The 56,671-nt window shown below is 38.0% G+C and carries 63 protein-coding genes and 4 tRNA genes (1 of these 67 cut by a window edge); 18 read left to right on the top strand and 49 right to left on the bottom strand.

From position 1 onward, the window contains the following. From secY to MM213_RS04090, 40 genes are all read right to left on the bottom strand, one after another. Positions 1 to 1,258, bottom strand: partial view of a preprotein translocase subunit SecY gene (gene secY, locus MM213_RS04285; protein WP_241410245.1) — the 5' portion only. 65 nt of this gene lie to the left of the window's left edge; the window shows 1,258 of its 1,323 coding nt (coding positions 1-1,258); its start codon is at positions 1,256 to 1,258; the stop codon falls past the left edge of the window. A gap of 3 nt (positions 1,259 to 1,261) precedes the next feature. Beyond that, positions 1,262 to 1,708 (bottom strand): 50S ribosomal protein L15, encoded by a 447-nt coding sequence (gene rplO, locus MM213_RS04280; protein ID WP_241410244.1) that lies wholly within the window; start codon positions 1,706 to 1,708, stop codon positions 1,262 to 1,264. A 2-nt stretch (positions 1,709 to 1,710) separates the two neighbouring features. Then, positions 1,711 to 1,890 carry a 50S ribosomal protein L30 gene (rpmD, locus tag MM213_RS04275; protein WP_241275205.1) on the bottom strand — a complete coding sequence of 60 codons (180 nt, stop codon included), beginning with the start codon at positions 1,888 to 1,890 and terminating at the stop codon, positions 1,711 to 1,713. A gap of 4 nt (positions 1,891 to 1,894) precedes the next feature. Further along, complete coding sequence (gene rpsE / locus MM213_RS04270) at positions 1,895 to 2,413, bottom strand: 30S ribosomal protein S5 (RefSeq protein ID WP_241410243.1); 519 nt, start codon at positions 2,411 to 2,413, stop codon at positions 1,895 to 1,897. Positions 2,414 to 2,421: 8 nt separating this feature from the next. Next, positions 2,422 to 2,769 carry a 50S ribosomal protein L18 gene (gene rplR / locus MM213_RS04265; RefSeq protein ID WP_255806913.1) on the bottom strand — a complete coding sequence of 116 codons (348 nt, stop codon included), beginning with the start codon at positions 2,767 to 2,769 and terminating at the stop codon, positions 2,422 to 2,424. 5 nt (positions 2,770 to 2,774) lie between these two features. Beyond that, positions 2,775 to 3,332: a 50S ribosomal protein L6 gene (gene rplF / locus MM213_RS04260; protein WP_241410242.1), complete on the bottom strand. Its 558-nt coding sequence runs from the start codon at positions 3,330 to 3,332 to the stop codon at positions 2,775 to 2,777. 9 nt (positions 3,333 to 3,341) lie between these two features. Further along, complete coding sequence (rpsH, locus tag MM213_RS04255) at positions 3,342 to 3,737, bottom strand: 30S ribosomal protein S8 (protein WP_241410241.1); 396 nt, start codon at positions 3,735 to 3,737, stop codon at positions 3,342 to 3,344. 83 nt (positions 3,738 to 3,820) lie between these two features. Then, positions 3,821 to 4,090: a 30S ribosomal protein S14 gene (gene rpsN, locus MM213_RS04250; RefSeq protein WP_076501213.1), complete on the bottom strand. Its 270-nt coding sequence runs from the start codon at positions 4,088 to 4,090 to the stop codon at positions 3,821 to 3,823. 2 nt (positions 4,091 to 4,092) lie between these two features. After that, entirely contained in the window at positions 4,093 to 4,653 is a 561-nt protein-coding gene (rplE, locus tag MM213_RS04245) for a 50S ribosomal protein L5 (protein WP_241410240.1), read from the bottom strand. After that, positions 4,646 to 4,990 (bottom strand): 50S ribosomal protein L24, encoded by a 345-nt coding sequence (rplX, locus tag MM213_RS04240; RefSeq protein WP_241410239.1) that lies wholly within the window; start codon positions 4,988 to 4,990, stop codon positions 4,646 to 4,648. Before rplX ends, rplE begins: the two co-directional genes overlap by 8 nt. A 2-nt stretch (positions 4,991 to 4,992) precedes the next feature. Continuing rightward, positions 4,993 to 5,361: a 50S ribosomal protein L14 gene (gene rplN, locus MM213_RS04235; RefSeq protein WP_075349330.1), complete on the bottom strand. Its 369-nt coding sequence runs from the start codon at positions 5,359 to 5,361 to the stop codon at positions 4,993 to 4,995. Between the two features lies 1 nt (position 5,362). Continuing rightward, on the bottom strand, positions 5,363 to 5,626 hold the full coding sequence (rpsQ, locus tag MM213_RS04230; protein WP_241275198.1) for a 30S ribosomal protein S17: 264 nt from the start codon (positions 5,624 to 5,626) through the stop codon (positions 5,363 to 5,365). A gap of 8 nt (positions 5,627 to 5,634) precedes the next feature. Further along, on the bottom strand, positions 5,635 to 5,829 hold the full coding sequence (gene rpmC / locus MM213_RS04225) for a 50S ribosomal protein L29 (protein ID WP_241410238.1): 195 nt from the start codon (positions 5,827 to 5,829) through the stop codon (positions 5,635 to 5,637). Between the two features lie 8 nt (positions 5,830 to 5,837). Then, a complete protein-coding gene (gene rplP / locus MM213_RS04220) occupies positions 5,838 to 6,257 on the bottom strand; it encodes a 50S ribosomal protein L16 (protein WP_241275196.1) in 420 nt (139 codons plus the stop codon). 22 nt (positions 6,258 to 6,279) lie between these two features. After that, complete coding sequence (rpsC, locus tag MM213_RS04215) at positions 6,280 to 7,014, bottom strand: 30S ribosomal protein S3 (protein WP_241410237.1); 735 nt, start codon at positions 7,012 to 7,014, stop codon at positions 6,280 to 6,282. 9 nt (positions 7,015 to 7,023) lie between these two features. Beyond that, a complete protein-coding gene (rplV, locus tag MM213_RS04210; RefSeq protein WP_014772299.1) occupies positions 7,024 to 7,413 on the bottom strand; it encodes a 50S ribosomal protein L22 in 390 nt (129 codons plus the stop codon). Positions 7,414 to 7,415: 2 nt separating this feature from the next. Further along, the gene (gene rpsS, locus MM213_RS04205; protein WP_009034213.1) at positions 7,416 to 7,694 is read right to left on the bottom strand and encodes a 30S ribosomal protein S19; all 279 of its coding nucleotides are present in this window, start codon (positions 7,692 to 7,694) and stop codon (positions 7,416 to 7,418) included. Positions 7,695 to 7,696: 2 nt separating this feature from the next. Next, entirely contained in the window at positions 7,697 to 8,521 is an 825-nt protein-coding gene (rplB, locus tag MM213_RS04200) for a 50S ribosomal protein L2 (protein ID WP_241410236.1), read from the bottom strand. Between the two features lie 13 nt (positions 8,522 to 8,534). Beyond that, a complete protein-coding gene (gene rplW, locus MM213_RS04195) occupies positions 8,535 to 8,822 on the bottom strand; it encodes a 50S ribosomal protein L23 (RefSeq protein ID WP_241275192.1) in 288 nt (95 codons plus the stop codon). Between the two features lie 4 nt (positions 8,823 to 8,826). Continuing rightward, positions 8,827 to 9,456, bottom strand: coding sequence for a 50S ribosomal protein L4 (rplD, locus tag MM213_RS04190; protein WP_241275191.1), 630 nt, complete (start codon positions 9,454 to 9,456; stop codon positions 8,827 to 8,829). A gap of 4 nt (positions 9,457 to 9,460) precedes the next feature. Continuing rightward, the gene (gene rplC / locus MM213_RS04185) at positions 9,461 to 10,093 is read right to left on the bottom strand and encodes a 50S ribosomal protein L3 (RefSeq protein ID WP_041779291.1); all 633 of its coding nucleotides are present in this window, start codon (positions 10,091 to 10,093) and stop codon (positions 9,461 to 9,463) included. 251 nt (positions 10,094 to 10,344) lie between these two features. Continuing rightward, positions 10,345 to 10,650, bottom strand: a complete 306-nt coding sequence (gene rpsJ, locus MM213_RS04180) for a 30S ribosomal protein S10 (protein ID WP_241275190.1) — start codon at positions 10,648 to 10,650, stop codon at positions 10,345 to 10,347. Positions 10,651 to 10,663: 13 nt separating this feature from the next. Beyond that, a complete protein-coding gene (gene fusA, locus MM213_RS04175; protein ID WP_241410235.1) occupies positions 10,664 to 12,784 on the bottom strand; it encodes an elongation factor G in 2,121 nt (706 codons plus the stop codon). Between the two features lie 5 nt (positions 12,785 to 12,789). Continuing rightward, a complete protein-coding gene (gene rpsG, locus MM213_RS04170; RefSeq protein WP_241275188.1) occupies positions 12,790 to 13,257 on the bottom strand; it encodes a 30S ribosomal protein S7 in 468 nt (155 codons plus the stop codon). 23 nt (positions 13,258 to 13,280) lie between these two features. Beyond that, a complete protein-coding gene (gene rpsL, locus MM213_RS04165; RefSeq protein WP_014772291.1) occupies positions 13,281 to 13,664 on the bottom strand; it encodes a 30S ribosomal protein S12 in 384 nt (127 codons plus the stop codon). Between the two features lie 101 nt (positions 13,665 to 13,765). Then, a complete protein-coding gene (locus tag MM213_RS04160; RefSeq protein ID WP_241275187.1) occupies positions 13,766 to 14,089 on the bottom strand; it encodes a DUF3467 domain-containing protein in 324 nt (107 codons plus the stop codon). A gap of 168 nt (positions 14,090 to 14,257) precedes the next feature. Then, on the bottom strand, positions 14,258 to 18,565 hold the full coding sequence (rpoC, locus tag MM213_RS04155; RefSeq protein WP_241410234.1) for a DNA-directed RNA polymerase subunit beta': 4,308 nt from the start codon (positions 18,563 to 18,565) through the stop codon (positions 14,258 to 14,260). 47 nt (positions 18,566 to 18,612) lie between these two features. Next, positions 18,613 to 22,488 carry a DNA-directed RNA polymerase subunit beta gene (rpoB, locus tag MM213_RS04150; protein ID WP_241410233.1) on the bottom strand — a complete coding sequence of 1,292 codons (3,876 nt, stop codon included), beginning with the start codon at positions 22,486 to 22,488 and terminating at the stop codon, positions 18,613 to 18,615. 152 nt (positions 22,489 to 22,640) lie between these two features. Next, positions 22,641 to 23,021: a 50S ribosomal protein L7/L12 gene (gene rplL / locus MM213_RS04145; RefSeq protein ID WP_241275184.1), complete on the bottom strand. Its 381-nt coding sequence runs from the start codon at positions 23,019 to 23,021 to the stop codon at positions 22,641 to 22,643. A gap of 51 nt (positions 23,022 to 23,072) precedes the next feature. Beyond that, positions 23,073 to 23,609 (bottom strand): 50S ribosomal protein L10, encoded by a 537-nt coding sequence (gene rplJ / locus MM213_RS04140; RefSeq protein ID WP_241275183.1) that lies wholly within the window; start codon positions 23,607 to 23,609, stop codon positions 23,073 to 23,075. Positions 23,610 to 23,611: 2 nt separating this feature from the next. Continuing rightward, positions 23,612 to 24,310, bottom strand: a complete 699-nt coding sequence (gene rplA, locus MM213_RS04135; RefSeq protein WP_241410232.1) for a 50S ribosomal protein L1 — start codon at positions 24,308 to 24,310, stop codon at positions 23,612 to 23,614. Positions 24,311 to 24,320: 10 nt separating this feature from the next. Next, on the bottom strand, positions 24,321 to 24,764 hold the full coding sequence (rplK, locus tag MM213_RS04130) for a 50S ribosomal protein L11 (protein WP_241410231.1): 444 nt from the start codon (positions 24,762 to 24,764) through the stop codon (positions 24,321 to 24,323). A 3-nt stretch (positions 24,765 to 24,767) separates the two neighbouring features. After that, a complete protein-coding gene (gene nusG, locus MM213_RS04125) occupies positions 24,768 to 25,325 on the bottom strand; it encodes a transcription termination/antitermination protein NusG (protein WP_014772283.1) in 558 nt (185 codons plus the stop codon). A gap of 17 nt (positions 25,326 to 25,342) precedes the next feature. Beyond that, positions 25,343 to 25,531 carry a preprotein translocase subunit SecE gene (secE, locus tag MM213_RS04120; RefSeq protein WP_241275180.1) on the bottom strand — a complete coding sequence of 63 codons (189 nt, stop codon included), beginning with the start codon at positions 25,529 to 25,531 and terminating at the stop codon, positions 25,343 to 25,345. 18 nt (positions 25,532 to 25,549) lie between these two features. After that, a tRNA-Trp gene (locus tag MM213_RS04115) sits at positions 25,550 to 25,620 on the bottom strand. Positions 25,621 to 25,736: 116 nt separating this feature from the next. Beyond that, positions 25,737 to 26,924 carry an elongation factor Tu gene (tuf, locus tag MM213_RS04110; protein ID WP_241410230.1) on the bottom strand — a complete coding sequence of 396 codons (1,188 nt, stop codon included), beginning with the start codon at positions 26,922 to 26,924 and terminating at the stop codon, positions 25,737 to 25,739. 67 nt (positions 26,925 to 26,991) lie between these two features. After that, positions 26,992 to 27,063: transfer RNA gene (locus MM213_RS04105), tRNA-Thr, on the bottom strand. Between the two features lie 34 nt (positions 27,064 to 27,097). Next, positions 27,098 to 27,170: transfer RNA gene (locus tag MM213_RS04100), tRNA-Gly, on the bottom strand. Positions 27,171 to 27,290: 120 nt separating this feature from the next. Beyond that, a tRNA-Tyr gene (locus MM213_RS04095) sits at positions 27,291 to 27,373 on the bottom strand. A 154-nt stretch (positions 27,374 to 27,527) separates the two neighbouring features. Continuing rightward, positions 27,528 to 30,119, bottom strand: a complete 2,592-nt coding sequence (locus tag MM213_RS04090) for a M1 family aminopeptidase (RefSeq protein ID WP_241410229.1) — start codon at positions 30,117 to 30,119, stop codon at positions 27,528 to 27,530. Positions 30,120 to 30,166: 47 nt separating this feature from the next. Here MM213_RS04090 and MM213_RS04085 point away from each other — a divergent pair, with 47 nt between their 5' ends. The 6 genes from MM213_RS04085 (at position 30,167) to MM213_RS04060 (ending at position 35,461) form a co-directional block, all read left to right on the top strand. Further along, complete coding sequence (locus MM213_RS04085; RefSeq protein WP_241410228.1) at positions 30,167 to 30,661, top strand: acyl-CoA carboxylase biotin carboxyl carrier protein subunit; 495 nt, start codon at positions 30,167 to 30,169, stop codon at positions 30,659 to 30,661. 102 nt (positions 30,662 to 30,763) lie between these two features. Then, positions 30,764 to 31,474, top strand: a complete 711-nt coding sequence (pyrH, locus tag MM213_RS04080; RefSeq protein WP_241275176.1) for a UMP kinase — start codon at positions 30,764 to 30,766, stop codon at positions 31,472 to 31,474. A gap of 18 nt (positions 31,475 to 31,492) precedes the next feature. Further along, the gene (frr, locus tag MM213_RS04075) at positions 31,493 to 32,053 is read left to right on the top strand and encodes a ribosome recycling factor (RefSeq protein WP_241275175.1); all 561 of its coding nucleotides are present in this window, start codon (positions 31,493 to 31,495) and stop codon (positions 32,051 to 32,053) included. Positions 32,054 to 32,355: 302 nt separating this feature from the next. After that, complete coding sequence (locus tag MM213_RS04070) at positions 32,356 to 33,936, top strand: peptide chain release factor 3 (RefSeq protein WP_241410227.1); 1,581 nt, start codon at positions 32,356 to 32,358, stop codon at positions 33,934 to 33,936. A 174-nt stretch (positions 33,937 to 34,110) separates the two neighbouring features. Then, complete coding sequence (locus tag MM213_RS04065) at positions 34,111 to 34,845, top strand: RluA family pseudouridine synthase (protein WP_241275173.1); 735 nt, start codon at positions 34,111 to 34,113, stop codon at positions 34,843 to 34,845. A 109-nt stretch (positions 34,846 to 34,954) separates the two neighbouring features. Further along, the gene (locus tag MM213_RS04060) at positions 34,955 to 35,461 is read left to right on the top strand and encodes a SixA phosphatase family protein (protein WP_241410226.1); all 507 of its coding nucleotides are present in this window, start codon (positions 34,955 to 34,957) and stop codon (positions 35,459 to 35,461) included. An 87-nt stretch (positions 35,462 to 35,548) separates the two neighbouring features. Here the strand turns inward: MM213_RS04060 and MM213_RS04055 are convergent, their stop codons facing one another. Next, entirely contained in the window at positions 35,549 to 36,310 is a 762-nt protein-coding gene (locus MM213_RS04055) for a DeoR/GlpR family DNA-binding transcription regulator (protein WP_241410225.1), read from the bottom strand. 125 nt (positions 36,311 to 36,435) lie between these two features. Here MM213_RS04055 and MM213_RS04050 point away from each other — a divergent pair, with 125 nt between their 5' ends. From MM213_RS04050 to MM213_RS04040, 3 genes are all read left to right on the top strand, one after another. Continuing rightward, complete coding sequence (locus tag MM213_RS04050) at positions 36,436 to 37,998, top strand: glycerol-3-phosphate dehydrogenase/oxidase (RefSeq protein ID WP_241410224.1); 1,563 nt, start codon at positions 36,436 to 36,438, stop codon at positions 37,996 to 37,998. 367 nt (positions 37,999 to 38,365) lie between these two features. Beyond that, on the top strand, positions 38,366 to 39,856 hold the full coding sequence (gene glpK, locus MM213_RS04045) for a glycerol kinase GlpK (protein ID WP_241410223.1): 1,491 nt from the start codon (positions 38,366 to 38,368) through the stop codon (positions 39,854 to 39,856). Next, entirely contained in the window at positions 39,856 to 40,602 is a 747-nt protein-coding gene (locus tag MM213_RS04040) for an MIP/aquaporin family protein (protein ID WP_241410222.1), read from the top strand. Before glpK ends, MM213_RS04040 begins: the two co-directional genes overlap by 1 nt. Before the next feature lie 536 nt (positions 40,603 to 41,138). Here the strand turns inward: MM213_RS04040 and MM213_RS04035 are convergent. Both MM213_RS04035 and ade read right to left on the bottom strand, forming a co-directional pair. Beyond that, positions 41,139 to 42,278, bottom strand: a complete 1,140-nt coding sequence (locus MM213_RS04035; RefSeq protein WP_241410497.1) for an acyl-CoA dehydrogenase family protein — start codon at positions 42,276 to 42,278, stop codon at positions 41,139 to 41,141. A gap of 235 nt (positions 42,279 to 42,513) precedes the next feature. Then, positions 42,514 to 44,151, bottom strand: coding sequence for an adenine deaminase (ade, locus tag MM213_RS04030; protein WP_241410221.1), 1,638 nt, complete (start codon positions 44,149 to 44,151; stop codon positions 42,514 to 42,516). 311 nt (positions 44,152 to 44,462) lie between these two features. Between ade and cmk the strand changes: the two genes are divergently transcribed. The 8 genes from cmk to MM213_RS03990 all read left to right on the top strand — a co-directional run bounded on the left by cmk (position 44,463) and on the right by MM213_RS03990 (position 51,535). Then, a complete protein-coding gene (gene cmk / locus MM213_RS04025; RefSeq protein ID WP_241410220.1) occupies positions 44,463 to 45,140 on the top strand; it encodes a (d)CMP kinase in 678 nt (225 codons plus the stop codon). A 15-nt stretch (positions 45,141 to 45,155) separates the two neighbouring features. After that, positions 45,156 to 46,058 carry a 4-hydroxy-3-methylbut-2-enyl diphosphate reductase gene (locus tag MM213_RS04020; protein ID WP_241410219.1) on the top strand — a complete coding sequence of 301 codons (903 nt, stop codon included), beginning with the start codon at positions 45,156 to 45,158 and terminating at the stop codon, positions 46,056 to 46,058. 130 nt (positions 46,059 to 46,188) lie between these two features. Next, complete coding sequence (locus MM213_RS04015) at positions 46,189 to 47,574, top strand: Na(+)-translocating NADH-quinone reductase subunit A (protein WP_241410218.1); 1,386 nt, start codon at positions 46,189 to 46,191, stop codon at positions 47,572 to 47,574. A 5-nt stretch (positions 47,575 to 47,579) separates the two neighbouring features. Beyond that, complete coding sequence (locus tag MM213_RS04010) at positions 47,580 to 48,794, top strand: NADH:ubiquinone reductase (Na(+)-transporting) subunit B (RefSeq protein ID WP_241410217.1); 1,215 nt, start codon at positions 47,580 to 47,582, stop codon at positions 48,792 to 48,794. Next, positions 48,781 to 49,557 (top strand): NADH:ubiquinone reductase (Na(+)-transporting) subunit C, encoded by a 777-nt coding sequence (gene nqrC / locus MM213_RS04005; RefSeq protein ID WP_241410216.1) that lies wholly within the window; start codon positions 48,781 to 48,783, stop codon positions 49,555 to 49,557. Before MM213_RS04010 ends, nqrC begins: the two co-directional genes overlap by 14 nt. A 24-nt stretch (positions 49,558 to 49,581) precedes the next feature. Continuing rightward, on the top strand, positions 49,582 to 50,262 hold the full coding sequence (locus MM213_RS04000; protein ID WP_241410215.1) for an NADH:ubiquinone reductase (Na(+)-transporting) subunit D: 681 nt from the start codon (positions 49,582 to 49,584) through the stop codon (positions 50,260 to 50,262). Positions 50,263 to 50,275: 13 nt separating this feature from the next. Then, positions 50,276 to 50,887: an NADH:ubiquinone reductase (Na(+)-transporting) subunit E gene (gene nqrE, locus MM213_RS03995; protein ID WP_241410214.1), complete on the top strand. Its 612-nt coding sequence runs from the start codon at positions 50,276 to 50,278 to the stop codon at positions 50,885 to 50,887. 87 nt (positions 50,888 to 50,974) lie between these two features. Next, the gene (locus tag MM213_RS03990; protein WP_241410213.1) at positions 50,975 to 51,535 is read left to right on the top strand and encodes a DUF502 domain-containing protein; all 561 of its coding nucleotides are present in this window, start codon (positions 50,975 to 50,977) and stop codon (positions 51,533 to 51,535) included. A gap of 105 nt (positions 51,536 to 51,640) precedes the next feature. On the opposite strand, the gene trxA is transcribed toward MM213_RS03990, so the two are convergent. The 5 genes from trxA to MM213_RS03965 form a co-directional block, all read right to left on the bottom strand. After that, positions 51,641 to 51,961 (bottom strand): thioredoxin, encoded by a 321-nt coding sequence (gene trxA / locus MM213_RS03985; protein ID WP_241410212.1) that lies wholly within the window; start codon positions 51,959 to 51,961, stop codon positions 51,641 to 51,643. 120 nt (positions 51,962 to 52,081) lie between these two features. Then, positions 52,082 to 52,648 carry a nicotinate (nicotinamide) nucleotide adenylyltransferase gene (gene nadD, locus MM213_RS03980; RefSeq protein WP_241410211.1) on the bottom strand — a complete coding sequence of 189 codons (567 nt, stop codon included), beginning with the start codon at positions 52,646 to 52,648 and terminating at the stop codon, positions 52,082 to 52,084. Between the two features lie 2 nt (positions 52,649 to 52,650). Continuing rightward, the gene (gene gmk / locus MM213_RS03975; RefSeq protein ID WP_241410210.1) at positions 52,651 to 53,223 is read right to left on the bottom strand and encodes a guanylate kinase; all 573 of its coding nucleotides are present in this window, start codon (positions 53,221 to 53,223) and stop codon (positions 52,651 to 52,653) included. 5 nt (positions 53,224 to 53,228) lie between these two features. Beyond that, on the bottom strand, positions 53,229 to 53,501 hold the full coding sequence (locus tag MM213_RS03970; protein WP_241410209.1) for an anti-sigma factor: 273 nt from the start codon (positions 53,499 to 53,501) through the stop codon (positions 53,229 to 53,231). Positions 53,502 to 53,553: 52 nt separating this feature from the next. Next, positions 53,554 to 54,147, bottom strand: coding sequence for a sigma-70 family RNA polymerase sigma factor (locus MM213_RS03965; protein WP_241410208.1), 594 nt, complete (start codon positions 54,145 to 54,147; stop codon positions 53,554 to 53,556). Positions 54,148 to 54,452: 305 nt separating this feature from the next. Between MM213_RS03965 and MM213_RS03960 the strand changes: the two genes are divergently transcribed. Beyond that, positions 54,453 to 55,319 (top strand): lysophospholipid acyltransferase family protein, encoded by an 867-nt coding sequence (locus MM213_RS03960; protein ID WP_241410207.1) that lies wholly within the window; start codon positions 54,453 to 54,455, stop codon positions 55,317 to 55,319. A 610-nt stretch (positions 55,320 to 55,929) separates the two neighbouring features. On the opposite strand, the gene MM213_RS03955 is transcribed toward MM213_RS03960, so the two are convergent. Further along, positions 55,930 to 56,358 (bottom strand): hypothetical protein, encoded by a 429-nt coding sequence (locus tag MM213_RS03955; RefSeq protein ID WP_241410206.1) that lies wholly within the window; start codon positions 56,356 to 56,358, stop codon positions 55,930 to 55,932. Positions 56,359 to 56,671 lie beyond the last annotated feature (313 nt).

The following is a 56,671-nucleotide window of genomic DNA, read 5'->3' as shown; positions in this document are numbered from 1 at the left end:
AATGTCTCATCAACAAGTAACTTTCAATCTGTCTCAATGTATCCATGATAACACCAACCATAATAAGTAGTGAAGTACCACCATAGAACTGAGCAAATTCGACACCAACACCTGCAATAATTGCAAAAGCTGGCAGTATAGCTACCAATGCTAAAAGCACCGAGCCAGGAAGTGTTATTCTAGAAATAATATTATCAATAAATTCAGATGTTGGAGCTCCAGGCTTAATACCCGGTACAAATCCACCATTCCTTTTCAAATCTTCTGATATCTGCTCCGGGTTAACGGTAATAGCAGTGTAGAAGAATGTAAAGAGAATGATCATCAATGCAAACACCAAGTTATATTGCCAAGAAGTAAAATCTGAGAATGTACTGCCAATATAATTTGCAATATCATTTTCTGAAGACCAAATCTGAGCAATCATTGCAGGTAGAAACATCAGTGATTGAGCAAAGATTATAGGCATTACACCTGAAGCATTTACCTTAATAGGAATATACTGTCTCTGTCCACCGTAGACTTTACCACCTACTACTTGCTTTGCATATTGAACTGGGATTCTTCTAGTAGCTTCCGTCAATGCAACTACACCATAAACAACAAAGAATAATATTGCTGCTTCTATGATAATCAAGAGCATCCCTGAAGTTCCTTTAGAAAGTCCTTCTGCTATTATTGCTCCTGGGAAACGTGAGATGATACCTATCATAATTAGCATGGAAATACCATTGCCAATACCCTTTTCGGTAATCTTTTCACCCAACCACATACAGAACATCGTACCTGCTGACAACAACACCAAAGAACTAAACATAAAAAGAGTAGTACTAACCATTACAGCTCCAGTAGGTAAGATGGTGGCTGTAATGTAGCCTATACCTTGCGCTATCGTGATTGCAATAGTCAAAACTCTAGTAATTTGAGTAATTCTCTTTCTACCAGATTCTCCTTCTTTTTGTAACTTTTGAAAATAAGGTACACCAACAGTTAATAACTGCAACACAATAGATGCAGAAATATAAGGCATAATACCCAATCCAAAAATGGATGCATTACTAAATGCACCACCTAAGAATGTATCTATTAAACCGAAAATACCTTCAGGAGCATCTGCCAATTTTGATGGATCTACTCCTGGTAAAACGATAAAAGAACCCAATCTGAATACAACCAGAAAACCGATTGTATTCAAGATTCGAACTCTTAAATCTTCAATAGAAAAGATATTCTTAACTGTTGAGATAAACTTTTTCATTTATTAAATCTTGTTAACTGTTCCGCCAACTTTCTCTATCGCTTCAGTAGCTGAGGCCGAGAAATAATGAGCACTTACATTCAATTTCGCTGTAAGTTCGCCTCTACCAAGGACTTTTACAACATCTTTCTTAGAAACTAATCCATGCTCAACCAAATTCTCGAATGAAACAGTGTCCAAATTGAACTTATCTGCCAATTCCTGCAAGGCAGTAAGATTGATTGGTTTACACTCAATTCTATTGAGACTTTTGAAACCGAACTTAGGAACTCTTCTTTGAAGTGGCATTTGACCACCTTCAAATCCTAATTTGGACTTGTAGCCAGATCTAGATTTAGCCCCTTTGTGACCTCTAGTAGAAGTACCACCTCTACCAGAACCAGTACCACGACCAATCCTTTTCCTACTTTTAATAGATCCTTCTGCAGGTTTTAATGTATGTAATTTCATAATTAAGCTTCCTCCACTTTTACAAGGTGACTTACTTTTCTTACCATTCCAGCAATCTGTGGAGTATTTTCAACTTCTACAGATTTGTTGATTCTACCTAGACCCAAAGCCGTAATTGTAGCTTTTTGATCCTTTGGTCTTTTGATAGTGCTTCTTAACTGAGTTACTTTAATCTTAGCCATATCCTTAACCGTTAAAAACTTTTGACATTTTTACACCTCTTTGCTGCGAAACAGCAATAGCATCTCTCAACTGAATCAAAGCATCAATAGTAGCTTTAACCACATTATGAGGATTGGAAGAGCCTTTAGACTTAGCTAGTACGTCAGTCACACCAGCACTTTCAAGTACGGCACGCATCGCACCACCAGCAATTACTCCAGTACCAGGAGCAGCTGGTTTAATCAATACAAAACCTCCACCATACTTACCTAATTGTTCGTGAGGTATAGTACCTTTAAGGACAGGAACACGCACAAGATTTTTCTTAGCATCTTCAATACCCTTGGTGATTGCATCAGTTACTTCATTAGCTTTCCCTAATCCATAACCAACAACACCATTACCATCACCTACTACAACTATAGCAGAGAATGAAAATCTTCTACCACCTTTAACTACCTTAGCAACACGGTTGATAGCAACTACTTTCTCTTTTAGTTCTGTATCTGTTGCCCTTATGGGTTTTCTTTTAACTTGAGACATAATATCTATTAAAATTTAAGGCCACCTTCCCTTGCACCATCAGCAAGAGCTTTAACATTACCATGATATAGGTATCCACTTCTGTCAAATACAACAGAAGCAAATCCATTAGCAACAGCTCTTTCAGCTAATTTTTTACCAACCTCCTTTGAAACAGAGATAGTATTATTTTTAGCACCAAGTTCCTTGGAAGAGGCTTGCGCAAGTGTATGACCTTTAAGGTCATCAACCAATTGAGCGTATATACCAGTATTGCTTTTAAATACTGACAAACGAGGTCTAGAATCTGTTCCGTTGATTTTTCTACGGATACTTTTCTTGATTCTAAGTCTTCTTGAATTCTTATTAAAAGCCATCTTAATTATTTTTTACCTGCGGTTTTACCAGCTTTACGTCTTACAATCTCACCTACGAAGCGAACACCTTTACCTTTGTAAGGTTCTACTTTACGTAGAGATTTGATTTTTGCAGCTACTTGCCCGATCAACTCCTTATCGATACCTTCCAAGGTCACTAAAGGATTTTTACCTTTAGGTGTTTCTGTCTTCAATGAAATTGAATCTGGAAGTGAGAAGAAAATGTTGTGGGAATAGCCAAGTGACAATTCAAGAATTTGACCTTGGTTGGAGGCTTTGTAACCTACACCGACCAATTCCAATTCTTTTTTGTAACCATCGGCAACACCGATAACCATGTTATTCAATAACGATCTATACAATCCATGAAGAGATTTGTGTCTCTTAGATTCAGTAGGTCTTGTAACAACTATTTGGTTATCTTCAACCGCAACAGTAATGTCGGGATTCACATCCTGAGTCAGAGTACCTTTGGGACCTTTAACAGTGACAGTATTGTGTGCTGACACGTCTACAGTAACACCCGCTGGTAGATTTATTGGTTTTTTACCTATTCTAGACATAACGGTTAATTAATAAACGTAACAAAGTACTTCGCCGCCAATACCTTCAGTACGGGCTTCTTTATCGGTCATTACACCTTTCGAAGTGGACATGATAGCAACTCCTAGGCCATTGATTACTCTAGGTAGGTCTTCATGTTTAACATATTTTCTTAGACCAGGCTTACTAACTCTAGTAAGGCTTACGATTGCATTCTGCTTTGTAGCAGGATTATATTTCAAAGCAATTTTGATAGATCCCTGAGGACCTTCTTCTTCAAACTTGTAATTTTGAATATATCCTTTATCATGAAGAACTTTAGTAAGTTCTTTTTTGATATTAGAAGCAGGAATCTCAACGATTCTGTGAGATGCCTTTATGGCATTTCTTAATCTGGTCAAATAATCAGCTATTGGATCAGTCATATTTATATAAGTCTAACTGCACACCCGTTTCGGGCGTGCAAAGTTACACAATGATTTTAAGAATAAAAACTTTTGTCCGATTTTTACCAGCTTGATTTGGTAACACCAGGAATCTTTCCAGCAGAAGCCATTTCTCTGAAAGTTACCCTATTGATACCAAATTTTCTCATATAACCTTTTGGACGACCTGTCAATTTACATCTATTATGAAGTCTGACAGGAGAAGCATTTCTAGGTAGCTTATCCAAGGCTTCGTAATCACCAGCAGCTTTTAATTCTGCTCTCTTTTTCGCGTACTTGGCTACAAGACGTTCTCTTTTTCTCTCACGAGCTTTTAATGATTCTCTTGCCATGATTATTCAGGATTATTTTTGTTGATAAAAGGCATTCCAAAAGCTTTCAATAATGAATAACTTTCTTCATCTGTCTCTGCTGTAGTCACGAAAGTGATATCCATACCAGAGATTCTATTTACTTTCTCAATGCTGATCTCAGGGAAGATAATCTGCTCAGTCACACCCAAAGTGTAATTTCCTCTACCATCAAATCCTTTATCACTGATTCCTTTGAAATCTCTTACTCGAGGAAGAGCTACAGTAGCTAATCTATCAAGGAATTCATACATTCTGTCACCTCTCAAAGTGACTTTAGCTCCGATAGGCATCTCTTCTCTCAACTTAAAGTTGGATATAGAGTTTTTAGCTTTTGTCGCTACAGCTCTTTGACCAGTAATCAAAGAAAGCTCTTCAACACCTTGATCTACTAATTTCTTGTCAGCTACTGCTGCACCAATACCTTTGTTCAACACAATCTTGGTCAACTTAGGAACTTGCATTGCCGACTTATACTGGAATTTTTCCTTCAAAGCAGGAGCAATTTCAGTAATATACTTTTCTTTCATTCTAGGATTAGCCATTGATCACCTCCCCAGTTTTCTTAGAATACCTAACTAATTTTCCATTTTCACCTTGTTTTCTACCAGTTCTGGTAGCTTCGCCTGTTTTAGGATCAACCAACATAAGGTTACTAATATGTACGGCAGCCTCTCTTTTTTCAATTCCACCTTGAGGATTTGTAGCAGTAGGTTTTACGTGTTTAGTCACTGTATTGATACCTTCTACTACTGCTCTCCTTTTTTCAAGGTTTACAGAAAGTACTTTACCTGTCTTACCCTTATCATCACCTGACAATACTTTTACAGTATCACCAGTTCTGATGTGTAATTTGGGTTGTTTATTGAATTTTCTTTCCATGATTACAATACTTCTGGGGCCAAAGATACAATCTTCATAAACTGCTTCTCTCTCAATTCTCTAGCAACAGGACCGAAGATACGAGTTCCTCTTGGTTCGTCGTTATTGTTTAAGAGCACGGCAGCATTATCTTCAAATCGGATATAAGAACCGTCTTTTCTTCTAATTTCCTTCCTTGTTCTCACGATAACCGCTTTAGAAACGGTACCTTTTTTCATGTTGCTGGAAGAAAGTGCGGATTTAACAGTCACTACAACTTTATCCCCGATAGAAGCATATCTTTTCTTGGTTCCTCCCAATACACGGATTACAAGTACTTCCTTAGCACCCGAATTATCCGCTACGCTTAGTCTGGATTCTTGTTGTATCATGTTATTTAGCCTTTTCTATAATTTCTACTAATCTCCAACGCTTATTCTTACTCAGCGGACGAGTTTCGCTTATCTTAACAAGGTCGCCAGCTTGGCACTCGTTATTCTCGTCATGAACCATAAATTTTGTAGTCTTGGCAACAAACTTACCGTAGATAGGGTGCTTAACCCTTCTCTCAACGGCAACAGTTATGGACTTGTCCATTTTGTTGCTGACTACTTTTCCTATTCTTTCTTTACGTAGATTTCTCTCAGTAGTAGCCATCTTGATTCTTATTTAGCTAATTGTGATGCCGTCAAAGCAGTTTTCAATCTTGCGATTGTACGCTTTGTCTCTTTTAATTTATTAGGATTTTCAATCGGAGAGATTGCATGGGCAAAACGCATTTTTGTCAAATTTGCTTGCTCAGCGGCGATACGCTCGATTAGTTCACTTGTTGAAAGTGAGTTGATTTCTGAATTTTTCATAGCTTGTCTTATCCTACGTAATCCCTACGTACTACAAAATTTGTACTTACAGGAAGTTTCTGTTGTGCTAGTCTTAATGCTTCTTTAGCTACTTCTTGACTAACTCCTGTTGCTTCGAAAAGGATAGTACCTGGTTTGATTACTGCAACCCAGTATTCAGGAGCTCCCTTACCTTTACCCATACGAACCTCTGCAGGTTTTTTGGTGATAGGTTTGTCAGGGAAAATTCTGATCCAAACCTGACCTTCTCTTTTCATCGCTCTCGTCATAGCAATCCTTGCTGCTTCAATCTGACGAGAGGTTATCCATCCAGCTTCAAGGGACTTGATGCCAAAGTTGCCAAAAGAAAGCGTGTGCCCTCTTTGTGCAATGCCCTTGACTCTGCCCTTGTGCATTTTTCTATATTTAGTTCTTTTTGGCTGTAACATGATTTCTCACTTAGGGTGAAAATTAGTTATTTCTCTTTCTTCTTTTTGGACCGCCTTCTCTTCTCTTTCCTCTAGCGTTGTTTCCACCTTTTGGCTCATTAGCTGCGCCTACGTTTGGAGAAAGATCTCTTTTACCGTAAACTTCACCTTTGAATATCCAAACTTTGATACCGATGATACCATAGATAGTGTTTGCTTCAGAAATAGCGTAATCGATGTCAGCTCTCAAAGTATGCAAAGGAATTCTTCCTTCTTTGTACATTTCCGATCTTGCCATCTCAGCACCGCCCAATCTACCTGAAAGTTTTACTTTGATTCCTTCAGCTCCAACTCTCATTGTAGCAGCAATAGATTGTTTCATTGCTCTTCTAAAGGATATACGAGCTTGTAGTTGTTGTGCAATTGACTCTCCTACCAATTTCGCATCCAATTCAGGACGCTTAATTTCAAAAATGTTGATTTGAACATCCTTGTTAGTCAATTTTTTCAACTCCTCTTTAAGCTTATCAACTTCAGCTCCACCTTTACCAATTACTACTCCCGGACGGGCAGTATGAATTGTCAGGGTGATTCTTTTCAAAGTCCTTTCGATAATTACCTTAGAGATACCACCTTTAGGGATTCTAGCATTTACATACTTTCTGATCTGTTGGTCTTCATAAAGCTTCTCAGCAAAATCTTTACCTCCATACCAGTTAGAATCCCAACCTTTGACTATACCAAGTCTAAAACCAATAGGGTTTACTTTTTGTCCCATAGTCTAATCTTAATTAGAGTTTTCTTTTGTTTGTACTTCATCAGCGGTAACCGCAGTGCTGAATGCATCAACTACTAAAGTCACATGATTTGATCTTTTACGTATTCTGTGTGCTCTTCCTTGAGGAGCAGGTCTCAGTCTTTTCAACATACGACCACCATCTACTTGAATTGTCTTGATAAACAAATCAGCGTCTTCAAGTTTTTCGTCTGGATTTTTTGCTTGCCAGTTGGCCACAGCAGAAAGAAGAAGTTTCTCTAATTTAATAGCACCATGGTTAGGTGTAAACTTCAATATACTTAATGCATGTCCTACTCTTTTACCTCTTACAAGGTCAGCTACCAATCGCATTTTGCGAGTAGAAGTAGGAACGTTGTTTAATCTTGCTATTGCTTCCATGATTATCTCTTTCCTTTATCCTTTTTGGCAATATGACCTCTAAAGTTTCTTGTAGGAGCAAATTCTCCTAATTTATGACCTACCATGTTGTCTGTTACAAATACTGGAATAAACTTGTTTCCATTATGCACAGCAAAGGTATGGCCTACAAAATCCGGAGAAATCATTGATCTTCTCGACCAAGTCTTGATGACTGATTTTTTTCCGGACTCGTTCATTACATCCACTTTTTTGGCCAAGTGATGCTCTATATAAGGACCTTTCTTTAATGAACGTGCCATAGTTATTTAGATCTTTTACTGATAATGAATTTATTTGAATATTTTTTAGGAGACCTAGTCTTCTTACCTTTTGCAAGTAAACCAGTCCTAGATCTTGGATGTCCACCAGATGAACGTCCTTCACCACCACCCATAGGGTGATCGACAGGGTTCATGGCTACACCTCTTGTTCTAGGTCTTCTTCCTAACCAACGGTTTCTACCAGCTTTTCCTAACACTACGTTCATGTGGTCTCCATTAGAAACAACACCTATCGTCGCCATACAAACACCAAGTATAAGTCTCATTTCCCCTGAAGGCAATTTAACTGTAACATACTTACCGTCTCTAGCTACTACCTGAGCGTATCCACCAGCACTTCTTGCCAATGCACCACCTTTACCAGGCTTCAATTCCAAATTGTGAACAATGGTACCCAAAGGGATATTTACCAATTGCATCGCGTTTCCAACTTCTGGAGCTACGCTTTCACCGGAAATCACTGTTTGTCCAACTTGCAAACCTTCCGGGGCAATAATGTAAGCCTTTGCACCGTCAACATAATACAATAAAGCTAGACGTGCTGTTCTGTTTGGATCATATTCAATAGACTTAACTACTGCTGGAATTCCAAACTTGGTTCTCTTAAAATCAACGATTCTAAGTCTTCTCTTATGGCCACCTCCAATGTATCTGGAGGTCATTTTACCTACATTATTTCTACCACCTGACTTCTTCAAAGGAGCCAATAAAGATTTCTCTGGCTTTGATGTTGTAATTTCATCAAATGCTGGAGCAACTCTAAATCTGGTTCCTGGGGTTACAGGCTTTAATTTTTTAACTGCCATGATTCTGATTCAATTAAATTTCTCCGTAAAAATCGATCACTTCACCTTCAGCAACTTGTACAATTGCTTTCTTGAAGGCATTAGTAAATCCACTTACAACTTTTGCTTTGGTGTATCTTGTCTTAGACTTACCAGCATAACGCATGGTTCTCACATCAACAACTTTTACACCGTACATTTTTTCTACAGCTCTCTTGATTTCTGGCTTCTTTGCAGTTTTTTCAACCACAAATCCATAAACACCTTTCTCGTTCATCGCAGAAATCTTTTCCGTAATCAAAGGTTTTTTTAGAATTTCCATTGTCTTACTTCAATAATAGGGTTTCTAACATACTTACAGAACCTTCGCACAACATCAAGTTGTCTGCGTTAAGCAATTCATAAGTGTTTACTTCATTAACTGAAACCACCTTTGCTTTAGGTAAATTTCTACTTGATAGATATACATTTTTGTTTTCCTCAGGAAGAACCAAAAGTGTCTTTTTATCTGTCAAAGAAAGTCCGTTCAAGAATGCTATATAATCTTTTGTCTTTGGAGCGTCAAATGAAACGTTTTCCAAAATCATTAGGCTATTTTCTCTTACTTTATAAGTCAAAGCAGACTTTCTTGCCACTTGCTTCAATTTTTTGTTCAATTTGAACGAGTAGCTTCTTGGTCTAGGACCGAAGATTCTTCCTCCTCCTCTGAACACTGGAGATTTGATAGATCCGGCTCTAGCTCCGCCAGTACCTTTTTGCTTTTTGATCTTTTTAGTAGATCCAGCAATTTCATTTCTCTCTTTTGATTTGTGCGTTCCTTGTCTTTGGTTTGCCAAAAACTGTTTTACATCAAGGTAGATAGCGTGATCATTTGGTTCAACACCAAAAATCTCTTCTGAAAGCGTTACTTTTCTACCTGTCTCTTCGCCGTTATGTTTTAATACTGCTAATTCCATTGTCTTACTTCTCTAGGATAACGAAAGAATTTTTTGGACCAGGGACAGAACCACTCACTAATAGTAAGTTTTTTTCTGCGTAAATCTTCAACACTTTCAAGTTGATAACTTTAACTCTATCACCACCAGTTCTACCTGCCATTCTCATGCCTTTGAATACTCTTGATGGCCAAGAGCAAGCACCAATGGAACCAGGATGTCTACCTCTGTTGTGCTGACCGTGAGTCTGTCCACCAACACCGGCAAAACCATGACGTTTAACTACACCTTGGAAACCTTTACCTTTAGAAGTTCCAATAGCATCTACGAAGTCACCCTCGATAAATACTTGACCTGCTTCTACAGTTTTACCAAGATCAACCTGACCTTCGAACTCGACCCTAAAGTCTCTGAATTCTACAACTTTCTGCTTTGGAGTTGTACCGGCCTTTTTAAAGTGTCCGATTAGTGGCTTAGGAGTGTTTTTCTCCTTACGCTCACCATAAGCCAACTGAACAGCGTTGTACCCGTCTGTTTCTAAATTTTTTACTTGCGTCACTACGCAAGGACCAGCTTCTATTAGCGTGCATGCGACATTACGTCCATCGGCACTAAAAATGCTAGTCATTCCTACTTTTCTACCTATTATTCCAGACATCTTCTGATATATAATATAATTACACACAAGCGATTAGACGCAAGTGCCCTTTTTAAAGGACTGCAAAGTTAGGAATTTAATTCCACCTTACAAACTCCAACTTTAATATTTTCAATTATTTACGAAAAAATATTTGGTATTTTGAAACTTTTTATTGTTTGATAAGTACCGAATACCTTTTCCTTGATACAGACAAAAGAAAAACCCATCCCCCGAAGCGGATAGGTTTTTCATTCTGAAAGTTCCTACTGTCAGACTTTGATCTCTACATCAACTCCACTAGGAAGTTCGATTTTCATCAAAGCATCAACAGTTTTTGAACTATTGCTATAGATATCAACTAATCTTTTGTAAGTACAAAGTTGAAATTGCTCTCTAGCTTTCTTATTTACGTGTGGTGATTTCAACACCGTGAACTTTTCCTTCTTAGTAGGCAAAGGAATTGGTCCTACGACAATTGCACCAGTTGCTTTTACTGCTTTCACAATCTTCTCTGATGACTTATCCACCAGGCTGTGATCGTATGATTTTAATTTTATTCTGATTTTCTGATTCATTTTCGCTTAGAATTTAGGCTTTTTCACCTTTAACTTTCGCTATCACAGCTTCTGCGATATTGTTAGGTACAGGCTCGTAATGTGAGAAGGTCAATGAAGCTGTTGCTCTACCTGATGTGATTGTTCTCAAATCAGTAACATAGCCAAACAACTCGGAAAGAGGTACATTAGCTTTGACTACAGTAGAAGTACCCTTTGTATCCATACCTTTCATCAATCCTCTTCTTCTATTCAAATCACCAGTAATTGGACCAGTGTATTCATCTGGCGTAACTACGTCAACTGCCATAATTGGCTCCAACAATTGCGGTCTACACTTTTTAGCTGCTTCCTTGAATCCAATTCTTGCTGCCAATTCAAATGATAATGCATCCGAATCGACATCATGGAAGGATCCATGGAACAATCTTACTTTCATAGACTCTACAGGATAACCTGCCAACGGTCCATTTTTCATAGATTCAGCAAAACCTTTTTGAATAGCAGGGATAAATTCTTTTGGAATTACACCACCTACGATTCCGTTTACGAAATCCAAACCTGCTTTGATTTCATTTGTCTCAGGATCAGGATCTTTCGGTCCAAGTTCAAATACGATATCTGCAAATTTACCCTTACCACCTGATTGCTTTTTATAAACTTCCTTGTGCTCAATAGAACCAAACAAAGCTTCTTTATATGCAACTTGAGGGGCTCCTTGGTTGATCTCAACTTTGAATTCTCTCTTCAATCGATCGATAATGATATCTAAGTGAAGTTCTCCCATACCTCTCAAGATAGTCTGTCCAGTTTCGTGGTCAGTATTTACTACAAGAGTAGGATCTTCTTCTACAAGTTTTGCGATAGCCATACCTAGCTTATCAACATCAGCTTGTGTCTTAGGCTCAATAGCATATCCAATAACCGGCTCAGGGAATACCATTGACTCAAGAACTACTTTTCGTTTTTCATCACAAAGTGTATCACCAGTCTTGATATCTTTAAAGCCAACTACTGCACCAATATCACCAGCTACCAATCTTGGAATCTGGTTTTGCTTATTTGCGTGCATTTGGAAAACTCTTGAGATACGCTCTTTATTTCCAGAACGGCTATTGAATACATAAGAACCTGATTCAAGAACACCTGAATAAGCTCTCACAAAACAAAGACGACCTACGAATGGATCTGTAGCGATTTTGAAAGCCAAACCTGTGAAAGGTTCTGCCTCATCTGGAGCGATTTTCACTTCTTCATCTTCATTATCCAAAGAATGAGCAATAATATCATCTTTGTCCAATGGAGAAGGAAGCAACTCCATCACTAGATCAAGCATAGTTTGTACACCTTTGTTCTTGAAAGATGAACCACAAACCATAGGAACTACTTTCATTGCGATAGTAGCCTGACGAAGTGCGTTTAGGATTTCTGCTTCAGTAATTGACTCAGAATCTTCGAAGAATTTCTCCATCAATGACTCGTCAAACTCTGCAACAGACTCCAAAAGATACTCTCTATATTGAGCAACTTCTTCTTTCATATCTTCAGGAATAGGAACTTCTTCGAAAGTCATCCCGAAATCATCCTCATTCCAAACAATAGCTCTGTTGTTGATCAAATCAACTACACCTCTAAATTTGTCTTCAGCACCGATAGGAAGTTGCAATGGAACTGCATGGCTACCTAACATTTCTTTAACTTGCTTACAAACTTCAAGGAAGTTAGCACCAGCACGGTCCATTTTGTTAACGAAACCGATACGTGCTACTTTGTAATTATCAGCTAGTCTCCAGTTAGTTTCTGATTGAGGCTCAACACCATCTACAGCACTAAAAAGGAATACCAACCCATCCAAAATTCTTAAGGAACGGTTTACCTCAACGGTAAAATCCACGTGTCCAGGAGTATCGATGATGTTGATTTGGTACTTGTTGTCTCTATAATTCCAAAAAACAGTGGTAGCAGCAGAAGTAATTGTAATACCTCTCTCTTGCTCTTGTGCCATCCAGTCCATGGTAGCCGCACCATCATGAACCTCACCGATTTTATGGCTTACACCAGAATAAAATAGGATACGCTCAGTTGTTGTGGTCTTACCTGCATCAATATGTGCAGCAATTCCAATGTTTCTTGTAAATTTTAAATCTCTTGCCATTTCAATTAAAATCTAAAGTGTGAGAATGCTTTATTTGCTTCCGCCATTCTATGGGTATCATCTTTCTTCTTCACAGCAGCACCTTCGCCTTTTGCGGCAGAGATGATTTCTCCAGCTAATCTATCCATCATAGTTTTCTCACCCCTTCTTCTGGCATAAGTGATCATCCACTTGATTCCGAGGGACAACTTTCTTTCAGGTCTAACTTCCATTGGGACCTGGAAAGTAGCACCACCAACTCTACGACTCTTCACCTCGACAGCGGGAGTTATATTGTTAAGCGCTTTTTTCCAAACCTCAAGACCGTTCTCACCTACTTTTTGTTCAACTTTCTCGACTGCGTCGTAGAAAATTCTGTAAGCAATACTCTTCTTACCATCCACCATTAGACAGTTAACAAACTTTGTTACCAAAGTGTCATTAAACTTCGGATCAGGAAGAATATATCTCTTTTTTGGTTTCGCTTTTCTCATTTTTTCTAAATGTTTTTGTAATATTATTTCTTAGCGGCCTTAGGACGCTTCGCACCATACTTGGAACGACCTTGCTTACGGTCTTTTACTCCTGCTGTATCTAGTGCACCTCGGATGATGTGGTAACGTACACCTGGAAGATCCTTCACACGACCACCTCTGATCAATACGATCGAGTGCTCTTGCAAATTGTGACCCTCTCCAGGAATGTAGGCGTTAACCTCTTTTCCGTTCGTCAATCTTACCCTAGCCACTTTTCTCATCGCTGAGTTAGGCTTCTTAGGCGTGGTAGTGTACACCCTTGTACAAACCCCTCTTCTTTGAGGACATGCATCCAAAGCTCTAGACTTGGACTTGGTCTCAAGGGTAGTTCTACCTTTTCTTACTAACTGTTGTATAGTAGGCATTAACTGATAAAATTTATTTTGTTCCTTGTAAACTTGTGAATTTTGGACTGCAAAGGTAAACAAATAGGTAAAACAAACAAAATTAAGATGTTATATTTTTACTATGCCTCACCTGGAGTCCCTCCAAAATTCAATGGAAAAGACGGACTTTCATCTCCTCCCTGAATTTTACCGAATGCATTTTCGTATTTATTGATGTTATCTTTCAAAGCTGCTAGCAATCTTTTTGCGTGATCAGGGGTCATGATGATTCTTGACTTGACTTTTGCTTTTGGCACTCCTGGCATCAGTCTAATAAAATCAATCACAAACTCTGAATTTGAATGTGCTATCATTGCCAAATTTGAATAGACACCTTCGGCGACTTCTTCTGAGAGCTCAACGTTGATTTGTTGATTTTGATTGGCTAATTTATCGTCTTCCATAAGATTAAGTGAATTTTGTTTTACTCCAGATTACACTTCCAGATTATTTATGAATTGCTAGGTTTTGACTTTAGCTTAAAACTTTCCATGTAATTATCTAAGAAATAATTAAAGATAAAAAAGGCCTGCTTTTACACAGGCCTCTTTATTTCTCTATCAAAACCGGTATTATTTAACTACCTCTTTCGATTTTTTTACTGATCTTTCTTTCTCTACAGATAGTCTCTCGTACTCGTCCAAAGAACCTACAATAATATCTTTAAAGTTTCTTTGTCCTGTTCCTGCTGGAATCAAGTGACCTACGATTACGTTTTCTTTCAATCCGAGAAGTTCATCACGCTTACCTCTAATAGCAGCCTCACTCAAGACTTTGGTAGTCTCCTGGAATGATGCAGCCGATATAAAGCTTTCTGTACCCAAAGATGCTGCTGTAATACCTTGAAGTGTTGGTCTAGAAACTGCTGTTTCAGCATCTCTAACTTGCACCAATTTCAAATCTTTACGCTTCAAACTTGAATTCTCGTCTCTCAATCTTCTTGCAGAGATAATCATACCTGCCTTTAATGTGCTCGAATCTCCAGGTTCCATTACAACTTTCTTATCCAAGATGTTATCATTTTCTTCTCTGAAAGCCCACTTATCAACAACTTGGTTTTGAAGGAAACCTGTGTCACCAGCATCAAGTATTTCTACTTTTTGCATCATTTGACTTACGATTACCTCAATATGCTTATCGTTGATTTTTACACCTTGAAGTCTATATACTTCTTGGATTTCATTTACCAAATATTCCTGTACCGCAGTTGGTCCTTTGATGGCCAAGATATCGTTTGGAGTAATTGCTCCATCAGAAAGTGGCTCACCAGCTCTGATAAAGTCATTTTCCTGTACAAGGATATGCTTAGACAATGACACCATATATCTCTTTCTTACACCATCTTTGGATTCGATAAAGATCTCACGGTTACCTCTCTTGATACCTCCATAAGTCACAACCCCATCGATTTCTGAAACTACCGCCGGATTGGAAGGGTTTCTAGCTTCGAATAATTCTGTTACTCTTGGAAGACCCCCCGTAATATCTCTTGTCTTACCAACAGATCTTGGGATTTTAACCAAAATTTGACCAGCTTTCACTTTTTCACCTGCTTCTACAGCTAAGTGAGCTCCTACTGGAATATTGTATGATTTATTTTCCTCACCATAATTTACAATTACAGCAGGGTTTTTTGTCTTATCTTTTGTATCAATGATTACCTTTTCTCTGTAACCAGTCTGATCATCCGCCACTTCTTTGAAAGTAACACCTTCAATGATTGCATCAAATTCGATTTCCCCATCAAACTCTGACAAAATCACAGCATTGTATGGATCCCAAGTACAAAGTGAATCACCTTTACCGATTTTCTGACCATCTTTCACATTCAAGATCGCACCATAAGGTACGTGGTTAGAAACGAGCAACTTCCCTTTAGAGTCGTTTATCTTAATTTCACCAGATCTTCCCATCACGATTGCAATTGCTTCGCCATCCTTGTTGGTTGTATTGATCCATCTCAATTCTTCTTCGAATTCAATAACACCTTCAAACTTGGCATTGATACTTGCTTCAACAGAAATGTTCGATGCTGTACCCCCTACGTGGAATGTTCTCAAAGTCAACTGAGTACCTGGCTCACCGATAGACTGCGCGGCGATTACACCTACAGACTCTCCATTCTGAACCATGTTACCAGTAGTCAAGTTTCTACCATAACACTTAGAACATACACCTCTTCTAGTTTCACAAGTCAATACAGATCTGATCTCAACTTCTTCAACTGCAGATTCATCTATTCTCTTTGCAATATCATCAGAGATTTCCTCACCTGCACTTACCAATATCTCTTCAGTAATTGGATCCACTACATCATGAACTGATACTCTACCAACAATTCTTTCAGAAAGAGGCTCAACGATTTCGTCATTGTCTTTCAAAGGCTGAACTACAAGACCTCTCAACGTACCACAATCCTCTTCTGAGATGATCATATCTTGGGCCACATCCACCAATCTTCTGGTCAAGTAACCAGCATCAGCAGTTTTCAATGCAGTATCGGCAAGACCTTTACGTGCACCGTGGGTAGAGATAAAGTATTCCAATACATCCAATCCTTCTTTAAAGTTTGAAAGAATTGGGTTTTCGATGATTTCACCAACAGAACCTTGAAGGTTTTTCTGAGGCTTAGCCATCAATCCCCTCATTCCACCTAACTGACGAATTTGTTCTCTAGAACCTCTGGCTCCAGAATGCATCATCATATAGATTGCATTGAAACCTTGCTTATCTTCTTCCATTTGACGCATCAAGATGTTAGTCAAATTAGAGTTGGTTCTAGTCCAAATATCGATTACTTGGTTATATCTTTCATTGTCTGTGATAAGACCCATAAGGTAGTTGTTCCAAACTTGGTCAACTTCCTCTTTCGCCTTATTGATCAATGGATCTTTTTCATCAGGGATAATAACATCGTTCAATCCCATAGAAAGTCCACCAGTATAAGCCATCTGGAAACCTAAGTGCTTGATATCATCAAGGAATTGGGCCGTTCTGGCTATACCACATATTTTTACAACTTCCGCGATAATTTGCTGAAGTTTTTTCTTTGTCAAGAGTTCATTTACATAACCAACTTCCTCAGGCACGAATTGGTTGAAGATCAATCTACCAGCGACGGTTTCAATAATCTTTTCGACAATATCACCGTTGTCTTCTCTTACCTTAACTTTACACTTTACAAATGCATGTTGAGACACACGTCCTTCATTCATTGCAATGATGACTTCCTCTTCACCATAGAAAGTTTGACCTTCACCCAAAACAATCTCTTCAGGCGTTGATTTTTTTCCTTTGGTCACATAATAAAGTCCCAAAACCATATCCTGTGAAGGTACTGTAATTGGAGCACCATTTGCAGGATTTAGGATGTTATGCGAAGAAAGCATCAAAGTTGAGGCTTCCAAAATGGCTTCATGTCCCAATGGAACGTGAACCGCCATTTGATCACCATCAAAATCGGCGTTGAATGCAGTACATACCAAAGGGTGAAGCTGAATTGCCTTTCCTTCAATCAATTTTGGCTGGAAAGCTTGGATCCCCAATCTGTGAAGTGTAGGAGCTCTGTTCAGAAGTACTGGATGTCCTTTCAATACATTTTCAAGGATATCCCATACCACAGGATCTTTTCTATCTACAATTTTCTTTGCAGATTTCACAGTCTTTACAATACCTCTTTCTATTAGTTTTCTGATAATAAATGGTTTGAAAAGCTCAGCAGCCATATTCTTTGGCAAACCACACTCGTGAAGTTTCAATTCAGGACCTACGACGATAACAGAACGGCCAGAATAATCGACCCTCTTACCCAATAGGTTTTGACGGAAACGACCTTGCTTACCTTTCAACATGTCAGAAAGTGACTTCAAAGCACGGTTACCATCAGATCTTACTGCATTGACTTTTCTTGAGTTGTCAAAAAGAGAATCTACAGCTTCCTGAAGCATTCTTTTTTCATTTCTCAAAATAACTTCTGGCGCTTTGATATCTATCAATCTCTTCAGACGGTTATTTCTAATGATCACCCTTCTGTAAAGATCATTCAAATCAGAAGTTGCAAATCTACCACCATCCAAAGGAACCAACGGTCTCAATTCTGGTGGAATCACAGGAACCATTCTTACAACCATCCACTCAGGACGGTTTTCGATTCTGGTTCTAGCATCTCTGAATGCTTCTACAACTTTCAGTCTTTTCAAAGCTTCCGCTTTTCTTTGCTGAGAAGTATCTGTAGCTGCTTGGTGTCTTAGGCTGTAAGAAAGGTCATCAAGATCAAGTCTTGCCAACAACATTTCAATAGCTTCTGCACCCATTTTGGCGATGAATTTATTTGGATCTTCATCATCAAGCATTTGGTTCTCCTTTGGAAGTTTATCCATGATGTCCAAATACTCGTCTTCAGTCAAAAAGTCAAGATATTGTATCCCGTCTTCAGCTTTGATTCCAGCTTGAACGACAGCATATCTTTCGTAATATACTATTTGATCCAATTTTTTTGTTGGAAGACCCAACAAGTATCCAATTTTGTTTGGAAGAGACTTGAAGTACCAAATATGCGCTACAGGGACGACAAGCTCAATATGGCCCATTCTCTCTCTACGCACTTTCTTTTCTGTGACTTCAACACCACATCTGTCACAAATGATACCTTTATATCTTATGCGCTTATATTTTCCACAATGACATTCCCAGTCTTTAACAGGACCGAAAATTCTCTCACAAAACAACCCTCCCATTTCTGGCTTGTACGTTCTGTAATTGATTGTTTCGGGCTGCGTTACTTCACCATGTGAACTATCCAGAATTGATTCTGGAGAGGCCAAACTAATAGTGACTCTAGAAAAGTCGTTGTTTAGTTTTTTATTTTTTCTGAACGCCATAATAATTGATGAGTATGTTAAGGGCCTTTCGGCCCGTATTTTTTGAATTAGTCTAAGGTAATTTCTAGAGCAAGACCTCTAAGTTCATGAACCAATACGTTGAAGGATTCCGGAATATTTGGTTTCGGAAGGTTTTCTCCTTTTACAATTGCTTCATAGGCTTTCGCTCTACCAACTACATCATCAGACTTCACAGTTAGGATTTCTTGTAGTACATGAGACGCACCGAATGCTTCCAATGCCCACACTTCCATTTCTCCAAATCTCTGTCCACCAAACTGGGCTTTACCACCAAGTGGCTGCTGTGTGATGAGTGAATATGGACCAATAGACCTTGCGTGCATCTTATCATCTACTAGGTGACCTAGTTTCAACATGTATGCAATCCCTACTGTAACTGGCTGATCAAACTTCTTACCTGTCAAGCCATCGTACAGGTATGTTCTTCCATAAGCAGGCAATTCTGCTTTTTCCAATTCAGCGGCTACTTCTTCCATTGTAGCTCCATCGAAAATTGGAGTAGCATATTTCTTACCCATTTTGTGTCCAGCCCAAGCAAGAACTGTTTCGAAGATCTGTCCAATATTCATCCTGGAAGGTACACCTAGAGGATTCAATACGATATCCATAGGGGTTCCATCTTCTAAGAATGGCATATCTTCGTCTCTTACGATTCTAGCAACAATACCTTTGTTACCGTGACGACCCGCCATTTTATCACCCACTTTTAGCTTACGTTTCTTAGCTACATAAACTTTAGCAAGTTGAACGATTCCAGCTGGCAATTCATCTCCAACTTCAAGTGTGAATTTATCACGTTTGAAGATACCAGAGATATCGTTTCTAGAATTGATATAATTCTTAACAAGTTTTTGGATCAAACCATTCACATGCTGATCATCAGTCCAGTCATCCAAAATAATATCAGAAACAAGATTCGCCTCTTCCTGAACATTATAGTTTGACTCATCTCTATATGGGTTCTTTGCAGGGAATAAGTTTTGCTCAATGTTCTTAGCATTGAACTTCACTCCTTTGCTGATGATTTCATCACCAAATTTATGTCTTACTCCTTGAGAAGTCTTTCCGTCCAAAAGTTGAACAAGCTTGTTGATCATCCTGGCTCTCATTCCCAAAAGATCTTTGGAATATTGACCTTTAAGTTTCTCAACCTCAGCCTTTGACTTAGCTCTTAAATCTTTATCCTTCTTAGGTCTTGAGAATAATTTAGTTTCAATAACAACACCATTCAATGAAGGCGACGCTTTCAAAGAAGCATCTTTTACGTCACCTGCTTTGTCTCCAAATATTGCTCTAAGCAATTTCTCTTCTGGAGTAGGGTCAGTCTCACCCTTTGGAGTGATCTTACCAATGATGATATCTCCTTCTTTCAGTTCAGCACCAACTCTGATAATACCATTTTCATCAAGGTTTTTAACGGCCTCTTCAGAAACGTTTGGTATTTCAGAAGTCAATTCTTCTTCACCTCTTTTAGTATCTCTAACTTCTAATTGGAATTCTTCAATGTGAATTGAAGTGAAGATATCTTCCCTTGCAACTCTTTCTGAAATTACAATTGCATCTTCAAAGTTATACCCCTGCCAAGGCATGTAAGCTACTCTAAGATTTTTACCTAGTGCCAACTCACCATTGTTAGTCGCATAACCTTCTACCAATACCTGACCCTTCGTTACTTTCTGACCTTTCAGAACCAACGGAGTCAAGTTTATAGTAGTGTCTTGGTTAGTTCTTCTGAACTTCACCAAATTGTATGTTTTATATTCATCACTGAAGTTGACCAATAAGTCATCTTCAGTAAGGTCATATTTTACAGTTATCTTAGTAGCATCTACGTATTCAATTACACCATCAGTCTCAGCGATAATCAATGCTCTTGAATCAATAGCAGCTTTACCTTCTAAGCCAGTACCCACAATAGGCGCTTCAGCTTTCAACAAAGGAACTGCCTGACGCTGCATGTTAGATCCCATCAAGGCACGGTTTGCATCATCATGCTCCAAGAATGGAATCAATGAAGCAGCTACCGATACGATTTGGTTTGGAGCAACATCCATGTAACTGATCTCTTTTGGATCCAACACAGGGAAATCACCTTCAAATCTTGCTTTAACTCTATCATTCAAGAACAGTCCTTCATCATCCAAAGGAGCATTTGCTTGAGCAATATTGTTGTCATCTTCCTCTTCAGCAGTCAAGAATACTATATCTTCAGTATTCATGCTTACTTTTCCTTCTTTCACTTTTCTGTAAGGCGTTTCCAAGAATCCCATTGAATTCACTTTTGCGTGAACACAAAGAGAAGAGATCAAACCAATGTTTGGACCTTCTGGGGTTTCAATGGTACAAAGACGACCATAGTGAGTATAGTGAACATCTCGCACTTCGAAACCAGCTCTTTCTCTTGAAAGACCACCTGGACCCAAAGCAGAAAGTCTTCTTTTATGAGTCAATTCAGCAAGTGGATTGGTTTGATCCATAAACTGAGAAAGCTGATTCGTTCCAAAGAATGAATTGATGACAGAAGAAAGCGTTCTTGCATTGATCAAATCAACAGGCTTGAAATCTTCATTGTCACGAACATTCATTCTTTCTCTGATTGTTCTAGCCATTCTTGCAAGACCAACCCCAAATTGAGAATACAATTGCTCTCCTACAGTTCTTACCCTTCTATTACTCAAGTGATCAATATCATCGACCACCGCTTTAGAGTTGATAAGGCCAATAAGGTACTTCACGATGTTGATAATATCTTCAGTCGTCAATACGATTTTTTCGGAATCGATATTCAATCCCAATTTCTTATTGATCCTATATCTACCAACTTCACCTAAGTCATAACGCTTGTCCGAGAAGAACAAACCATGAATTACTTCTCTTGCAGTAGCTTCATCAGGAGCTTCTGTATTTCTAAGTTGACGGTAAATTACCTCAACAGCTTCTTTTTCTGAGTTAGAGTTATCTTTCTGAAGGGTATTATAGATAATTGAATAATCAGCAACGTTGACATCTTCTCTATGAAGAATAATCGACTTTGCTCCAGATTCCAATATCAATTCAATATCCTCGTCAGAAAGAATAGAATCTCTTTCTAAAAGCACTTCATTTCTATCAATAGAAACTACCTCACCAGTGTCCTCATCAACGAAATCCTCTACCCAAGTTCTCAAAACTCTAGCAGCAAGTTTTCTACCAGTAATTTTTTTAAGATTAGCTTTGGTAGCAGCTATTTCTTCAGATAGACCAAATAGATCCAAAATCTGCTTATCAGAACCAAAACCAATAGCTCTCAACAAAGTAGTAACAGGGAATTTTTTCTTTCTATCAATGTAAGCATACATTACATTATTGATATCCGTAGCGAATTCGATCCAGCTACCTTTGAAAGGGATAATTCTGGCAGAATATAACTTGGTACCATTTGTATGTTTACTTTGAGCAAAGAATACACCTGGAGATCTATGAAGCTGAGAAACAATGACTCTTTCTGCACCATTGATCACAAAGGATCCTTTCTCTGTCATGTATGGAAGATTTCCCAAGAAAACCTCTTGCTCAATAGTTTCAAAATCTTCATTGTCTTCATCAGAACACAATAGGCGAAGTTTTGCTTTAAGCGGTACAGAGTAGGTTAGGCCTCTATCAATACACTCTTCAATGTTGTATTTTGGAGGATCTACTGTATAGTCAATAAATTCAAGTGTGAAGTTTTCTCTAGAATCACTAATTGGGAAATTCTCAGAAAACACCTTGAAAAGACCATCCTGTCTTCTTCTTTCAGCAGGAGTATCCAGCTGGAAAAAATCTTTGAAGGATTGTAATTGGATATCTAAGAAATCCGGATAGTCTTTGACTACCTTAATAGATGAGAAACTTTTCCTTTCGGTTTGATTCTGGATAGCCAAGGCAGTATATATTTATAGTGATAATTAATAACCAAATGCGACAATTTTCGCTTGAAATAGTGCAATTTTTTCCCTGAGCACAAACAGGAAAAGACCTGACTTTACAGTCAGGTCTAATACCATACCTTTACCAAAAGGCAAAGATTTTCAAATTACTTAACTTCTACTTCAGCTCCAGCCTCTTCAAGAGACTTTTTCAAAGCTTCAGCTTCGTCCTTAGCAATTCCTTCTTTAACAGCTTTAGGAGCGCTATCAACTAGTTCTTTAGCTTCTTTCAAGCCAAGACCAGTCAATTCTTTCACAAGCTTAACTACAGCTAGTTTCTGACCACCAGCAGCTTTAAGGATTACATCGAAAGCTGTTTTTTCTTCTTCAGCAGCACCAGCATCACCAGCTCCACCACCAGCTACCATTACAGCACCAGCAGCAGCAGGTTCGATACCATACTCGTCTTTCAAAATATCAGCCAATTCTTTTACTTCTTTTACAGTCAAGTTTACCAACTGATCAGCAAGTTGTTTAAGATCTGCCATTGTATTAATATTTAAATTGTTGTTTTTAACTAATTGATTTGATGATTATGATTATTCTTTCTCAGAGAGAGTCTTAACAAGCCCAGCCACAGTATTCTGTCCATATTGAAGGGCAGAAATAAGATTTTTTGCTGGAGATTGAAGAAGACCGATAACGTCTCCCAAAAGTTCGTTTTTAGATTTAAGAGTTGACAACATTTCTAGTTGATTCTCTCCGATGAAAACATCTGAATCTATGTACGCGCCTTTGAAGACTGGTCTTGTTTCTTTCTTACCTTGTTTCTTTCTGAAATCAAGAATTACTTTTGCAGGTAGATTACTAATTTCTTTTGAAAATACTATACCTGAAAAGCCTTTTAGAGTAGCTTCTGAAAATTTAGCGTAGTCTCCGTCTAGGTTTTCTAAAGCTTTCGCAATTAGTGTATTTTTATAAACCTTATACTCGACACCTTTTTCAAAACATGCTCTTCTGAAAGCATTTACCTGAGCAACATTGAAACCTGAAGCATTAGTAATGTAGAAATACGGGGTTTCCTTGAATTTCTCGGTAAGACTTTCGATTATTTCTCTTTTTTCGTCTCTAGTCATGATTAAATTCCTTGAATACTACCTTTATCTACAATAATTCCAGGAGACATTGTACTCGACAAATGAATACTTCTGAAATAGGTTCCTTTTGATGAAGTAGGCTTAAGCTTAGAAATTGTGCTAATCAATTCCTTTACATTTTCCTGAATTTGTTCAGCTGTAAAAGATACTTTACCAACACCAGCATGGATGATTCCAAATTTATCTACTTTAAAATCGATTTTACCAGCTTTTACTTCTTTAACAGCTTTACCAACTTCTAAAGTTACTGTTCCTGATTTTGGGTTAGGCATCAAGCCTCTAGGTCCCAAAACCCTACCTAATCTACCAACCTTAGCCATTACATTAGGCATAGTTATAATGACATCAATGTCAGTCCAACCGCCTTCAATTTTTGCTATATAGTCGTCTAATCCAACATAGTCCGCACCTGCTTCTTTGGCTTCGGCTTCTTTGTCAGGGGTACATAGTACCAAAACCTTAACATCCTTACCTGTGCCGTGTGGCAATGCAACTACTCCTCTTACCATTTGATCTGCTTTTCTAGGATCAACGCCCAATCGAACGTCAATATCCACAGAAGCATCAAATTTAGTGTTAGTGATTTGCTTCACAATAGAAGAAGCTTCCTCTAGGGAGTACTGTTGGCTTGCGTCGTACTTAGAAAGAGCTTCTTTTTGCTTTTTTGTTAACTTAGCCATAGTTTTTATTTTATTCCTCCCAAGGAGCTTTTCCAGATACTGTGATACCCATGCTTCTAGCTGTACCTGCGATCATTTTCATTGCAGATTCAACTTTGAAAGCATTTAAGTCAGGCATTTTCACTTCAGCAATTTCTTTTACCTGATCCCAGGTAACAGATCCTACTTTTTTCCTGTTTGGCTCTGATGAACCAGCTTTGATTTTTGCAGCCTCTATCAGCATGTTTGCAGCTGGTGGAGTTTTTACTACAAAATCAAAAGATTTATCAGAATAAACAGTAATCAAAACAGGCAATACTGAACCCATTTTATCTTGGGTTCTGGCATTGAATTGCTTACAGAACTCCATGATGTTCAAACCCTTTGAACCAAGGGCTGGACCAACTGGAGGCGATGGATTTGCCTGGCCACCTTTCACCTGTAATTTCACATAACCAGTGATTTCCTTAGCCATTTCCTAGTCTTGTTTTTCTACTTGTATAAAGTTTAACTCTACAGGGGTGTTTCGTCCAAAGATTTTGACCATAACATTCAATTTCTTCTTATCTTCAAACACCTCTTCTATTGTACCCGCGAATCCACTGAAAGGACCGTCCATTACTTTTACGGTCTCTCCAACTATAAATGGAGTATCTAATTTCTCTGCAAACTCATCAATCTCCTCAACACGACCTAAGATCCTATTGATTTCAGATTGACGTAATGGCTCAGGGGTTTTGGAAGCCCCCCCTTGGTTTGACCCTAAGAAACCGATTACACCCGGAATACTTGTAATTACATGATTTGCTTCACCGTGAGTCAAATCCGCATTAACCAAGACATAGCCAGGAAAGAAATTTCTATCCCTAACTCTTTTCTTGCCATTGCGCATTTCGTAAACTTTCTCGGAAGGTATTAAAACCTCGGGAATATAATCCTCTAGTTTTTGGCGAACAATTTCATTGTCTAAATAAGCTTTAGTCTTTTTCTCTTGTCCTGCTACCACCCTAAGTACATACCACTTATGTTCAGCCATCAGTAATTCTAATTCAATTAAAATAAATCATAAAACCATTTCATCAAATTCTCGAAACCCAAATCTATTGCACCGATCAACAGCGAAAAGATTAATGAAGCGACGATGACCAAAACAGCACTGTTTTGTAAAAACGAATGGGAAGGCCATGTGACCTTATTCTTCATTTCGTCTATTGACTCAACGACAAAGTTTTTGATATTCATGGTTTTACTTTCTTGTTGCACGGGCAGAGAGATTCGAACTCCCATCAACGGTTTTGGAGACCGCTATTCTGCCATTGAACTATGCCCGTAGGATATTTTGCCTCCTAAAAGGAACGCAAAAGTAGTAATAAAAGGTTGAAGAAACAAATGCGATCCCGAAAAAATATTCAAGATCGCATTTGATAATATGTGATAATCTTAAAGATTAGTCAAGAATTTCAGTTACCTGACCAGCACCTACAGTTCTACCACCCTCACGGATTGCGAAACGTAGACCTTTCTCAAGAGCAACTTTATTCAATAAGTTAACTTCAATTGTAACGTTATCGCCTGGCATAACCATTTCAACACCTTCAGGAAGTGTAATTTCACCAGTAACATCTGTAGTTCTCAAATAGAACTGTGGACGGTATCTGTTGAAGAATGGTGTATGACGTCCACCTTCTTCTTTAGAAAGAACGTAAACTTCAGCCTTGAAATGAGCGTGTGGCTTAACAGATCCTGGCTTACAGATAATCATACCTCTCTTGATTTGAGATTTTTCAATACCTCTCAACAATAGACCTACGTTATCTCCAGCTTCTCCTCTGTCAAGGATTTTACGGAACATCTCAACACCAGTTACTGTAGACTTCAAGCCTTCAGCACCCATACCGATAATGTCAACTGGCTCGCCAGAGTTGATTACACCTCTTTCAATTCTACCAGTTGCAACAGTACCACGACCAGTGATCGAGAATACGTCTTCAACAGGCATCAAGAAATCTTTGTCAACTAGACGCTCAGGAATTGGAATGAACTCATCAACTGCGTTCATTAACTCCATAATTTTCTCAGTCCACATTTCATTTCCTTCCAATCCACCTAGGGCAGATCCAGAAATAACCGGAATATTATCACCATCAAAATCATAGAATGATAGTAATTCTCTTACTTCCATTTCTACAAGCTCAAGAAGTTCAGGATCATCTACCAAATCCACTTTGTTTAAGAAAACAACAAGTGCTGGTACACCTACCTGACGAGCAAGAAGGATATGCTCTCTAGTTTGAGGCATTGGTCCGTCAGTTGCAGCTACTACAAGAATAGCGCCATCCATCTGAGCAGCACCAGTCACCATGTTCTTCACATAATCAGCGTGACCTGGACAATCTACGTGAGCGTAGTGTCTTTTTTCAGTCTGATATTCTACGTGAGAAGTGTTGATAGTAATACCTCTTTCTTTTTCTTCTGGAGCGTTGTCGATAGAAGAGAAATCTCTTAGTTCAGAAAGACCTTTTTTGGCCAATACTGTAGTAATGGCAGCAGTCAAAGTTGTCTTTCCATGGTCTACGTGACCAATCGTACCGATATTAACGTGCGGTTTGGAACGGTCAAAGGTTGCTTTTGCCATGCGTGAAAATCCTCTGTTTTAGTTAAAGATATAAATTTATTTTTTTTTTCTAATTCCAATGTTTCTGAGCCAACGACGGGATTTGAACCCGTGACCCCTTCCTTACCAAGGAAGTACTCTACCCCTGAGCTACGTCGGCTGGTAACATTACTGAATGCCCTATAAAAGCATAGAGCGGGAGACGAGGCTCGAACCCGCGACCTGCAGCTTGGAAGGCTGCCGCTCTACCAACTGAGCTACTCCCGCTTTTATTCTATTATTTTCTAACTTATTCTACAATCGAAACTATCAAAAGAAGAACTAAATTAGAGTCTTATTAAGTTACGTGATTGCAAAAGTAATGAAATTTTTGACAATATCGCAATGTGGGGGAAACAGGATTCGAACCTGTGAAGACATAAGTCAACGGATTTACAGTCCGTCCCAGTTGGCCGCTTTGGTATTCCCCCAACTGTTACTGCTAAGATTTAGTAAAGCTTTAGATACTTTTGGTTGTCTTAACGGATGGCAAAATTATACCCTTTTTTGAAACATTCAAAATTATGTTAATCTTTTTCTTATGTTTTTTTTAAACTATAAATTAAACTTTTCGAAATCAACGAATTAATTTTCCTCAAGGTACGGAGAAAGGTAATATTCCTTGTACCTTTTTGCCTGTTCATCCTCTTCTTTCTCATACAATGTCTTGATTTTTCCCAAAACTCCTTCTTCATCTACAAACCCAAAAAGGGATTGAAATGCTACAGCCCTGATATAATTTGCTTGATGATTTAAACCGATTTGATAAAGATTTTCTACTGCTACTTTATTTTCTTGTTCCGATTGAAGTTTTGAAAAGTAATCTCCATAATAACCTATGAAATAATACAAGGATTGACCATTCAACACTTTTAATTTATCATGAAACCATTCTCCCTGTCCTTCTATAGATTCTGAAATGTAATAATCAGCTAAAGCAACTACAATTCTGATATTCTCTTCATTAACAAATCTTTTGGAGATCTCATCCCTATTTGTGTTCTCTTCGTTGTCCAAAAAGGCACTTAATGCCGCACCTGAAACATAGTAAGAAGGATGATTGATCCACCTGATGAATGCAGGTGCATACTTGTCAGCATCTATTAGAGATAGTAGCTCTATAGCTCCTGTCCTCACAGTATTTTGCTCATCATTTTCAGCCATTTCAAAAAGTGTGTCCTCAATTGATGCAATCTGCATCAACAAGTTTGGATTTCTAGCTATTTGTAGCAATGCTTTTTCCCTAACGGACCAAAAAGAATCACTTAGTGCTTTCTGTACCACTTCTGCAAAAATTTCTTCTTCAGCAAATTCACTTCCTAGACTGTCAAGTGCCTCATACCTAGTTATTCCAAACTCAGATTCATTAAATTGCCTCGCAAAATGATCAATTCCTCTTCTACTCACTTTTTCTGCCAACAATTCTGCCCTTTCATCAAAATAGAGAACAGATACTGGGCCAGCATTTTCTATTGCAAATTGTTGCCTTGCTTGAGTCAATTCAAACTCTTTTTCGAATCTTTCTCCATCTGTGTACCAACTTACCTTAAACGGGATTCTATACAAAGGCGTATTGTCTAAATCCTGCTTTTGGTGTATAGTCAAAAGTAAATTTTCTTTTTCACTATAATCCACTTCATATTCTAGAACAGGATGGCCTGAAGCGAAAAACCATTGATTGAAAAACCAATTTAAATCCTTTCCTGTCACTTCCTCAAAAGCCAAACGAAGATCATGTGCTTCCACACTTGAAAGGGCATGTTTTGTCAAATAGTGATTTAAGGATTTGAAAAATGCCTGGTCTCCAATACTTCTTCTAAGCATATGAAGAATTCTACCTCCTTTTGCATAGGAATGGCTGTCAAACATTTCTTCAGAATCTTCATGATAAAACCTAATCAAATCAACTTGCTTACCCATGGATTCATCTAAGTACTGCTCCATTTCGGAAATATGGTGAAGATCAGCTTCATCAGACCCTTCTTTATATTCATACCATAGATATTCAGAGTAATTTGCAAAAGCTTCATTCAATGTCAAATTCGCCCAAGATTCTGTGGTGACATAATTACCAAACCATTGATGAAAAAGCTCATGCGCAATTATCCCATCCCACTCACTGTCCAAAGCTTCTCTTTCTGTCAAATTCAATTCCTCCATAAACACGGAAATTGTGGTATTTTCCATAGCGCCAGACACAAAATCTCTCACTACTACTTGATCATATTTCTGCCAAGGATACCTGACACCAAGTATTTCAGAGAAAAAACCAATCATTTCCGGTGTGTTTTGAAAGACTTTCTTTGCTCCCTCCGCATATTTCTCTTCTACATAATAATTCACTTGAATATCTTCCCATGAATCTTTAATCTCTACAAAATCACCTACTATGACTGCTGCCAAATATGGTGCATGTGGCAAGTTCATATCCCAATGATCTGTCCTGGTACCATCAGCATTCAATTTGGAATCAATTAATACCCCATTGCTGATCGTTTTGAATTTTTGATCAACTGTCAGCTTGATTTCTTGTGTGGCTCTTTCATTGGGAGTATCCAAGGTTGGAAACCATTTGGAATTATGTTCTGTCTCTCCCTGAGTCCAGATTTGGATGGGCTTTCCATCTTCTTCACCTGAAGCATTGATAAAATAAAGCCCTTTGGTATCTGTAATTGCAGCACTTCCAGATTTGGGATTTTCGTTGGGCTTTGCTGTATATTTAATGATCACATTCAATGTATCATTTGCAGAAAAATTCTTGGGAAGATAAGCCGTGATCTGTTTTGAATCATAGCGGATGTTCAACTCATTTTCTCCTTCTTCTGTAATTAACCTAAAGGAATGAATATCAAAATCTTTGGCATCAAGAACCAATACATTCTGATCAAAAAAGTATGGCTTTAAGGTCAAATGGGCTTGTCCATAAACCCACTCTTTCTCAAAGTCAAAAGCAATGTCAAGATTGGTGTGTAGCAAATCAAAATGCCTTGTCCTAGAAGGTTTGTAGTCTGAAATCAAAGCTTCTTTCTTCCTGATAATATCGTCATTACTAGGTATATCGGAAGTTTCTATTTTCTCTTCATCTTTTTCCTCAATGGACAGGGTTTTGTTACTTTTACAGGAAAAGAAAAACAAGACCATCAGGTAAGGGAGAAGCTTGATATATTGGGTTTTCATAAAAAGACCTTTAAAGATAAATCGTATATTGGCGCAAAATAATAGAAATGTATTCAGTAAATATTGATAATTCCGTAATTAAAGTTGAGAAATCTGGTGATTCCATAGTTGTCAACGAAGAAATCCTGACTTGGGATTTAAAAAAAACTGGTGATAGGTTCTACAACATTATCCATGAAGGTAAGTCATTCAACCTAGAAGTGGTGAGTATTTTACCAGAAGAAAAAACCATCAAGTTAAAACTCAACAACAAGTCTGCGACAGTGAAGTTGCAGGACAAGTTTGATCTACTCTTGGAAAAATTGGGGATGAATACCAACAAAGGAAATCAGGCCAAAGAAATCAAGGCTCCGATGCCAGGATTGATATTTGACATAAAAATCAAAGAAGGAGATGAGGTCAAAAAAGGAGATCCGGTATTGATTCTTGAGGCGATGAAAATGGAAAATATTATCAAATCCCCTGGAGATGGTATCGTCAAAGCAATCAAGATAAAAAAAGGTGATAGTGTGGAGAAAAACCAAGTTCTAATTCAATTTTAAGCTTTCAACTTTAGAATTCTAAGATGTAGCGTTTATATTTGTAAAATTTATCATTTTCATAAATCATTAAATCACGCACATCTTTTCAAATAAACGCCAGAAATGAAGTACAAAAGAATATTACTAAAGCTAAGCGGAGAGTCGCTAATGGGAGAGAATAATTACGGTATCGATCCCAATAGACTGCAGAAGTATGCCGAAGAAATCAAAAAGGTCAAAGAGCTTGGAGTAGAAATTGCCATTGTGATCGGAGGGGGTAATATTTACAGAGGAGTGCAGGCCGAAAAGACAGGTATAGATAGAGTACAAGGTGACTACATGGGTATGTTGGCCACTTTGATCAATGCAATGGCTTTGCAAAGTGCACTTGAAAAAAACGATATGTTTACCCGATTAATGTCTGGGATTAAAGTAGAAAGCGTTTGTGAGCCATTCATCAGAAGAAGAGCAATCCGACATTTGGAAAAAGGTAGAATCGTGATATTTGGTGCCGGTATAGGAAACCCATATTTCACCACCGATTCCACTGCAAGTTTGCGAGCAATAGAAATCGAAGCAGAAGTAGTATTGAAAGGTACAAGAGTAGATGGCGTTTATACAGCTGATCCTGAAAAAGATAAGTCTGCCACAAAATACAGCACATTGTCATTCCAAGAAGCTTACGAGAAAAACCTCAACATTATGGATATGACTGCGTTTACACTTTGTCAAGAAAACAATTTGCCAATTGTAGTATTTGATATGAATAAAGAAGGGAATTTGATGAAGTTGGCGACTGGTGAAGAAATCGGAACATTAATCACATCATTATAATCCATATAGAAAAAAATCATGGAAGAAATTCAATTGCACCTAGACGAATCAAAAGAACTTATGCAAAAAGCAGTGGACCACACTGCCCAAGAGTTGGTAAAAATCCGCGCAGGTAAAGCAATGCCTAATTTGCTAGACGGCATCATGGTGAATTATTATGGAGCACCTACCCCATTGCAACAAGTGGCATCTGTGACGACTCCTGACGCAAGAACTTTGTCGATCAAACCATGGGAAAGAAATTTGATTTCTGAGATTGAAAGATCTATAGTGAATTCTGATTTAGGTCTTGCACCTCAGAATAACGGAGAAATCATCATCCTTACAATCCCACCTTTGACAGAAGAAAGAAGAAAAGGATTGGTAAAGATGGCCAAAGCAGAATGCGAATCTGGTAAAGTAAGTATCAGAACAGTCCGTAAAGACACAAATGATTCTTTGAAAAAACTTCAAAAAGACGGTGCTTCTGAAGACGAAATCAAAAGGGCGGAAGATATCGTTCAAAAATTGACAGATCAATTTTCTACAAAGGTAGATGAACTTCTTGCAAAAAAAGAAGTGGAAATAATGACTGTTTAACTGACTCCTAATAGACCAGTCAATTTCCTACAGAATTGATAATCTTACAAAAAGAAACCTCGCAGGATTCTCCTGAGAAGTTTTTAAAATAAATCAACTTCAAAAAACCTAAAAGGCAAACAAACCTTTCAGAAATAATTTAATACCTAAATTCAAGTCTTCGCCATACATTTGGTGAAGGCTTTTTTTTGTTTTAAAGACTATCCACAAAAATCGTTAAGTCACGCTAATTCCAAACCTAGTACATAATTCAGGTTAAAAACGTACCTTTGCCCCTTGGAAAAATATTGAATCCCTTCCAGATGAGTTTGAATAAAGAAATAGCTAAGCGAAGAACATTCGCCATTATTGCCCACCCTGACGCTGGGAAGACCACATTGACAGAGAAATTGCTCCTTTTCGGAGGTGCGATACAAACTGCTGGTGCAGTAAAATCAAATAAAATTGACACCGCTACAAAATCCGATTGGATGGAAATAGAAAAGCAGAGAGGTATTTCTGTGGCTACTTCCGTAATGGGATTTGAATATAAAGACATCAAGATAAACCTTCTCGATACTCCAGGTCACCAAGACTTCGCTGAAGATACTTATAGAACATTGACTGCAGTCGATTCTGTCATCATGGTGATAGATTGTGTGAAAGGAGTGGAGATTCAGACAGAAAAGCTGATGGAAGTATGTCGCATGCGAAATACACCTGTGATCTGTTTCATCAATAAACTTGACCGTGAAGGCCGTGATCCTTATGAGCTTCTGGATGAAGTAGAGGAAAAATTGAACATTCAGGTTAGACCTTTATCTTGGCCAATTGGCATGGGTAAAGCGTTCAAGGGTGTTTACAACCTTTATGACAGAAAGCTGAATCTTTTCAGTCCCAGCCAAAGAAAACTGAGTGACGATCGAGCTGTTTTTGATGATCTATCAGAAGATAGGCTAGATGAATTGATCGGTCGTAACAATGCAGACCAATTGCGGGAAGATGTAGAGTTGATCGAAGGAGTGTATCCTGACTTTGACACAAAGGAATACCTTGAAGGAAAAGTAGCACCTGTTTTTTTCGGCTCTGCCGTGAATAATTTCGGTGTAAATGAAATGTTGGACACCTTCATCAGAATAGCACCTGCCCCAAAAAGCAGAAATACCGAAGATAGAGAAGTACTTCCTTCAGAATCGAAATTTTCTGGATTTGTCTTTAAAATCCATGCAAATATGGACCCAAACCACAGAAACAGAATCGCATTCCTAAGAATCTGTTCTGGTAAATTTGAAAGAAATAAGCCTTACAATCATGTGCGTGGACCAAAACCACTTCGCTTCTCGAATGTGACACAGTTTATGGCGCAGGATAGAGAAATGGTTGACGAGGCATTTCCTGGCGATATCATTGGTCTTTATGACACTGGGAATTTGAAAATCGGTGATACGCTAACCGATGGCGAAAACATGACTTTCAAAGGAATCCCAAGCTTCTCTCCTGAGATCTTCAAAGAAGTCATCAACAAGGACGCGATGAAAACCAAGCAAATGGAAAAAGGCTTGAAACAACTGATGGAAGAAGGAGTGGCGCAGTTATTTACTTTTGACATGGGCTCTAGAAAAGTAATTGGCACTGTAGGTCAGCTTCAGTTTGAGGTAATCCAATTTAGGTTAAAGCAAGAATACAATGCCTCAGTAGAATTTGCTCCAATGCAACTTTACAAGGCTTGCTGGATCAGCAGTTCGGATAAAAAGAAGTTGGACGAATTTGTACAGTCAAAAAACAGACATATTGCTAGAGATAAAGATGGTAAATTGGTGTTTATGGCTGAATCCCGATCATGGTTACAGATGGTTCAGGACAATTATCCAGAAATAGAGTTCCACTTCACATCGGAATTTTGATTTAAATTAAGCGATTCTCTCAAAGGTGTTGCAGATATTTTTTGAACTTGTTAAATTTAAAAATATGAAATTGACACGATTTAAATAATCATCAAAATACGCAAAAATGATTATTTTTATCACCATCACGAAAGGTTTCGAGACCACGTGACAATTGAAAACAATTTATAAAACATGAAAAAGAAACCATTCTCAGTCGTCTATGAAGACAACCACCTTTTGGTGGTAAACAAGGCTGCCGGAATATTGGTACAAGGAGATAAGACCAAAGATAAAACTCTCACAGATTATTGCAGAGAGTATATCAAAGAAAAATATAATAAGCCTGGTGACGTATTTCTTCATCCTGTACATAGACTAGATCGACCTGTGAGTGGGCTGGTAGTCTTTGCACGAACGTCAAAAGGCCTAGAAAGAATGATGGAACTCTTTAGGAAAAGAGACATCCACAAAGTATACTGGGCTATCGTAAAAAAGAAGCCAAGAGAGGAAATGGACAAATTGACCCATTATTTGGTAAAAGATGAGCAGAGAAACTATGTGAGTGCTTTCGAAAAAGAAGCTCCAGGCTCACAAAAAGCTGAATTGACTTACAAAAGATTGGGTAAACTCAATGATCATTGGCTGATGGAAGTAAGACCAGTGTCAGGGAGACCCCATCAAATCAGAGTGCAGTTAGCCTCCATCGGTTGCCCTATCAGAGGTGATGTAAAATATGGCTTTGTGAAACCAAACCTTGATTTGAGCATCAATCTTCACGCTTTCCATTTGGTGTTTATCCATCCCATCAAGAAAGAAAAGCTGATCCTAAGGGCTGCATTGCCCGAAGAACCGTTCTGGGAACAATTCTTAGAATTTGAGGAAATCAAAGCCAAAGATCAATATTTGGACAATACCTTTAGTGGATAATCTATCGCTTCTTCTAAATTGAAGAGGCGAAATTCTGATAATAGCTCTACCGCAGCGGAAAAGTTACTTTAGTTTTAGCACGTTCAAAAAAAATTAAAAACACCCAAAAATGAAAAATAATATTCTGCTCATATTGTTATTGGTAATCATTGGCTTTGCCTGTACTCCTAAACAAGAAGCCAAAACTATCTATATCGTAAGGCATGCCGAAAAGATGCTGAATACAGAAGATCCTCAATTGAGTGTGGCAGGCACAGTAAGATCAAAAAAACTAGGGCAGATATTAGAAGACAAGCAAATAAAGCATGCTTTCAGCACAAGTACCATAAGAACCAAAGCCACCCTACAACATGTTTCTAATCATGCTGGCATTGCTATAGAAATATACGACCCACAAAACCATGATGATTTGGTAGAGGAATTAAGAATCAGAAAGGGAAATGCTGTAGTAGTTGGCCACAGCAACACCATTCATCATCTCGTGAATTACTTTGTTATGACTGGGGAAAAGTTTGAGGAATTGGAAGATATAGAGTATGATTATATCTTTGAAGTGACTCTGGAATCTGATGGGAGTTCGAGTGTAGTGAGAAGGTTGTACAAAGAGTTTAACTAACTCCCCCATTAAATCTAGCATTCTGATTGGTTGTAAATAAAACTTACTAGATTTTATACAAAATTTAAACTATAAGAAAAGCTCAATTCACACCACCCTTACTTCTATTCCCATTTCCTCCAATTTTTCCCTATACATTTCCTGAATTCCAGAGTCAGTAATGACCACATCAATGTCATCCAAATTACAAATCTTACCGAAACCTTTTTTTCCAAATTTGCTGGAATCTGCCAAGACGATGGTTTTTTGAACAGATTTGATCATTTGGGCATTGAGATGTGCTTCCATCAAATGTGAAGTAGTCAACCCAAAATCCAAACTGATCCCATCCACACTCAGAAACAACTTACTACAAGCAAAATTCCGCATCATTTCCTCAGCATAATTACCCACAACAGAACTGCTGCTTTTTCTTACCACCCCTCCAAGCTGTACGATCTCGACATCAGGGGAATCAATCAAAGCTAGTGTCACATTCATAGCTGCTGTAAGCACGGTCAATTTTTGATTCTTTGGAAGCATCTGCGCAAAGGACACCACTGTAGTTCCCGAACCAATGATAATCGCTTCATCCTCCACTACCAATCGGATAGCAGCTTGTGCTATTTTCATTTTTTCTTCTACCCTTTCTAGTTTCTTTTCCTGCACAGGCCTATCATTGACATAGGGCGAATTTAAGGTAGCCGACCCATGGGATCTATACAACAAACCCTTGTCTTCCAATAACTTCAAATCTTTTCTAACAGTAACAACAGTGACATCTAGCTCTTTGCTTAGGTCAGCCACGTGCACTATTCCAGCTTCGTTAAGCTTTTCCAATATATATTTATGTCTTTCTGCAATAGTCATGAAAGCTTTCTTTTTTTGATAAAGATAGTTTAATAGATACAAAAAGTAAATTATTTTGATTTTTATATTTCTATATATTTCTTTTTGTTTCTTTTTATATTACTTTTGAAATAAATATTACCAAAATGAATAGAATAGAAAACCTCAAAAAACTAGAAACAGAAAACAAAACCTGGGACATAGCAGTAATTGGCGGCGGAGCATCAGGTCTTGGTGTAGCGCTAGATGCACTTTCAAGGGGACTTTCTGTGGTGTTGGTAGAAAAAGCGGATTTCGCCAAAGGAACCTCAAGCAGAAGCACCAAACTTGTCCATGGAGGAGTTCGATATTTGGCGCAAGGCGATGTTTCACTAGTATTCGAGGCTCTGAAGGAAAGGGGAAGACTTTTACAAAATGCTCCGCACCTTACCCATAATCAACCTTTCATCATACCTATATATACATTTTTTGACAGGCTACAGTACAGTATTGGATTGAAAATCTACGACTGGATGGCAGGAAGACTTCGATTGGGGAAATCCAGATTTATTTCCAAAAAAGAAACCCTAAAGAGACTTCCACAGATCAAACAAGATGGACTCAAAGGAGGTGTCGTCTATCATGATGGGCAATTTGATGATGCCAGATTGGCTTTGAGTATAGCCATCACTTGCAATGAAATGGGAGGCAACATCCTCAATTATACCAAAGTCAATGCTTTGGTAAAAAACACAAAAGGTAAAATCACAGGAATCCAAGTAAGGGATTTGATCGGAAAGAAAAATTATAAAATCAAGGCTAAAATGGTCGTAAATGCCACGGGTGTATTTGCGGATAAAATCCTACTGCTAGATCAACCTGACGCACCTAAAAGCATTCAGCCAAGTCAGGGAATTCATTTGGTTTTGGATAAATCATTCATCGGAGGAAATGATGCGCTGATGATCCCAAAAACTTCAGACGGCCGGGTTCTTTTTGCTGTCCCATGGCAAGACAAATTGGTAGTAGGTACTACAGACACCTTGCGTGAAAAAGCCAAACTGGAACCAGAAGCACTGAGCAAAGAAATTGATTTTGTGCTGGAAACTGCCGCAGCTTATATGGTAAAAACACCAACCAAAGCCGATGTCCTTTCAGTCTATGCAGGTCTGAGACCACTTGCCGCTCCAAAAGAAGGCAGCACCAAAACAAAGGAAATTTCACGTTCACATAAAGTTATTGTTTCTGAAAGTGGATTGACTTCCATCACCGGGGGCAAATGGACTACCTTTCGAAAAATGGGTGAAGACACTGTTGAGAAATTCACAACCGTCACTGGAGAAAGCATAAAAGAAAGTGCATCTGCAAATATCCATTATCGAGGCTATACAACTGATCCGCAAAAAGGTCATTGGCAAGGCTATGGCTCAGATGCAACAACTATCCAAAAAATGATCAAGGATAAACCGGAATTTGGGGAGCAATTACACCCCTCCTATCCCTACACAGTCGCAGAAGTAGTCTGGGCCGTGAAAAATGAAATGGCCATGAAAGTAGAGGACATCCTTGCACGGAGAATGCGTATTTTGTTCCTAGATGCAAAAGCTGCTATTGAAATGGCTCCCAAAGTAGCAAAAATCATGGCACAGGAATTTGCCAAAGATGAAGAATGGACAAACCAAGAAATTTCCGATTTCGAAAAAACAGCAAATAAGTATATATTGAAATAGATCCTCCACGCTTGTGCACCTTAGGCGTAGAGAATAAGATATTGATTGATACTTATGGATATTATTATTGATATTGGCAGTGAAATAAGCCTATAGCGAAATATTACTGACGTGAAATAGAATGGAAATATTGCTTCGCTGAAGTATGCCTTTGGCTTTTGCAGACAAGTCTGGAGAAATATTATTGAGATATAGCTTATCAGAAATAATGGCTATTGACCAAAAGTATTTCTACAATATTTCAACTTTATTTCCATTGTATTTCAATCTTATTTCTACAATATTCCAACCTTATATCTACTATATTTCTACGAAATAACCAATAATCAGATAACCAAACACCTAATTAACCATTAACCCAGAAAAAATGTCCCAATATATTTTATCACTTGATCAAGGAACTACGAGTTCAAGAGCAATTGTCTTTGACAAGAAAGGTCAGATTGTTTCTGTTGCACAAAAGGACTTTAAGCAACATTTTCCTAAATCCGGGTGGGTAGAACACGATCCTCAGGAAATCTGGACTAGCCAATCAGCTGTGATGATAGAATCCCTTGCAAATGAAGGCATCAAAGCCAGTGAAATTGCTGGAATAGGAATCACCAATCAAAGAGAAACGACTATTGTATGGGATAGGAAAACAGGCAAAGCACTATACAATGCGATTGTTTGGCAAGACAGAAGGACTTCAGCTTATTGTGATGAATTGAAAGAAGCAGGTAAAGCAGAGATGATCGCTTCAAAAACAGGTTTGATCCTAGACGCCTACTTTTCGGCTACCAAAATCAAATGGATTCTTGACAATGTAGAAGGAGCAAGAGCGAAAGCAAAAAATGGTGAATTGGCTTTTGGAACAATCGACACATGGCTGGTTTGGAAACTTACTGGTGGAAAAAATCATATAACTGATATCTCCAATGCCAGTAGAACAATGGTTTTTAATATACATGAAAAGCAATGGGACAAGGAACTTTTAGAATTGTTTGACATCCCTGAGTCTATGCTTCCAGAAGTAAAATCTAGTTCAGAGGTATATTGCGAAACTTCAGGTGATATCTTATCTGTCAAAATTCCAATAGCCGGAATCGCTGGTGATCAGCAAGCGGCACTTTTCGGCCAACTTTGTACACAATCAGGCATGGCAAAAACAACCTATGGTACCGGATGTTTTTTGGTCATGAATACAGGAGAAAAGCCTGTAAAATCAGAAAATCGCTTATTGACTACTGTAGCTTGGGAAATCAATGGAAAAGTGAATTATGCTTTGGAAGGCTCAGTTTTTATAGGTGGAGCAGCCATCCAGTGGCTTAGAGATGGAATTGAGTTTTTTGGACATGCAAAGGAAAGTGAAAAACTTGCTGTCAGCCTAGAAGACAACGATGGCGTATATTTCGTCCCTGCATTGTCAGGACTTGGCGCACCACATTGGGATCAAGATGCCAGAGGGGCATTTTTTGGGATTACAAGAGGAACAACCATTGCCCACATGACTAGAGCCGCTCTGGAAGCTATCGCTTACCAAGTAAATGATGTGCTCAAAGCCATGGAAAAAGACAGTAGTGAGCCTACCAAAGAACTTCGAGTAGATGGTGGTGCTACGGCAAATAACTTCTTGATGCAGTTTCAAGCAGATATATTAAATTGCAAAATCACCAGACCAAAAATCATAGAAACTACTGCAATCGGAGCAGCATTTTTGGCAGGATTAGCTGTTGGATTCTGGAAAGATGAAGAGGAACTCAAATCCCTCTGGGAGGCTGACAAGAGTTTCGATCCAAAGATGGACGATGAAAAAGTCGAGAAATATTTACATTTTTGGCATAAGGCAGTTGAACGATCTAAACACTGGGTAGAATAATGGATGCATTTGTAGCAGAATTTGTCGGAACTTCCCTCCTTCTTGCGATGGGATCTGGAGTTGTAGCCAATGTAGTATTGAACAAAACCAAAGGACAAAATAGTGGTTGGATCGTAATTACTACAGCTTGGGCACTTGGGGTATTTATTGGAGTGGTAGTAGCAGGCCCATATAGCGGTGCACACCTGAATCCAGCAGTAAGTATTGCTTTGGCAATTACTGGAGATTTTCCATGGGGAGATGTTCCTAGCTATGTATTTGCGCAAGTACTTGGAGCAATGTTTGGTTCGGGTATCTCTTGGATCGTTTACAAGGATCATTTTGATGCTACAGATGACCAAGGCTTGAAATTCGCTCCATTTGCCACAGCACCTGCGATCAGAAATTATTCTTCAAATCTTATTTCAGAAATTGTCGGCACTTCGGTTTTGATTATCGTGATTCTTTATTCTACCGAACCTATTTTGCAAGATGGGAACAATACTCCTATAGGCTTAGGCTCACTTGGCGCATTGCCAGTAGCTTTTTTGGTTTGGGTGATTGGTTTGTCTTTGGGTGGAACTACCGGCTATGCGATCAACCCAGCCCGTGACCTTGGGCCAAGGATCATGCATCAAATCTTACCAATCAGAGGAAAAGGAACTAGTGATTGGGCATACAGCTGGGTACCGATACTAGGCCCGATCATAGGGGCTTCTTTGGCCGCCGGCATCTATCTCTTGCTTGGAGTCGGTGGGATGGTTTAATAGGAATACACCAGAGCCTGCCTCGAATCATGATTAAGCTGATGAACGCTGATTTTTATCCGTGTCAATCCGCTAGATCTGCGTCTTCAGTGTTCTATTGCGTACTGATTCAAAACGTAACCTTTTGATGTCAATGAGCGCTGACCTATCGTATAAACCATATTTCACCAAATTGCAACCACCTCTAAGATTTTTATACATTATAAAAATCATACTATTTATGCAAATAAGGAATTGAATTCCAAGATTACATAAAATAATGAAAAGAAACCTGCAGCAATTAAGCTTTGGCATTATTTGGACGATATCCTTTTTTTTAGCATTAATATTAATAGGCTCAAGACGATCAGGAAAGAGAGGGAATACATATTAGAATTGGAATAAAAAAACCCTTCCAAAGTTTTAATCTTTGGAAGGGTTATACTCTTAATCAAACTACTAAATGAAAGCTACAAACAACCTTCATAAGTTAGAAAAGGTCATTTGAACTCCATTGTCTATTGACCGTCGACACTTGTGTGCCGTGGCGTAGTTGACTACTTCAATATTTCTCTCGATATCACCAGCTTCTGAATCTCAGATGTTCCTTCACCAATAGTACAAAGCTTGGAATCTCTGTAGAATTTCTCTACTGGATAATCTTTTGTAAATCCATATCCTCCGAAAATCTGCACTGCTTCATTGGAAACAGACACACAAACTTCGGAAGCATAAAGTTTTGCTTTTGCTCCTGCAAGAGTAACTTTTTCTCCTCTGTTTTTGAGATCCGCAGCTTTGAAAGTCAAAAGTTTCGCAGCTTCTACTTGCGTTGCCATATCTGCTAGTTTGAAAGATATTCCCTGAAACTTGCTGATCGGTTGATTGAACTGTTGTCTCTCTTTAGAATATTGAATTGATGCTTCCAAAGCTCCCTCAGCAATCCCCAATGACAATGCTGCAATAGAGATCCTGCCTCCATCTAATATTTTCATAGACTGAATGAACCCATTGCCAACTTCTCCAAGAATCTGATCTTTGTGAACTCTACAATCTTCAAAAATCATCTCTGCTGTCTCTGAAGCACGCATTCCGAGCTTGTCTTCTTTCCTGCCTCCCTTAAATCCTGGAGTACCTCTTTCCACAACAAAAGCTGTCATTCCATGGGAATCCCCAACTTCTCCTGTCCTTGCTATAACTACTGCAACATCGCCAGAAACTCCATGCGTGATAAAGTTTTTCGCTCCATTGATTACATAATAGTCACCATCTTCTATTGCAACTGTACGCATGTTGCCAGCATCAGAACCTGTATTTGGCTCTGTTAACCCCCAAGCTCCTAAAAATTCACAAGTAGCAAGTTTTGGCAAATATTTTCTCTTCTGATCTTCATTTCCAAACATCAGGATATGTCCTGTACAAAGGGAGTTGTGAGCAGCCATGGACAATCCTACTGAAGGATCTAGCTTTGACAATTCCAAAATAGCCGTCACATACTCGAAGTATCCAAAACCAGATCCACCATATTCGGTCGGAACCAATACGCCCATTAAACCAAGTTCTCCAAGCTTCTTGAATATTTCCAAAGGAAAGTGTTGTTTATCGTCCCAGTCTTTACGAAAAGGAGTAATCTCTTTTGCTCCAAAATCTCTAATCATCTGGGCGATCATCGCCTGATTTTCATTGAGCTCAAAATTCATCATAATATATTAAGTTATTAATTGGGTTATATTTTTACTAATATAATAACTTCCATCCAAACCATAAGTTTGAAATATATCCCTACTAAAACAGTTTCCAATAGCTATTTATCAAGAAAGCAAAAGAAAAAGTTACACAATGAATAAAATTAGCCAAATCAATTTTTCCCCAGAGATAAATCCCCAAAGAATTAACTATTTGGAATTAAGAGATAAATTATATAACCGGTTGATTTTAACCCAAAAAGACATCGACAAACTCAAATTTCTGTCCATCAAACAGTCCTTTATCACTCAATTTGAGATCTGGGATCACCAACAAAGCCATAAAACTTAAAGTCATAAATGGCGATTGGAGCTTGGAACCCATGGCTTTTGCCATTTGGTCTATCTTGGTATAGGCTTTTGCCACTTCATAGCCGTCCTCAGCTGACATAATTCCACCCACTGGTAAAGCAAGAACCATTTCTTCTCCATTATTGACAGCTGCTACCCCACCCTTTTCTTTGATCAATAGATTCACTGCTTTTGCAATGGATTGATCATCTACTCCAACAGCAATAATATTATGCGAATCATGACCTACAGAAGAGGCAATTGCCCCTGATTTGATCCCGAAATTTTTGATAAATGCTACAGCTGGTGCTGCATTCTCGTAGCGATTGACCACCGTTATTTTCAAAATATCGGCTTCAACATTGGATTCGGCAAAACCATCTTTTATGATAATACCCCCTTCGACTTCTGGTGTTATAAGCTGTCCATCTAAGGCTTCTATAACCCTTACTCTTTCACCATTTGATTTCACTCTAAATTCATCATGTGTTTTTTCAGAAGCGTTGAAATTATTGATGATTTTATTTTCCACACGATTGATCAAAGTCTTGCCATTACTTGATACCAGCTTGCCATTGATATAAGTCTCTTTGATTTTGAAATCTACTATATCTTCAGAAACGATAAAATCAGCAGGATCTCCAATACAAAGCGTCCCAACGTCTAAGCGGTAATGCTCTACAGGTGTAATACAAGCAGCCCTAAGGACATCAAACAAATCTTTCCCTTTCTTCAATGCTCTAGCTACTAGTTCATTAATATGCGAAACAGCCAGATTATCAGGATGCTTATCATCAGAGCAAAACATGATCATCTCTGGATAATCATCAATTAGGTCTATCAAAGCTTCAAAATTCTTAGCAGCACTTCCTTCCCGAATGGCAATTTTCATCCCCAATTGAATTTTATCCAATGCTTCTTCTTTAGTGAAACATTCGTGGTCAGTCGTGATCCCCGCAGAAGCATACTTAGCTGCAACCTCCCCCATTAGTCCAGGTGCGTGGCCATCGACAGGTTTCCCATATTTCTTTGCTAAAGCAATCTTTTCCATAACCAAAGGATCGCGATTCACTGTACCTGGCCAATTCATCATTTCTGCCAAGTAAACAATTTCCTTTCTCTCAAGAAGTTTGTTGATATCCGCAGCCGTAATCTCCCCACCAGCAGTCTCAAAAGGTGTGGCAGGCACGCAAGATGGAGCCCCAAAGTAAAATTTGAAAGGCACTTTTTTCCCATTTTCAATCATATAGTTTACCCCTTCCATCCCACAGACATTGGCAATCTCATGTGGGTCAGAAATGGTTGCCACAGTACCGTGAACTACCGCCAACCTTGCAAATTCTGAAGGAATCAACATAGATGACTCCACATGTACATGTGCATCTATAAATCCAGGCAAGATGTATGGCATTTGATCATTGTGCTGAATTTTGCGAATGGAAATAATTTTCCCGTCACCCACTTTAACTTCAGCAGGAAATATTTCTCGCTTTTCAATATCAATCAATTTTCCTTCGACGATAAAACAATTTTTCATATTGGCTCTTTTCTGTTTTGAGAATAGGAGATTTTTCGAGTTAGATTTTAAACTTGTACAAAGAACTTAAAAGTCACTATCAAAATATTTTTAATAAACTTTCTATGTTCATACATAATCTAATGACGCTAATGTACTAAACAAGTGCTATAATCTGATAATAGATGAAATCCATAAATTGATAACACTTTTGAAGAAGAAAACATATGTAAATCTGTAGTTCCAAGGATTACAATTAGTTCCTAGAAGATTTAGATTTAAAACTACTATATTTGCACCTGAAAAGAAAAGCGCAAGACAACTTTTAGTAAATGAGTAAAATCGTAATTGCAATTGATGGGTTTTCTGGATGTGGCAAAAGCTCTACTGCAAAAGCAGTAGCAAAAGCTTTGGATTACACCTATATAGATTCCGGCGCGATGTATCGGGCAGCCACACTCCATTTTCTGAATAAACTAACAGTTTTGATTAATCCCAAAGATGTCAGAAATTCTCTAGAAAGTCTAAATATTAGCTTTCAGATCAATCCAGCTAATCAAAAACAAGAGACCTATCTCAACGGTTTGAATGTAGAGAAAGAGATTCGTACTATGCGCGTTTCGGACTATGTGAGTGAAGTAAGCAAAATAAAAGAAGTGAGACAGGAGCTTGTAGCTCAGCAACAAAAGCTAGGTAAGAAAAAGGGAGTTGTGATGGATGGTAGAGATATAGGCACAGTTGTATTTCCAGATGCAGAGCTCAAAGTTTTTATGACGGCAGATTTGAATATAAGAGCTGCCAGAAGGCAAAAAGAGATTTTGGAAAAGGGTGATTTGGTGGAAATCCAAAAGATCATCCAAAATCTAGATGAAAGGGACAAAACAGATTCTTCCAGAAAAGAAAGTCCTTTAAAAAAGGCGGAAGATGCCGTTGATATTGATACAAGCTTGTTGGAATTTGATGATCAAGTAGATAGGATAGTTTCACTAGCAAAAGAGAAAATTGGCTAAAAATCAATTTGAATTATGAAAGTTACCATAGATAAAAACTCAGGTTATTGCTTTGGAGTAGAATTCGCCATCAAGATGGCAGAGGATGAGATGGAGGTTTCCGATCAATTATATTGCCTTGGAGACATTGTCCATAATGATATGGAAGTCAAAAGACTGAGCGAAAAAGGTCTTGTGGTAATAGATAGGGAAAAACTTCAAGAGCTGAGCAATTGCAAAGTATTGATAAGAGCTCACGGAGAACCCCCAGAAACTTACAAAACTGCGATAGAAAATAATATAGAGCTTATAGATGCATCTTGTCCGGTAGTATTGAAGCTTCAGCATAGAGTCAAAACTGCATTTGACAAAATGGAGAAGGAGAAAGGACAGATAGTAATTTATGGCAAAAAAGGCCATGCCGAGGTTATTGGTTTGACTGGCCAAACTTTGGAAAAAGCCATTGTAGTCATGGAAGACAAGGATCTTGATAAGATTGATTTCACAAAACCGGTGACATTATTCAGTCAGACTACCAAAAGCACAAAGGGCTTTTATGAATTAAAAGAAAAAATCGAAAATAGAATCAAAGAAGCCAAAGGGTTATTGAGTGAAATTGATTTCAATGCCAATGATTCAATCTGTCGTCAAGTATCCAATCGAGAACCGCAACTATTGAATTTCTCAAAGGATAATGATGTAATAATTTTTGTTTCGGGCAAGAAAAGCTCCAATGGAAAGGCGCTTTACCAAGTTTGTAAAGGAGAAAACGAAAGAAGTTATTTTGTTGAAAACGAAACAGAAATAGACCCTTTATGGTTTACAGCTGAAGATAAAGTTGGTATTTGCGGAGCTACTTCTACGCCAATGTGGCTGATGGAACAAGTGATGAAGCACATAAATACCTTTGAAACCAACCTTGAATTTGAAAATAATTAATTTGAAAGACTAGTCATAAGTATGTCAACTTAGCAAGAAGGTAATAAATAATACCAAAATTATCTTCTAATAACTGATGTATTTTATTAGATTTGAGGCGTTTTTCAAAAGACCATACAGTTCATATAATATGTCAAAACTAGTTAAGCTTAAGAAGGGATTCGACATTAAGCTCGCTGGAAAAGCTGAAAAAAAGCTTGTAGAATTCCAGCCAGCAAAAACCTTTGCAATCAAACCTACAGACTTCATTGGTTTACAAAGACCAAAAGTAACAGTAAATGAGGGAGATATCGTAAAGGCAGGAACTCCGATTTTATTCGACAAAGCATTGGACAAAGTTCAATATGTCGCACCTGTATCCGGCGAAATCGTTGAGATCAAAAGAGGTGAAAAGAGAAAATTGTTAGAGATCAAGATTCTTGCGGATAATGATATCAGCTATGAAAGTTTCGAGAAATTTGCTGAATCATCTATAAAATCGATCTCAAGAGAAGATGCCATTACCAATCTGACAAAAGGTGGTGTGTGGCCTCAGTTGATTCAAAGACCTTTTGGAATTGTTGCAAATCCTGAAGACAAACCAAAAGCGATATTTATATCAGGTTTTGACACCCATCCTTTGGCTCCGGATTATTCGGTAACATTGAAAGGTGAGGAAAAGTATTTCCAGACAGGTATAGACATTTTGAAAAAACTTACGGAAGGCACAGTTCATTTAAACATAAATGGAGATGCTGAAGTACCAACTGTTTTCGCAAATGTTCAAAACGCACAAGTAAATAAATTTTCCGGACCGCACCCTGCTGGGAACGTAGGTGTACAAATTCATCATCTAGATGCTATCAACAAAGGAGATGTAGCTTGGACTATAAGCCCTTATGGTGTTTCTCAGATTGGTAAACTTTTTCTGGAAGGCAGATATGATGCTTCTAAAACAATCGCAATCACAGGTTCTAGAGCTAAGTCTGCTGCGTATACAAAAACCTTCATTGGTGCTTGCGTGGACACACTGGTAAATGGTAATCTCAAAGAAGACGAAAAATCAAATATCGCTCCTGATACAAGAGTAGTATCAGGAAATGTCTTGACTGGTGAAAAAATCAATAAGGATGGTTACTTAGGGTATTACCATAACCAGCTTACATTATTACCAGAGGGCGAATACTATGAATTCCTTGGTTGGATGAAACCTACTTCGGAGAAGTTGAGCTATCATAGAGCATTGGGATTATTATCTTTCTTAAAGCCAAACAAAGAATTTGTTTTGGATACCAACGTTAGAGGTGAAGAAAGAGCATTTGTTCAGACAGGTGTTTTTGAAAGTGTAACCCCAATGGATATCCTTCCTGTTTATTTGTTGAAAGCTATAATGGCTGAAGATTTTGATGAGATGGAGGAACTAGGGATTTATGAAGTCGTAGAAGAAGATTTAGCATTATGCGAATTTGTAGATGTTTCCAAACACCCAGTGCAGGAAATAGTTAGAAAAGGAATAGATTTAATTCAATACAGTTAATCAATATGAAGTTTCTAAGAGATCTGTTGGATAAGCAGAAACCCCTTTTTCATAAAGGAGGAAAATTAGAGAGCCTATATTATGCCTTTGAGGCTGGTGAGACATTTTTGTTTTCGCCAAACCATACAAATGGGATAAAAGGAGCTCAGGTAAAAGATGCCATTGACTTGAAGAGAATGATGATCACAGTTGTGATAGCAATGATTCCTTGTTTGTTGTTTGGTATATATAATACAGGACATCAGCACTTCTTGGCTACAGGTCAGACAGCTGGTTTGTGGGATAATTTTGCTGAAAAAGCAATTTTAGGTCTTACTTTAGTTTTACCTATTGTTATTGTTGCTTACGCAGCTGGTGGTCTTGTTGAAGCAGCATTTGCAGTAATCAGAAAGCACCCAATCAACGAAGGTTTCTTGGTTACAGGTATGTTGATCCCATTGGTAGTGCCTGCTACAATGCCTTTATGGCAAGTGGCATTAGCAACTATATTCGCTGTGGTTATTGCAAAAGAGGTATTTGGTGGAACAGGGATGAATATCCTAAACGTAGCCATGACAGCTAGGGCCTTCTTATACTTTGCATATCCTGCACAAATATCTGGTGATCAGGTATGGACTTACCTAGGAGATAAAGAAGCTGTAGATGGTTTCTCAGGAGCAACTGCATTGGCAGTAGCGTATAATGCAGGTGTGGAAGGTGAAACAGTAAATACTGCTCTTTCTACTCACAATAGCGCTTTGGGCTCAGGACTGTATGAATTTGCAAACTTATTCATGGGTTGGATACCAGGCTCTATAGGTGAAACATCTACATTGATGGCATTATTGGGAGCTGTTATCTTGGTAGCAACAGGAGTTGCAAGCTGGAAAATCATCGTGAGTGGATTTGCAGGAGCTTACATCATGGGCTTCATAATGAATTTATTTGCAGTGAATGAATATATGGCTATGGGCCCAGAATACCACTGGGTAATGGGAGGCTTGGCTTTCGGTATTGTATTTATGGCGACTGATCCAGTATCAGCAGCACAAACAGAAACGGGTAAATGGATTTATGGTCTTTTGATTGGTGTATTGACAGTGATCATTAGAGTTACAAACCCAGCCTATCCTGAAGGGATTATGCTAGCAGTTTTATTTATGAACGTGTTTGCACCTTTGGTTGATTATTATGTAGTAAAAGCAAACAAGAAAAGGAGGTTACAACGTGCAACAGTCTAATGCTTATATCATCACATTTTCAGTAATTCTAACAGTAGTTTTAGGATTATTATTATCAGGAACATCTCAGCTTTTGGGTCCTACACAGAAAAAAGCTGTGGAATTGGATACCAAAAAGCAAATTTTAGGAGCTGTTTTGGATGCTTCTGAGATAAGGGCAATGAAGCCGGAGGAAATTCTAGATTTCTATGATAAAAGAATCACTTCTAAAGTAGTAGATGCTGAAGGGAATGAAATCGAAGAAGACGAAGAAGGAAATACTTTGATTGCAGAAAACGTAAACGTAGCGAAAAACTACAAAATGGATCCTGCCAAAAGAAAGTATCCAGTTTTCATTTTCCATGCAGAAGGCAACGAGTCTGATCCTGAAGCAATCATTGTACAAGTATATGGTGCAGGTCTTTGGGATGAAATCTGGGGATTCTTAGCTTTAGATACAGATTTGAACACCATCGAAGGGGTTACATTTGGTCACAAAGGAGAAACTCCAGGACTAGGTGCTAGAATCACTGAAGGTAATGTACAAAACAGATATCAAGGAAAGAAAATTTTTGACGAATCTGGTGAATTCCAATCAGTTGCAATGCAGAAAGGTGAGGGCAAGGATTATGAAGGTGAAGACCACAAAGTAGATGGTCTATCAGGTGCTACAATCACTGCTAACGGTGTAAATGCTATGTTGGAAAATTACCTAAAAGCTTATAAGGCTTATTTTGAAAAATTGAAGGATGATTCTTCAAGCGAAATTGCCGTTTTAAATTAATCCAGACATTATAAAAAAACTATAATGAGCACAGAATCAGCAGAATTAATAGAAAAAAAGCCATCAGAAGCTTTACTTTCTAAAAGAAGAAAAAAACTTATCAGTGATCCACTTGTCGATGACAACCCAATTACTATACAGGTATTGGGGATTTGTTCAGCGCTAGCGGTAACGACACAGATGCAGCCAACATTGGTAATGGCTATCTCTGTAATATTTGTAATGGTAATGGCTAATTTGACTATTTCTTTATTGAGAAATACAATTCCATCCAGAGTAAGGATTATCGTACAGTTGGCAGTAGTTGCTACGCTTGTAACCCTAGTAAATGAAGTATTGAAAGCATTTGCATATGACATGTACAAAGAGCTCTCGGTATTTGTAGGTTTGATTATCACCAACTGTATTGTAATGGGACGTTTGGAAGCTTATGCTTTGGGTAACAAGCCATATGATGCAATACTTGATGGTTTTGGTAGTGCATTGGGTTATTCATGGATTATCCTTGCTGTAGCTTTCTTTAGAGAGTTGTTGGGATCAGGTTCGGTTTTCGGAGTTGCTATTTACGACCCTATTTCAGGTTTGTTTGGTGAAAACTTTAGCTTAGCCACTAATGGATTGATGGTGTCTCCTGTAGGTGCATTTATCATTCTTGGTTTGATCATTTGGGTACAGCGTACCAAAACTGGATATGTTGAACATTAATAAATAAAGAGACATGGAATTATTTAATTTAGCTATACGATCAATATTTATTGACAACATGGTTTTTGCTTACTTCCTAGGAATGTGTTCATTCTTGGCAGTATCCAAAAAAGTAAGCACAGCCTTAGGTCTAGGAGCAGCGGTAATTTTCGTACTTACTGTGACTGTACCTGTCAACTGGCTTTTGAATGAATTTGTATTGAAAGAAGGAGCATTGTCTTGGGCAGGTGAAACTTTCGCCACCATTGACCTTTCATTCTTGAGATTCATTATGTTCATTGCTATCATTGCTGCGATGGTACAGTTGGTGGAGATGGTAGTGGAGAAATTTGCCCCTGCACTTTATGGAGCTTTGGGTATATTCCTTCCATTGATCGCAGTAAACTGTGCGATTCTTGGTGGATCCCTTTTTATGGCTCAGAGAGATTATACATTAGCTGAATCAGCTGTATATGGTTTCGGTTCTGGAACTGGTTTCTTTTTAGCTATAGTTGCATTAGCAGCTATTAGAGAAAAATTGAAATACTCGAATGTACCAAACGGTCTTAAAGGTCTTGGAATTACCATGCTCCTTACAGGATTGATGGGAATTGCATTTATGTCATTTATGGGAATTGACTTATAAGTCAAGAGCTCTTCTAATATTTTAAAAAAAGCCTCAGAGAAATCTGAGGCTTTTTTGTAGTTTTAGGCTATAAAATCTAAATCATATATGTCATTTACTTATAAAAGATTTATCAAGTACTTTTTCAGAGGATTACTTTTTGTAGTTCCATTTGCATTGACAGTGTATGTCATTGTCCTAACAATCAATTTTCTTGATGGCATCATCCCTATTCCTATTCCTGGTTTAGGGATTCTTATTATGCTAGGTTTTATCACATTTGTAGGATATTTGGCAAGTCTATTTATTACCAAGCCCTTGTTTGATCTGTTTGAAAAATGGGTATTTAAAATCCCTTTGATAAATATTGTCTATACAAGTATCAAAGACCTGATGTCAGCTTTTGTCGGTGACAAGAAAAAATTCAATATCCCAGTTATCGTGAAGCTTTCAGAAGGGATGTCAAGGCTTGGATTTATCACACAGGATAATTTGAGCATATTGGAAGAAGATCACTTGGTGGCAATTTACTTCCCCCATAGCTACAATTTTTCTGGCAATCTCTATCTAGTCCCAAGAGAAAATGTACGAATCCTTAACAATGTCAAAAGCTCGGACGTGATGAAATTTATTGTTTCTGGTGGGGTATCAAATTTGGAAAGATTGTAAGTCTTACAAATTCATTCAAAATATTGGCCGAGTTACAATTTGTATCAAACTAAAAAAACCGCTAAGATCACTCTTAGCGGTTTTGTTTTACTTTTTTTAAACCTATTATAGTTGCGCATCCAATTTCTGAGCCAATACTGACTTTGGAACAGCACCTACTTGCTTATCTACAATCTGACCGTCCTTAAAGAACAATAAAGTAGGAATACTTCTAATTCCAAACTGTGCTGCTACACCAGGATTGGCATCAACATCTACTTTTCCAACGACAGCTTTGCCATCATAATCACCAGCGAGTTCTTCCACTACAGGACCGATCATTTTACAAGGGCCGCACCATTCAGCCCAAAAATCCACAAGGATCGGCTGATCAGTTTTCATTATTTCTTCAAAATTAGAATCGGTAATTTCTATTGCTTTTGCCATCTTTATATGTTTTTAAGTAATTTCTAAAATATCAATTATACTACAAAAGTAATTTCGATTTTAATTAGTTCCTTAAGGGCGTAAATAATTCATAAAAAGGATATCGACCCGTGAGAAAATTTAAACGAAGAGCTTTTTGTCTTTAATATATTCCCTAACCATATCAGGGAGCAAATAGCGTACGGATTTGTGGTTTTTGATAGCGTTTCGGATGAATGTAGCTGAAATATCCATCATTGGGGCAGCTACATATTTGACATTAGGGTGATCAAGCTTAAGATGATCACCTGGCCTAGGGTAAACATATAAACCATAATTGTCCAAAATAAGGTCATAATTTTTCCATTTGTGAAAATGTGTCAAATTATCCCCTCCTATAATCAATTTAAATTCGTGAAGTGGGTGCTTTTCACTTAAATAAGTAAGCGTATCTATTGTATAGCTTGGCCTCGGCATGTGAAATTCAACATCTGAAGCCTTAAAATGAAAATGATCGGCAATGGCGAGCTCTACCATCTTTAGCCGATCAAATTCGTGCAATAGTGATTTCTGTGTCTTGAAAGGATTCTGAGGACTGATTATAAACCACACTTCATCTAGATCAGTCTGATCCTGCATCACATTGGCTATAATCAAATGCCCAATGTGAATAGGATTAAAAGATCCGAAAAATAAGCCGATTTTCAAAATTACTGTGCTAAGAATTTCCCTACTAGTGCTTCCGCTTCCGCAAATGACTTCTGCATATCATCGTTGACGATGGTCACATCAAATTTGCTTTCAAAGCCCATTTCAAACTTTGCTTTATAAAGTCTCCTTGATAGACTTTCTTCTGATTCTGTCCCCCTGTCTTTAAGCCTTTCTGTAAGTACATCCATGGAAGGTACTTTGACAAAAATAGCCAAAGCTTTATCACCAAAATAATTCTTTAGATTTAGACCGCCTTTGACATCAACATCAAAAATAACATGCTTGCCTGAATCCCAAATACGTTGGATTTCTTCTTTGAGTGTTCCATAGAAGTTGCCTTCATACACTTCTTCCCATTCTATAAACGAGTCCTGATCTATCTTGGACTTGAATTCATCTGGGCTCAAAAAGTAATAGTCTTTTCCATTCTCCTCTTCCCTTCCACGCTTATCCCTGGTGCAGGCTGAGATCGAAAATCCTAGATTGGGAATTTTCCCTATTAAATGACGGACAATTGTTGTTTTGCCTGAACCTGATGGTGCCGAAAAAATTATTGCTTTACCTGATGACATATCCTTTATTTTATCTCTTCGATTTTTTGACGGATATTTTCTACAAGTTGGGATGGTACTTCATGCTTGGTACACTTGGTCCTTAGAACTTCTTTGATCGCTTGTTCCAAATGATAGTGCTCAAAGCATGGCTGACATTTGGCAAGTTTTGATTTGAGGACTTCTTGCGAATCAAGACCTTCATTTCCGTCCAAAATGCTTTCTAGCAACTGAAAGCATTTGCTTACATCATCGCACTGCAACTTCCTCTCTCCTGTTCCTTCTAAATTATTCTCCATTTTAATCTTAATCTAGGGTAATCTTTAATACTTATTCATAATAAATTTGAAACTATTCCTCTTCATCAGTTTTATAACCCATGTTTTGAGCATATGAACGCAACTTCTCTTTCAATAAGTTCCTCGCTCTATGCAATCTAGACCTTACTGTACCGATAGGAATATCCAAAATCTTCGCCATTTCTTCGTAAGTAAACCCTTCCAAATCACAAAGAATGATTACTGTACGGAAATCAACCGCTAAACTATTGAGGGCATTCGAAATTTCGTCCCCAAGCATATCTTTGAGTGAATCAACACGCAAATCTGAAGTGATACCATAGTCAACATCATCAGAGTTGTAATAAGTTTCAACTTCCTGATAATCAACTTTAGCTGGCTGCTTGCTCTTCTTTCTGTAATCATTGATAAAACTATTCTTCAATATCCTAAATAGCCATGCTTTTGCATTGGTACCTTGCTCAAAGGAATTGATAAATCGGTAGGCTTTCAGATAAGTATCTTGCACCAAATCTTTGGCATCGTCCTCATCAAAGGTCAGCCTATAACCAAAATTATACATGGAATCTATGTGTGGCATAAATTCCTCGTCAAAAATTCTGTTTTTTTCCTGATCGGAATATTTTTTTCTCTGCACTTCGGACATAAGTACCAAAAGTAATCAATGCCCCAAATTTTAGCTAATTTTTTTGAAGAAAGTGGTTAACAATCAATTTTCTCGCATGAAATTTTGATTGAACATCGCTTGATTTTCAAATTCATATGGCTGCCCTCATTTTGATATTGATTGAAATTGGATACTGGGATATTGGATGCAAAACCACATTTATGACAATCTTTCCCATTGCAATTTTTTAAACTTATTGATTAGGATACAGGTATTAACATAGTATATTTAGATATTTGTTGTTCAAAGACCATTCATTCCTACATAAGCTTTAAAGAAATAAAATGTTCCTCGTCAAACTTATATCATACCTTCCTTTTAGTATTCTCTACATTTTTTCGGATATTTTGTATTTCATTGGTTATTATATAGTTGGGTATAGAAAAAAAATAATAAGAGAGAATTTAAAACAAGCATTCCCTGAAAAGACAGAAAAAGAAAGACTTAAGATTGAAAGGGGCTTTTTTAGAAACTTGACAGATTCTTTTGCCGAAACGTTCAAAATGTACACCATTTCCAAGGAAGAATTAGCAAAAAGGGTTCAGATAGAAAATGTAAATATACCTCTTGAATTGATCAAAAAAGGCGAAGTTGTAGTAGGAATGACAGGACATTTTTTCAATTGGGAAATGCATTTACTTCAAATGATGGGCAATATAAGCACACAATGTGAGGTGGTTTACCTAAAAGTAAACAGCCCATTTTTTGAGAAACTGATGAAAAACATCAGAGGTAGATTTGGAGGAATGCTGGTGGAAAGAGCTTCCTTTCAAAGAGAATATTTGAGGAATAGAGACGTACCCCGACTGATTGTCCTAGCCGCCGACCAAAGACCCACAAAAGCTGAAATCCGCTATTGGGCACCTTTCATGAATAGAGAAACTATTTTCTTTGAAGGTGCAGAGAAACTTGCTAAGCGCTTTGGCCATACTGTGATCTATTCTGATGTACGCAAACCAAAACGAGGCCATTACATCTTCACTTATAGTCTAATGGACAGCCCTCCCTATGATCAAGCTGCCGAACATAGCATCACCGATGAGTTTATCAGACGCACTGAGCAGACTATCAGACACAGCCCAAACTTATATCTTTGGAGTCATAACAGATGGAAAGTGAGTAGGGATTTTAATCCAGACAAAATTGATTGAAAAAATGAATACTAATTTTTTCTTAGTGCTTCTGAATTCCTCCCTAAGATACCACAGAAATAGAAGTTAGATTGATTAATAATCTGCGACCATCAGCGTAATCAGCGGTCCATAATTTTCCTCCCGCAGATACCGCAGATTTACGCAGAAAAGACAAAAACTTATCTAAAACCAAAATCCAATTTAAAAATCTGCAAGCATCAGCGTAATCACCGGGTCATAATTTTTCTCCCGCAGATACCACAGATCTACGCAGAAAAATCAAAAACTCCTATAAACCCAAAAACCAACATAAAAATCTGCGAACATCAGCGTAATCAGCGGGCTATTTAAAATCTCCCGCAGATACAGCAGATCTACGCAGAAAAATCAAAAACTTATCTAAAACTAGAACCCAACATAAAAATCAGCGAGCATCAGCGTAATCAGCGAACCATAATTTTTCTCCCGCAGATACCGCAGATTTACGCAGAAAAATCAAAAACTCCTATAAACCCAAAAACCAACATAAAAATCTGCCAACATCAGCGTAATCAGCGGGCCATAATCTTTCTCCCGAAGAAACCCCAGATCTACGCAGAAAAATCAAAAACTTATCTAAAACCAAAATCTAATTTAAAAATCTGCGACCATCAGCGTAATCAGTGGRCCATAATCTTTCTCCCGAAGAAACCACAGATCTACGCAGAAAAATCAAAAACTTATCTAAAACCAAAATCCAATTTAAAAATCTGCCAACATCAGCGTAATCAGCGGGCCATAATCTTTCTCCCGCAGATACCACAGATCTACGCAGAAAAATCAAAAACTTATCTAAAACCAAAATCCAATTTAAAAATCTGCGACCATCAGCATAATCAGCGAGCCATAATTTTTCTCCCGCAGATACCACAGATCTACGCAGAAAGAACAAGAACTTATCTAAAACAAAAATCCAATTTAAAAATCTGCGACCATCAGCGTAATCAGCGGGCCATAATCTTTCTCCCGAAGAAACCCCAGATCTACGCAGAAAAATCAAAAACTTATCTAAAACCAAAATCCAATTTAAAAATCTGCGAGCATCAGCGTAATCAGYGGGCCWTAATYTTTCTCCCGAAGAAACCCCAGATCTACGAAGAAAAATCAAAAACTCCTATAAACCCAAAAACCAACATAAAAATCTGCGACCATCAGCGTAATCAGCGGGCCTTAATTTTTCTCTCGCAGATACCACAGATCTACGCAGAAAAATCAAAAACTCCTATAAACCCAAAAACCAACATAAAAATCTGCGAACATCAGCGTAATCAGCGGGTCTTAATTTTTCTCCCGAAGAAACCCCAGATCTACGCAGAAAGGACAAAAACTTA

Origin of the sequence: Belliella alkalica (assembly GCF_022549785.1) — a bacterium.
Taxonomy (GTDB): Bacteria; Bacteroidota; Bacteroidia; order Cytophagales; family Cyclobacteriaceae; genus Belliella; species Belliella alkalica.
The sequence above is the reverse complement of the archived record's forward strand: the minus strand, read 5'-3'. Positions and strand labels throughout refer to the sequence as shown.

What these genes read in the sequence shown, in the direction of transcription:
- rpmC (WP_241410238.1), bottom strand. Translation starts at nt 5,829, where the DNA reads ATGAAAAATTCAGAAATCAACTCACTTTCAACAAGTGAACTAATCGAG.
- rplR (WP_255806913.1), bottom strand. Translation starts at nt 2,769, where the DNA reads ATGGCTTTTAATAAGAATTCAAGAAGACTTAGAATCAAGAAAAGTATC.
- rplK (WP_241410231.1), bottom strand. Translation starts at nt 24,764, where the DNA reads ATGGCTAAGGAAATCACTGGTTATGTGAAATTACAGGTGAAAGGTGGC.
- MM213_RS04055 (WP_241410225.1), bottom strand. Translation starts at nt 36,310, where the DNA reads ATGACTATTGCAGAAAGACATAAATATATATTGGAAAAGCTTAACGAA.
- MM213_RS04090 (WP_241410229.1), bottom strand. Translation starts at nt 30,119, where the DNA reads ATGAAAACCCAATATATCAAGCTTCTCCCTTACCTGATGGTCTTGTTT.
- MM213_RS04160 (WP_241275187.1), bottom strand. Translation starts at nt 14,089, where the DNA reads ATGGAAGACGATAAATTAGCCAATCAAAATCAACAAATCAACGTTGAG.
- rpoC (WP_241410234.1), bottom strand. Translation starts at nt 18,565, where the DNA reads ATGGCGTTCAGAAAAAATAAAAAACTAAACAACGACTTTTCTAGAGTC.
- MM213_RS03970 (WP_241410209.1), bottom strand. Translation starts at nt 53,501, where the DNA reads ATGGAGAATAATTTAGAAGGAACAGGAGAGAGGAAGTTGCAGTGCGAT.
- rplA (WP_241410232.1), bottom strand. Translation starts at nt 24,310, where the DNA reads ATGGCTAAGTTAACAAAAAAGCAAAAAGAAGCTCTTTCTAAGTACGAC.
- MM213_RS04040 (WP_241410222.1), top strand. Translation starts at nt 39,856, where the DNA reads ATGGATGCATTTGTAGCAGAATTTGTCGGAACTTCCCTCCTTCTTGCG.
- rplV (WP_014772299.1), bottom strand. Translation starts at nt 7,413, where the DNA reads ATGGAAGCAATAGCAAGATTAAACAACGTTCCTACTTCTACTCGCAAA.
- rpmD (WP_241275205.1), bottom strand. Translation starts at nt 1,890, where the DNA reads ATGGCTAAGATTAAAGTAACTCAGTTAAGAAGCACTATCAAAAGACCA.
- rpsN (WP_076501213.1), bottom strand. Translation starts at nt 4,090, where the DNA reads ATGGCAAGAGAATCATTAAAAGCTCGTGAGAGAAAAAGAGAACGTCTT.
- secE (WP_241275180.1), bottom strand. Translation starts at nt 25,531, where the DNA reads ATGAATATCAAAAACTTTGTCGTTGAGTCAATAGACGAAATGAAGAAT.
- rplN (WP_075349330.1), bottom strand. Translation starts at nt 5,361, where the DNA reads ATGATACAACAAGAATCCAGACTAAGCGTAGCGGATAATTCGGGTGCT.
- rplE (WP_241410240.1), bottom strand. Translation starts at nt 4,653, where the DNA reads ATGGCTAATCCTAGAATGAAAGAAAAGTATATTACTGAAATTGCTCCT.
- nusG (WP_014772283.1), bottom strand. Translation starts at nt 25,325, where the DNA reads ATGGCTGAACATAAGTGGTATGTACTTAGGGTGGTAGCAGGACAAGAG.
- rplX (WP_241410239.1), bottom strand. Translation starts at nt 4,990, where the DNA reads ATGGAAAGAAAATTCAATAAACAACCCAAATTACACATCAGAACTGGT.
- rplF (WP_241410242.1), bottom strand. Translation starts at nt 3,332, where the DNA reads ATGTCTAGAATAGGTAAAAAACCAATAAATCTACCAGCGGGTGTTACT.
- rplB (WP_241410236.1), bottom strand. Translation starts at nt 8,521, where the DNA reads ATGGCAGTTAAAAAATTAAAGCCTGTAACCCCAGGAACCAGATTTAGA.
- rpsJ (WP_241275190.1), bottom strand. Translation starts at nt 10,650, where the DNA reads ATGAATCAGAAAATCAGAATAAAATTAAAATCATACGATCACAGCCTG.
- rplJ (WP_241275183.1), bottom strand. Translation starts at nt 23,609, where the DNA reads ATGACTAGAGACGAAAAAAGAGAAATAATCGAAAGTCTTACCGAGAAA.
- MM213_RS04010 (WP_241410217.1), top strand. Translation starts at nt 47,580, where the DNA reads ATGAAGTTTCTAAGAGATCTGTTGGATAAGCAGAAACCCCTTTTTCAT.
- trxA (WP_241410212.1), bottom strand. Translation starts at nt 51,961, where the DNA reads ATGGCAAAAGCAATAGAAATTACCGATTCTAATTTTGAAGAAATAATG.
- gmk (WP_241410210.1), bottom strand. Translation starts at nt 53,223, where the DNA reads ATGTCATCAGGTAAAGCAATAATTTTTTCGGCACCATCAGGTTCAGGC.
- rplD (WP_241275191.1), bottom strand. Translation starts at nt 9,456, where the DNA reads ATGGAATTAGCAGTATTAAAACATAACGGCGAAGAGACAGGTAGAAAA.
- MM213_RS04000 (WP_241410215.1), top strand. Translation starts at nt 49,582, where the DNA reads ATGAGCACAGAATCAGCAGAATTAATAGAAAAAAAGCCATCAGAAGCT.
- MM213_RS04070 (WP_241410227.1), top strand. Translation starts at nt 32,356, where the DNA reads ATGAGTTTGAATAAAGAAATAGCTAAGCGAAGAACATTCGCCATTATT.
- glpK (WP_241410223.1), top strand. Translation starts at nt 38,366, where the DNA reads ATGTCCCAATATATTTTATCACTTGATCAAGGAACTACGAGTTCAAGA.
- cmk (WP_241410220.1), top strand. Translation starts at nt 44,463, where the DNA reads ATGAGTAAAATCGTAATTGCAATTGATGGGTTTTCTGGATGTGGCAAA.
- rplL (WP_241275184.1), bottom strand. Translation starts at nt 23,021, where the DNA reads ATGGCAGATCTTAAACAACTTGCTGATCAGTTGGTAAACTTGACTGTA.
- rpsS (WP_009034213.1), bottom strand. Translation starts at nt 7,694, where the DNA reads ATGGCACGTTCATTAAAGAAAGGTCCTTATATAGAGCATCACTTGGCC.
- MM213_RS04020 (WP_241410219.1), top strand. Translation starts at nt 45,156, where the DNA reads ATGAAAGTTACCATAGATAAAAACTCAGGTTATTGCTTTGGAGTAGAA.
- MM213_RS04015 (WP_241410218.1), top strand. Translation starts at nt 46,189, where the DNA reads ATGTCAAAACTAGTTAAGCTTAAGAAGGGATTCGACATTAAGCTCGCT.
- MM213_RS04035 (WP_241410497.1), bottom strand. Translation starts at nt 42,278, where the DNA reads ATGAATTTTGAGCTCAATGAAAATCAGGCGATGATCGCCCAGATGATT.
- frr (WP_241275175.1), top strand. Translation starts at nt 31,493, where the DNA reads ATGGAAGAAATTCAATTGCACCTAGACGAATCAAAAGAACTTATGCAA.
- rpsG (WP_241275188.1), bottom strand. Translation starts at nt 13,257, where the DNA reads ATGAGAAAAGCGAAACCAAAAAAGAGATATATTCTTCCTGATCCGAAG.
- rpsC (WP_241410237.1), bottom strand. Translation starts at nt 7,014, where the DNA reads ATGGGACAAAAAGTAAACCCTATTGGTTTTAGACTTGGTATAGTCAAA.
- tuf (WP_241410230.1), bottom strand. Translation starts at nt 26,924, where the DNA reads ATGGCAAAAGCAACCTTTGACCGTTCCAAACCGCACGTTAATATCGGT.
- nqrE (WP_241410214.1), top strand. Translation starts at nt 50,276, where the DNA reads ATGGAATTATTTAATTTAGCTATACGATCAATATTTATTGACAACATG.
- rplP (WP_241275196.1), bottom strand. Translation starts at nt 6,257, where the DNA reads ATGTTACAGCCAAAAAGAACTAAATATAGAAAAATGCACAAGGGCAGA.
- MM213_RS04065 (WP_241275173.1), top strand. Translation starts at nt 34,111, where the DNA reads ATGAAAAAGAAACCATTCTCAGTCGTCTATGAAGACAACCACCTTTTG.
- MM213_RS03965 (WP_241410208.1), bottom strand. Translation starts at nt 54,147, where the DNA reads ATGTCCGAAGTGCAGAGAAAAAAATATTCCGATCAGGAAAAAAACAGA.
- rpsE (WP_241410243.1), bottom strand. Translation starts at nt 2,413, where the DNA reads ATGTCTCAAGTTAAAAGAAAACCCATAAGGGCAACAGATACAGAACTA.
- rplC (WP_041779291.1), bottom strand. Translation starts at nt 10,093, where the DNA reads ATGTCTGGAATAATAGGTAGAAAAGTAGGAATGACTAGCATTTTTAGT.
- MM213_RS03960 (WP_241410207.1), top strand. Translation starts at nt 54,453, where the DNA reads ATGTTCCTCGTCAAACTTATATCATACCTTCCTTTTAGTATTCTCTAC.
- fusA (WP_241410235.1), bottom strand. Translation starts at nt 12,784, where the DNA reads ATGGCAAGAGATTTAAAATTTACAAGAAACATTGGAATTGCTGCACAT.
- MM213_RS03990 (WP_241410213.1), top strand. Translation starts at nt 50,975, where the DNA reads ATGTCATTTACTTATAAAAGATTTATCAAGTACTTTTTCAGAGGATTA.
- rpsH (WP_241410241.1), bottom strand. Translation starts at nt 3,737, where the DNA reads ATGACTGATCCAATAGCTGATTATTTGACCAGATTAAGAAATGCCATA.
- rpsL (WP_014772291.1), bottom strand. Translation starts at nt 13,664, where the DNA reads ATGCCTACTATACAACAGTTAGTAAGAAAAGGTAGAACTACCCTTGAG.
- MM213_RS04085 (WP_241410228.1), top strand. Translation starts at nt 30,167, where the DNA reads ATGTATTCAGTAAATATTGATAATTCCGTAATTAAAGTTGAGAAATCT.
- MM213_RS04060 (WP_241410226.1), top strand. Translation starts at nt 34,955, where the DNA reads ATGAAAAATAATATTCTGCTCATATTGTTATTGGTAATCATTGGCTTT.
- rpsQ (WP_241275198.1), bottom strand. Translation starts at nt 5,626, where the DNA reads ATGGCTACTACTGAGAGAAATCTACGTAAAGAAAGAATAGGAAAAGTA.
- pyrH (WP_241275176.1), top strand. Translation starts at nt 30,764, where the DNA reads ATGAAGTACAAAAGAATATTACTAAAGCTAAGCGGAGAGTCGCTAATG.
- rplW (WP_241275192.1), bottom strand. Translation starts at nt 8,822, where the DNA reads ATGGAAATTCTAAAAAAACCTTTGATTACGGAAAAGATTTCTGCGATG.
- rplO (WP_241410244.1), bottom strand. Translation starts at nt 1,708, where the DNA reads ATGAAATTACATACATTAAAACCTGCAGAAGGATCTATTAAAAGTAGG.
- ade (WP_241410221.1), bottom strand. Translation starts at nt 44,151, where the DNA reads ATGAAAAATTGTTTTATCGTCGAAGGAAAATTGATTGATATTGAAAAG.
- MM213_RS04050 (WP_241410224.1), top strand. Translation starts at nt 36,436, where the DNA reads ATGAATAGAATAGAAAACCTCAAAAAACTAGAAACAGAAAACAAAACC.